The sequence below is a fragment of the Nitratireductor sp. L15S-10 genome (genome assembly GCF_045011005.1).
Classification (GTDB): domain Bacteria; phylum Pseudomonadota; class Alphaproteobacteria; order Rhizobiales; family Rhizobiaceae; genus Nitratireductor.
The window spans coordinates 2,187,382-2,243,950 of record NZ_CP120674.1 but is presented as its reverse complement, the minus strand read 5'-3'; the positions used below and the strand labels follow the sequence as shown (position 1 = coordinate 2,243,950).

The following is a 56,569-nucleotide window of genomic DNA, read 5'->3' as shown; positions in this document are numbered from 1 at the left end:
CTCGTCCGGATCAGGCTCAGCCATGACCGCATCATCGTGGTCCTTGGCGTCGGCCGGGTCGATGGTGATGAGCGGCAGGTCGCGCCAGTCTTCGCGGCCTGAAAGCGTGACGGGCTTTGCGGCTTCCGCCTCGGCGATCACCCCTTCGGGGAAGATATGTGGAATCTCGTGCGCGTGAATGGCGATCATGGAGACCGCCTTTTCACTGGAAAGCGAACCGATGACCGAAATCACCTTGCCGCGCGCGGGGCCGTAGCGCCCGCCGGAAATGGGCTCGATCTCCACCAGATCGCCATCCTGCGCGTCGTTCAGATCGTTGCCGTCAATCACGAGTTCGCGCTGGGTGCGCTCGACGGGCTCGATGCGAAACACGCCATCCTTCGACTTGCGGATGACGCCAAGAATGCTCTGCCGCCGCTTTTCGAAGACCTTCATCACGCGGCCCGTATAGGCGGGACCTTCACCATTATCCGTGGGGAAAACGCGGGCCAGCACGCGGTCGCCAATGCCAGCAGGCTTGCCGCCCTTTTGAGTGCGGATTTCCACGAGGGGCAGGGGGCCTTCCCCTTCATCCTGATCCTCGCGCTCGGCGGGCCTTGCCAGAAGCGCGCCGGCGGCGTCGCGCGAGAATATGTCGAGCACTACCACATGAGGCAGCGCGCCCGGACGAAGAAGGCGCTTGCGCGTTTTCTTCAAAAGTCCCTCGTCCTGAAGGTCACGCAGAATATCCTTCAGCCAGATACGGTCGCCACCCTTGAGACCGAACGCCTTGGCGATGTCGCGCTTCGACGTGCGATCAGGATTGTCCTTGATAAAGCGCAGCACTTCGTCGCGACTGGGCAATGCCGAACCGGACGACCCTTTGGCCGTTTGTGTGCTGGCCGACCGGGCCTTCGATTTCGACTTGCCGGAGATGCTGCGCGCCAAGGCGTTATTCCTCTTTCCTGGCTGCGGTCTTTTTCTTTGCCGCGGTTGTCTTCTTGGCCGTGGTCGCCTTCTTGGCCGGCGCTTTCTTCTTCGCCGCCGGCTTCTTCTTGCCGCCCTTGGATGCTTTGGCCGCGATCAGTTCGAGCGCTTCCTCGAGCGTCACGTCCATCGGGTCCTTGCCCTTGGGAAGGGTCGCGTTGACCTTGCCGTGATTGACATAGGGGCCGTAGCGCCCGTCGCGGACGGTGATCTTGCCGCCCCCGTCGGGGTGATCGCCAAGCTCCTTGAGAGCTGTCGGCGTCGAACGTCCGCGCCCGCCCTTGGCCTGTTTCTCCGCAATCACCGTGACGGCGCGGTTCAGCCCGATGGAGAACACATCCTCGACGCTTTCCAGATTGGCATAAGCGCCGTCATGCAGCAGGAAGGGGCCGTAGCGTCCAATGCCGGCGGAGATCATCTTGCCGGATTCAGGATGCTGGCCGACATCACGCGGCAGCGACAGAAGCGCAAGCGCCTTCTCGATGTCGATGGATTCGGGCGCCCAGCCCTTCGGCAGCCCGGCCCGCTTGGCTTCCTTGCCTTCACCACGCTGGATATAGGGACCGAACCGGCCGGAGCGCAGCGTGATCTCCTCTTCGGTGTGCGGGTCCTTGCCGAGCACCTTGTCGCCGTCGAGACCGTTTTCGCCATTCTCGCCATTGCCCGCCTCCCCGAACTGGCGGGTAAACCCGCACTCGGGATAGTTGGAACAGCCGACGAACGCACCGTGGCGACCGAGCTTGAGAGAGAGCTGGCCGCTCCCGCAGCGCGGACAGGCGCGCGGATCGCTGCCGTCTTCCTTGGCGGGGAAGGCGAGCGGGGCCAGTTCCTCGTTGAGCGCATCGAGAACATTGGTGACACGAAGTTCCTTGATCTCGTCCACATGGCCCGAGAAATCCTGCCAGAAATCACGCAGAACCTCCTTCCATGAAAGCTGGCCATCGGAAATCTTGTCGAGCTTTTCTTCAAGATCTGCGGTGAAGTCGTATTCCACATAGCGTTCGAAGAAATTTTCCAGAAATGCCGTGACCAGCCGGCCCTTGGCCTGCGGCATGAGCTTGCGCTTCTCGATCGTCACATAGTCACGATCCTCAAGCGTCTTGAGCGTCGCCGCATAGGTAGAGGGGCGGCCGATGCCGAGCTCTTCCATCTTCTTGATGAGCGAGGCTTCCGAATAGCGCGGCGGCGGCTCGGTCGTGTGCTTGGTGGCGTCGATCTTTTCGCGCGTCTGCATCTCGCCTTCGTGAATTTCAGGCAGGCGGCGGCTTTCCTCATCCTCGGCGTTTTCGTCCTTGTCGATTGCATAGGCGGCAAGGAAACCCTCAAACCGGATGACCGATCCGACGGCACGCAGCCCGGCATTGCGAGCCCCGTTCTCGGCAACGATCTCGACCGTCGTACGCTCAATCTCGGCAGGCTGCATCTGGCTGGCGATGGCACGTTTCCAGATTATTTCGTAGAGACGAGCCTGATCCGCATCGAGATAACGGCGCACCTGATCGGGCGTGCGGGAGAAATCCGTCGGACGGATGGCTTCGTGCGCTTCCTGCGCATTCTTGGCCTTCACCGAATAAAAGCGCGGCTTCTCGGGCAGATAGCGCTCGCCGAACTCGGCGCCGATCGCCTTGCGCGCCTGATCGAGCGCCTCAGGCGCCATCTGAACGCCGTCGGTACGCATATAGGTGATCAGACCTGCCGTCTCACCACCGATGTCAATGCCTTCGTAGAGGCGCTGCGCCACCTGCATGGTGCGCGAGGCACCGAAGCCGAGACGCGAGGACGCGGCCTGCTGCAGGGTCGATGTGGTGAAGGGCGGCGCGGGATTGCGCCGCGTCGGCTTTGCCTCGACGGAGACTGCTCTGAAGGAAGCACCCTCAAGCATCGCAGTGATGTCGTCGGCCTGCTCCTGGCTCTTGATATCGAGCTTCTGCAGTTTTTTACCGTCGATGGTCGTCAGGCGCGCTTCAAAACTCTCCTGGCGCGGCGTGGAGAGCTTTGCTGCAATCTGCCAGTAATCCTCGCGGATGAAGCGCTCGATTTCCGCCTCGCGGTCGCAGACGAGGCGCAGCGCTACCGATTGGACGCGGCCCGCCGAGCGCGCTCCAGGCAGCTTCCGCCACAGGACGGGCGAAAGTGTAAAACCAACCAGATAATCAAGTGCGCGGCGCGCAAGATAGGCATCGACGAGCGGCGCATCGAGTTCACGAGGATGGGCCAGTGCGTCGAGCACGGCCTTCTTGGTGATGGCGTTGAAGACAACGCGCTGCACCGGCTTGTCCTTGAGAACCTTTTTCTGCCTCAGAACTTCCAGCACATGCCAGGAAATCGCCTCTCCCTCGCGGTCGGGGTCGGTGGCGAGTATCAGCGTATCGGCATCCTTCACAGCCTTGGCGATGTCGCTTAGTCGCTTGGAGGAGGGGCTGTCCACGCTCCACGACATGGCGAAATCCTCGTCAGGACGCACCGAGCCATCCTTGGGTGGAAGGTCGCGGACATGGCCGAACGAAGCCAGAACCTTGTAGTTCGAACCCAGATATTTGTTGATGGTTTTCGCCTTGGCCGGCGACTCGACGATAACGAGATCCATAAGCTTTCAGATTTCCCCGCAGGCGTCCGGCATCTGGCGGCGCCTCGCAATTTGAACGAATCCAGCCTCGTCACATGGCCGTGCTTTGCCGTGCGGTCAAGGGTCAACGGGAATTTCGTCCGCTGGAAAGGGTCTGTGGACAGTTTTTGTTTATCGTAAATTTTCCGTTTATTTGTTTATAATGGTGTGTATACTTCATCTGGGTCCTAATGGAGAATGATCGGGGACGGCGGATATCGGGCAACACCAGGGGTGCCGCGCGCTGGAAGGGAGTGTCGGCGAATGGGCGAACATTGTGGTGGGGGCCGAACCGACGCACTTGATTATATGCAGGCAATGCTCGGTCAGTTGCGAACCATGGCGCTTGCGGAGCGATGTGACCTGCTCGCATACATGATTGAGATGGCGTATCTCGAGGCCGGCGACATTATTCGCGGCGACCAGCCCTGTCGTTTTCAGGGGAATGCGAGGGGGCTAGATGTTCCCGGGAAGAAGCGAGACCGCGCTTCCTGAATGCCGCTCAAGCCGACCGGCAAGATCAAGCTCGAGCAGAATGGTGAGAACCTGTGAGGGATGAAGGCCGGTATGGCGGATAATATCGTCTGTCAGCACGGGGGTGGGGCCCAGTGCCTGAGTGATTTTATCACGGTCGCTATCGCTGGGAGGCGGAGCCGCCGAGACAGGCGAGGGTTCTTCAAGGCTTTCTGTTCTCGGCAGCGGTTTCTCCAACAGGGGAATTATCTGCGAAACGATGTCATCGGTTTCGGTGACCAGGATCGCACCGTCTTTCAGGAGCGCATTCGTGCCGCCCGCGCGTGGATCGTAAGGTGATCCCGGTACGGCGAAGACAAGCCGTCCCATCTCTCCGGCCAGCCGAGCGCTTATGAGAGAACCGGAGCGCTTTGCCGCTTCGACCACCACAAGACCAAAGGCGAGACCCGCGACCAGGCGGTTACGGCGGGGAAAATCGCGCGCCCGCGGCACCCAGCCGAACGGCATTTCGCTCAGCACGGTTCCCCGTTCCGCAATTTCCTCAAAAAGCGTGAGATTTTCGGGCGGGTAGGGGCGATCAAGACCGCCGGCAAGCGCAGCGATGGTGCCACTGTCGAGGCTGCCCTGGTGGACCGCGGCATCGATCCCGCGGGCAAGTCCCGACGCGACGGAGAAGCCGGCCTTTCCGAGCTCGGCCGCCAGTTGCCTTGCCATCTTTATGCCGGTGAGCGATGCGTTGCGCGCTCCGACCAGTGCGATTGTCGGCCTGAGTGCAACGGAAAGATCCCCCTTCATCGCGAGCAGTGGGGGCGGCTGGTCCATACGGCGCATTAACGGGGGATACTCAGGTTCCCCGACAGCGACGAAACTGGCGCCCAGGCGTCTTGCTTCTTCCAGTTCCCGCTCCACATCCGTGAGGGAGGCGATAACGATACGCCGCGTCGCTCCGCCGCGAGCCGCAAGCTCCGGCAACATCTTTAGCGCGGTTTCGGCCGAACCGAAGTGATTGACGAGTTGGCGGAAAGTGACCGGGCCGACATTCTCGCTGCGTAGTAGCTGCAACCAGGCGAGGCGCTGACGGTCGCTAAGCCGAGCGCCTTCGTCAGCACTCATCACCCCTTGCCCCCGATGCGTGTTTCAGTCCCCGCCATCAAACGCGATATGTTTGTGCGGTGCTTGATAAACACGATCGCGCTCATCAACACAAAGAGTTCAGCCACCTGAACATAGTCCAGCAGATAAAGTCCGAGCGGAACGGCGAGCGCGGCGACTAGCGCCGAAAGCGACGAATACCGCGTGACGAAGGCCACGGTGAGCCAGACTGCGGCGAAGATGATGGCACCCGGCCAGGCGAGCGCAATCAGGACGCCGAGATAGGTTGCCACTCCCTTGCCGCCACGGAAGCCTAGCCAGACAGGAAAGAGATGGCCGAGAAACGCGCCAAGCCCTGCCGCGATTGCCTGATCGGGGCCATAAAGACCGGCAAGCAAAACGGCAGCCGTGCCTTTGAGTGCATCGCCAAGGAGCGTAAGGGCAGCGAGTTTCTTGTTGCCTGTGCGGAGTACATTGGTTGCACCGATATTGCCCGAACCGATCTTGCGGACATCGCCAAGACCGGCGAGGCGTGTAACGATCAAGCCGAACGGAATGGATCCGAGCAGATAACCGAACAAGAGCGCTGCGGCGAGATAGGGCAGCGCAATCTGCCAACTGATGGGATCCGGCATCTGGTTCTCTCCCTCGAACCTTCTTTCGCTCAGGCCGTGAATACTGTGCGGCCTGCAACCATTGTTTGCAAGACCCGACCCTGCATACGTGCGCCCTCAAAGCATGTGTTCTTCGACAGCGATCGAATGTCTGCCTCGCGTACGATCCACGGCGCGCCGAGATCTACCAGTGCAAGATCAGCGTCCGCACCCGGCTTGAGTGTGCCGCCGGGAAGCCCGAACAATCGCGCTGGTGCGGTGGACAGACACTCGATGAGGCGCATCAGTGACAGGTCGCCATTGTGATAAAGGCGCAATGATGCTGCCAGCAATGTCTCGAGACCGATGGCACCGGCTTCGGCTTCGGCAAACGGTAGGCGCTTTGTGTCCACGTCCTGCGGGTCGTGCGAGGAAACGATAATATCGACAACCCCGGTTTTCAGTGCCTCCACCATGGCGACCCGGTCATCTTCTGTGCGCAAGGGCGGCGAAAGCCGGAAGAATGTGCGGTAATCGCCGATGTCGTTTTCGTTCAGCGTCAAATGGTTGATCGAGATGCCTGCGCTGACATCCGCTCCTTCATTCTTGGCCCGTGCGATGGCCGCTGCCGACATTGCGGTGGAGATTTTCGCGGCGTGGTAGCGGCCTCCGGTCAGGGTGGCGAGCATCAGGTCCCGGCTGAGCGGTATGGTTTCAGCCTCGCGCGGAATGCCGGGAAGCCCGAGCCAGCTCGCGAAAAGTCCCTCATTCATCACGCCTGAGGAGGCCAGATGCGGATCCTGTGTCTCGTGGGCTATGGTAATGCCCAGATCGCGGGCGTAGGTGAGGGCACGCCGCATCACCAGTGCGTTGTCGATTGTCGAACGCCCCTCGGTAAGCATCACGGCCCCGGCTTCGTGCAAAAGCCCAAATTCCGAAAGCTCCTTTCCCGCAAACCCCTTGGTTACGGATGCAGCAGGAAACACGTTGATGGTCGCCGTATCGCGTGCGGTGCGTTTGACGAACTCCACCAGAGCCACATCGTCGATCACCGGGGAGGTATCGGGCATCATGATGACGGACGTCACGCCGCCTGCTGCTGCGGCCCGGCTTGCTGAGGCGATGGTTTCACGGTGTTCCGCGCCGGGCTCACCTATGAACACGCGCGAATCCACAAGACCGGGGATGACAGCGTGCCCCTGGCAATCGACGATTTCAGCGTTTTCAGGGGTGCCCTGATTATGGGCATCGGCACCTGCGGCAAGGATTTTGCCGTCGGCGACGATGACCGAACCGTTTTCGTCTATGTCACGCGAGGGATCGACAACACGAGCGTTCTGAAAGACGGTCGCGCTCATGTCACGTCTCCCTCGGTGTCACGTCTTGGGTCAAGCAACGCTTCCATCACGGCCATCCGCACGGCAACGCCCATTTCCACCTGTTCCTGAATCAGACTTTGCGGTCCGTCTGCGATCTCGGAGGCGATTTCGACTCCTCGATTCATGGGGCCCGGATGCATCACCAGTACATCATCCCTGGCTACCTTCAGCTTTTCCGAATCCAGGCCGAAATGGCGGAAATACTCCCGTACCGAGGGAATGAGCGATCCTGCCATTCGTTCGCGCTGCAATCGGAGCATCATCACAATATCCGCTCCCTTCAGGCCCTCGTCCATCCTCGTGAAGGGTTCCACTCCCATCTGGCCGATGCCGGCGGGAAGAAGCGTCGAGGGCGCAACGACCCGCACCCGCGCGCCCATGGCGTTCAGCAAAACGATGTTCGAGCGCGCCACGCGTGAATGCAGAACGTCACCGCAGATCGCCACGGTGAGCCCGCCAATGCGGCCTTTCGCGCGACGTATCGTAAGTGCATCGAGCAGAGCCTGTGTCGGGTGTTCATGAGCGCCGTCGCCCGCATTGACGACTGAGCATGAAACCTTCTGGGCGAGGAGCGCCGCAGCGCCGGCCGCAGCGTGCCGGATCACCAGAATATCCGGCCGCATGGCGTTCAGCGTGATCGCAGTGTCGAGCAGCGTCTCGCCCTTCTTGGTCGAAGAGCTTGCGACGGACATGTTCATGACATCCGCGCCGAGCCGCTTGCCAGCCAGTTCGAACGAAGACTGGGTCCGTGTGGAGGCTTCGTAGAAAAGGTTGATATGTGTACGGCCGCGCAGCGCGGCCGTCTTCTTCTCCTGCCGCCTTGAAATCGCAACGGCCGCATCGGCACGGTCGAGAAGTGTTTCGATGTCGAGGGGCGACAGCCCCTTGATGCCAAGCAGGTGGCGGTGTGGGTAAAGTGGGAAAGAGGCGTTTGTCATCTCAAGAGCCTGCTATAGGCTGCAGCCAGAACCGCTGCAAGCGCGCATCGCGTGCCGAACCCGTCTACCGGGCACAAATAACAGCTTTTCTGTTTTTGTGGGTCATCAAGCTTTCATCGATTGGCAAGGTGTGCTTGCCACTATGGGTCGTTGAGCGTGCGTTGATTCCCGACGCGCTGCTTTTGTTGTGATAGAGTGAAGCCGTGACGCATGAAGTAACCAACCAGTCGCCTCCGATCGCCGGCACCAATGCCTGGCGCAGCGATCCCTTGCTGATGCAGGTGGCAGAGCGGTTCTCAGAACCTGTGCGCAAGGAACTCGATACGCTTGGGCGTTTCGTGCGTAATCAGGAGGCACTTGATCTGGCCCGTCTGGCCAATGCCGAAACGCCTCAGCTCAGAACCCATGACCGGTATGGAAACCGGCTCGATCTCGTCGAATATCATCCCGCATATCACGCATTGATGCGTCGCTCCGCCGCCAACGGGCTCCATTCCTCCATCTGGGAGAAGACGGAATCCGAGGCAGGACATCGCCATCAGATACGTGCTGCGCGCTTTTATCTGACGGCACAACTCGAATGCGGTCATCTATGCCCGCTGACCATGACCAATGCCTCGCTTGCGGCATTGATGGCGGACAACACGCTGTTTCGCCGCTGGGCGCCACGCGTGGCCGTCCGCAAATACGATCATTCGAACAAGCCAGTGGCGCAGAAGAACGGCATCACCATAGGTATGGGGATGACCGAAAAGCAGGGCGGAACCGATGTGCGCGCAAACACCACGCGGGCCGAACGCCTTGAAGGAAAGATCTATCGTCTGACGGGCCACAAATGGTTCCTGTCTGCGCCAATGTCCGACGCTTTTCTGGTGCTGGCGCAGGCCGATCAGGGGTTGTCCTGTTTTCTGGTGCCGCGGGTGCTGGAGGACGGCGCCGGAAACGGCCTGCATTTCCAGCGTCTCAAGGAAAAGCTCGGCAATCGCTCGAATGCCTCATCAGAGGTGGAATTCCACGGCACAATGGGTGAACTGGTCGGCGAGCCGGGTGGTGGCATCCGCACCATCATGGACATGGTGACGCTGACGCGGCTCGACTGTGCACTGGGCTCGGCGGGCATGATGCGTGCGGCACTGGCGGAAGCCGTGCATCACACGCGCCACCGTAAGGCTTTCGGCTCGCGGCTCATCGAGCAGCCGCTGATGATGCGGGTGCTTGCCGACATGGCCCTTGACGTCGCGGCGGCAACGGCGCTTTCGATGCGGCTCGCCCGTTCCTTTGACGAGGCCGCCGACAGCCGCGGTGATGCGGCCTTCGCCCGCGTCATGACGCCGGTGGTCAAATACTGGGTCTGCAAGCTGGCGCCCGCCGTCACCTATGAGGCGATGGAGTGCCTGGGCGGCAATGGCTATGTCGAGGAGGCCCCGCTCGCCCGTCACTACCGTGAAGCCCCGGTCAACGCGATCTGGGAAGGCTCCGGCAACGTGATGGGACTTGACGTTTTGCGCGTCCTTGAGCGCAATGCCGGGCTTTTTGACGATGTGCTTGGGATGATTGGCAGAGACCTTGGCGAAAAAGGCGGCGCAACGCTGGAGGTTCTGGCCGCCGCTGCGCGCGTGTGTCAGACGGATGAGGGGTCGGCCCGCATCCTGACCGAACAGCTCGCCCTGGCGGCAGCCGCAGCCGAGTTGAAACGCATGGGTGCCGGAAGGGTTGCCGATGCCTTCATCGAGACGCGTCTTGCCGGCCAGTGGCGCAGCACTTACGGAATGCTGGATGCGCGGCACGATGCGGCCTCCATCCTCGATGTGCTTTATCCGGACGCGAGCTGAGCGACAACCGTTAGAACAAGCGGCATCGTGAAGAAGGCGAGCGCTGTCTGCAGCGTGGTTATACTCGCGTAAAGTGGTGCATCACCACCGAGTTGACGTGCGAGAAGATAGCCATTCATGGCGGTGGGAACCGCCGCACAGAGCGCCAGGTAGTCGAGCGCCGGTCCAGTGACGCCAAAACCGAGCGCCATCGAAATCATGAGCGCCGGAAAGAAGATCAGTTTCAGAAAGGCGGAGGTCCACAGGGCTACCGGTGCGCCCAGGAAATCGCCGGGACGCAGGCTGGCGCCAATGGTCAAAAGCCCCATCCCGAGCGCAGCGCGACCGACCAGATCAAGCGTCTGGTTCAAAGGCGGGTAGAGTCCAAAGGGCATGAACCGCAGAACCACCGCACCCGCCGCCGCCAGAACCATCGGGTTTCGGACCACGTCCAGAAGGACCTTTGACCACGATGCGCTGCGGTCCGCAAACCGTGTGACCACGAACACCGAGGCGATGTTGATGGGGATGATGATCGTCGCCATCACAAGTGCGACCACGGCTGCACCTTCGGGAGGAAAGAGCTTCTGCGCGACCGCCAGCGCCATGAAGCCGTTCCAGCGTACCGCAGTCTGGAAGAGCGAAGAATACTGACTGTGCCTGATCAATCCGCTTGCTTTCAGCAGGGGCCATATGGCCAGCACGAGAAGGATCATCACGAGGACCGAGACCATCAGAGCCCCAAGCAGGGCGTCCAGCCGGAGTTTTGAGAAGTCCGCATTGGCAATGGTGATGAAAAGCAGCGCGGGGTACAGGAACCAGTAGCAAAGCTGCTCCAGCCCCGGCCACGTTTCGTCCCTGATAAGCGGTGTCCGGCGCAGCGCGTTTCCCGCAATGATGACCAGGAAAATCGGCAGGGTGCTTTCGAAAATGGCGAACATGGGAAACCGGGAAGAGAGGGGATCTTATTGCTAATGACCGGCCGCAGGTCTGTAAAGCCGGAGCCCCACTCTCCGCGCCTGTGAAAGTTAACCTTAATGATTGGTAACCGTTGCAGGGAGATTTGCGGCGGTTCAGTGTGACTTTTATCCGGGAACGAGAGTCATGAACCGCACATTTTCTATCCTTCTGTCTGTCTACTGGGCCGTCATTTTCGGTCTGGCCGCCTGGTCAGCCGCGCAGGCCGAAGGCATTATCGTGCCCGCTGGCGCTCTGGGTGCTGAGACCGCCTGGCAAGCAACAACATTCTTCGGCCATTTGGGTATTGTGCTGGGCAACGCGCTGGTGGCCGCGCTTTTCACGTGGACGCTCTTTGTGTCTGTGCTTGAAAATGGAGACCGGCACGAGACGGCAAACGTTGCCGGACTGGCCTGCGCCGCTGCATTGGTCATGCTGCTTGTCGACGTGTTTCATGCAGGGCTTTCCTCAAATGCAACCGCGTTCTCGCCCTCGACCGCCACAACGATGAAATTCCTCGCTGTTCTGGCGTCTCATCTGGTGATGCGGCGGGAGGAGGGGATCGCGGAACAGGAAAAAACCGTACCGGCCGCAGCGCCCATGTCCCGGGTCTCGACACTGCAGATTATTGATGCCGCTCACGAAGCCATGGCGTGGCGTGTTGCCCGCAGGCAGCGGCTGCGTTTCTCGCCGCCCGCCAACGATCATCGGAGCCCGTAATGCGTTATCTTCTGATTTTCTGGGCGCTCCCGCTCGGCCTGTTCTGGGGATGGTATGGACTGTCCTATCATGACATCAACTTCGGCCTCGGCTTTTTCAGCCGGGAGATGAATGACCTGCTGTTTCGGATTTACGGCAACATTCTGGGCATCGACCCGACCATTATTCCAGGCATGGTAGCCCGGGCCTGCGTGCTCGACAGCTTCATCCTTCTGGCCATCATCGCGTTCCGGCGCCGGCGCGCCCTGTGGACCTGGTTCAAAGAGAAACGGGCGGCTTATCGTGTGGATGAGGCGGGCCCGGAAGCGCGCAACCTGTCGAGTGCGCCCTGAAGAATGAAGGCGGCAGCAGCCGAATCGATCCGCTCGGCCCGTTTTTTCCGTGACACATCCATCTCCAGAAGGGCTCGCTCCGCAGCGACCGTCGACATGCGTTCGTCCCAGAAGGCGACGGGAAGGTCGGTAAGCCGCTCGAAATTGCGGATAAAGGCGCGCGTCGACTGCGCACGCGGTCCTTCGCTTCCGTCCATGTTCACCGGCAGGCCGATGACAATCCCGCCCACATTGTCGCGCTCGAAAGCCGCAATCAGTGCTTCGGAATCCTGTGTGAACTTCCTGCGCATGATCACCTGCCGTGGTGTGGCAAGGGACAGGCCTCGATCGGAGACTGAAAGCCCTATGGTCCTGGTGCCGAGATCGAGGCCGGCCAGTGTCTGGCCTGCTTCGAGAAAAGCGGGGAGTTCCTGCAGGTCAACCACTGACAAAACCATCTTCTCCGATTAGGACTGAGGGATCGTTTTAGCGCTGCACCGGTTACACGGAAAGCTGCCGATGTGCGATAGCCGCCATCGAGTGCGCTGCGCGACAGAGATAATGGAGGACAATCGCATGGAGCTGACCTGGTACGGCCATTCGGCATTTCGCGTGGATGCGGGTGACGCACACATCCTGATCGATCCGTTTTTCAGCGGCAACCCCTCCTGGAGCGGTGGATGGGAAGGCCCGTCCGATGGCGTGACCCATGTGTTGCTCACCCACGGCCATGACGATCATATCGGCGATGCGGTCGATATTCTGAAAAGCACCGGAGCGATGCTGGTCGCCAATTTCGAGATCTGCATGTTTCTTGTGGGTAAAGGTGTCGACCAGAGCCGGATCAACCCCGGCAACCATGGCGGCACGGTCGATTGCGGCGGTTTCACCACCACCTTTGTCAACGCGCAGCATTCCTCATCTTCTTCGGGCGAGGGCGGTGCGAACACCTATCTGGGCAATCCTGCAGGCCTGGTGCTTCATTTCCCCGATGAAAAGACGCTCTATCATATGGGCGACACCGATATTTTTAGCGATATGGCGCTGATTCATGAGTTGCATCAGCCCGAAATCGGTCTTGTACCCGTCGGCGACCGCTTCACCATGGGGGGCGCTGTGGCTGCTCTTGCCTGCCGTCGCTACTTCAAGTTCGAGACGGTTCTGCCCTGTCATTTTGGCTCGTTCCCGATCATCGATCAAACGGCGCAGAAATTCATCGACGGAATGGAAGGATCGGGCGTGAACGTACCGACGCTCAAAGTCGGCGAGAGCATAACCCTTTAGCAAATCCGGTGCGTCGGAGCGCGTTGGCGGTTGCACGCCGCCCGCGTGCCGATTATAGCCGGGGCGCAGCCAATAAGCGCCTGGAGAAAACCATGTCCGTGGACATCGATACCGTGAAGCGTGTTGCGCGCCTTTCCCGCATTGCCGTTGACGAGGCCGATGCCGAGCGCATGACGGGTGAACTCAATGCCATTCTCGGTTTCGTCGAGCAGTTGAATGAAGTGAATGTGGAGGGCGTCGAGCCGATGACCTCCGTCATTCCGATGGCGATGAAGAAGCGTCAGGACGGCGTGACCGACGGCAACAAGGCTGACGATATCGTCGCCAATGCGCCGGCCTCGGAAGACAATTTCTTCGTCGTGCCCAAAGTGGTCGAATAAGAACGCCTCGCTTCCCAACCCATTTGCCCTGACGGGCCGCCGGATTTTCACGGATCTTCCATGACAGAGCTCACCAAACTCACAATCGCCGAAGCGCGCGAGAAGCTGGCCACAAAGGCCTTCACCGCCACCGAGCTGACCGAGGCCTATCTTTCGGCCATCGATACAGCCAACGAAAAGCTCAACGCCTATGTGGCTGTCACACATGACAAGGCACGCGCCATGGCAAAGGCGAGTGACGAAAAGTTTGCAAAAGGCGAAGCCGGTCCCCTGGAAGGCATTCCGCTCGGCATCAAGGACCTGTTTGCAACGCAGGACGTTCACACCCAGGCAGCAAGCCACATCCTTGACGGGTTCAAGCCCAAATACGAATCCACCGTCACGGCCAATTTGTGGGCGGATGGCGCGGTGATGCTCGGCAAGCTCAACATGGATGAGTTTGCGATGGGATCGTCCAACGAAACCTCCTATTACGGGCCGGTCATCAATCCCTGGCGCGCCGAAGGCTCCAATGCCGATCTCGTTCCAGGCGGTTCGTCGGGTGGGTCTGCCGCCGCTGTGGCCGCCTTCCTGTGTGCGGGTGCCACCGCAACGGACACGGGCGGGTCGATCCGCCAGCCCGCCGCCTTCACCGGAACGGTCGGCATCAAACCTACCTATGGCCGCTGCTCGCGCTGGGGCACGGTGGCCTTCGCCTCCTCACTTGATCAGGCAGGGCCGATTGCGCGCGACGTCCGCGACGCGGCAATTCTCTTGAAATCGATGGCCTCTGTGGACGACAAGGACACCACCTCCGTCGACCTGCCGGTGCCGGATTACGAAGCTGCCATTGGCCGGTCGGTCAAAGGCCTGAAGATCGGCATCCCGCGTGAATACCGTCTCGACGGCATGCCGGAGGAAATCGAAGCGCTCTGGAAGAAGGGCATTGACTGGATGCGCGATGCGGGCGCGGAGATCGTCGATATCTCCCTGCCGCACACCAAGTACGCGCTGCCGGCCTACTATATCGTTGCGCCTGCCGAAGCCTCGTCAAACCTGGCGCGCTATGATGGCGTACGCTACGGCCTGCGCGTGCCCGGCAGGGACATTGCCGACATGTATGAGCAGACCCGTGCGGCCGGTTTTGGCCGCGAGGTCAAGCGCCGCATCATGATCGGCACCTACGTGCTGTCTGCGGGCTATTACGATGCCTATTATCTCAGGGCACAGAAGGTGCGCACGCTTATCAAGCGCGACTTCGAGCAGGTGTTCGATCAGGGCGTCGATGCCATCCTGACGCCAGCTACACCTTCGGCGGCCTTCGGCATCGCGGATCAGGATATGGCGTCTGATCCGGTAAAGATGTATCTCAACGACATCTTCACCGTCACGGTGAACATGGCGGGCTTGCCCGGGATTGCCGTACCGGCCGGCCTCGACCCAAAAGGCCTTCCGCTCGGCCTCCAACTCATAGGCAAGCCGTTTGACGAAGAGACACTGTTCCGTACGGCGCATGTGATCGAACAGGCCGCGGGGCGTTTTGCACCTAACAGGTGGTGGTAGTCATCATGGTGCGGCTTTGATCTAAAACAGGGGCCGCGCCATGTTCCACCTCGTTTCCGCAATAGGCTGGCTGTTCCTTCAGCCCCTCAGCCTTGTTGCGATCCTTATCGCAGTGTCGCTTCTCACCGCATTTTTCGGTTGGCGCCGCCTGTCCATGGCGGCGGGCGGCCTGTCCTTTCTGGTGCTTGTTCTTTCAGCATGGACGACGCTCGGTGCACTGGTGCTCGGGCCCCTTGAAGATCGTTTTCAGAAGCCCGTACCTATACCTGTTTCCGTCGATGGCATCATTGTTCTCGGCGGCGGACTGGAAGGCTCCATCAACATGGCGCGGGGCGGCCATGAGCTAAACTCCAGTGGGGATCGCTTTGTCGAAGTCGCGATCCTCGCGCGCCGGTTTCCGCAGGCTAAGATCCTGATCTCTGGAGGGCAGGGCGCTGTCTTTCTGGCCGGAGAGGGCGATGCGGACACCGCACCGCGTCTCTTGACCGCGCTTGGCGTGGCTGCAGACCGCCTTGTTCTGGAAAACCGTTCGCGCGACACCTATGAAAACGCCGTTTTCTCCAGAAAACTGGTTGAGCCGGCCGCAGGCGAGACCTGGCTTCTCGTCACCTCCGCCTTTCACATGCCACGCGCTGTCGGTGTGTTCCGAAAAGCCGGACTTCCGGTAACGCCCTGGCCGGTGGATTACAAAACGGCCGGCAACGAAACGCCGGGCCTGGCTGAAGACAACGCACTTGATTCCCTGCGGAACACGACCCTTGGCATACGTGAGTGGATCGGCCTAATGGCCTATCGAGTAGCTGGCAGAACGGATGAGCTATTTCCGGGGCCAAAGCCTTCCGCGCCCTGAGTCGAGTGCCTTTCAGGGCGAGAGATGGTGCATTGCAGCAAAAATGTCCGCATTTTGCCACACCTGTTGAAAATTCCTTTACCGGCACAAGTCCCTGATTATGCTGATAAACCCTCTTTTTCCGGGGTTTTACAACAGTTCTCTGGTCGCGATTTCGCCGTTTTTGGACTTGCGGAAGCCTACGCGGAGGAGTATCTCCCGCGGTCACAGATCGGCGATCGGGATTATCCCGTTCGGAGATTGAATTAAGAAAAACGGGATATGCATGGACGATAGCGTTGAGAGATCCTGCTGGGGCGTAACCGCCAAAGCAGTGATCGGGCTTGCGGGAATCATCTTTCTGGCATGGCTCTTGATTGGCGCCGAAACGGCAGCGGTCGTAGCAACGGCAAGCTGAACTACCAGCAAAACCGCACAACATCGGTTCTTTAAAGTCACAGGGCGCAGCACAATCGCTGCGCCCTTTGCTTGTTTGGGGAAATCGCCTACATCATGCGGTGTCGCGGTCGTGTCAGCGCGCTCCTTCTCCATCGTTGGGGGGCTTGCACACCGCGGGAGTTCCTCGTCTGGCCACATCCGGAGCCTTCGCCCATGTTCCTTTCCGTTTTCGACCTGTTCAAGATCGGCATCGGACCCTCCAGTTCGCACACGATGGGGCCCATGACGGCGGCGGAGCGGTTTCTGGCCGAGGTCGCCGGCGATGACTGGCCGCGCCCGACCGGCAGTGTCGTGCACCGGCTGGGTGTCAGCCTGCATGGCTCCCTTGCCTTTACCGGTGTGGGCCACGGCACGGACCGGGCCGTAATACTGGGACTTGCAGGTTACAATCCTCTGACGGTCGATCCTGATCGCATGGATGAACAGCTCGCGAGGATTGCAGCCGAGAAGATGGTCCGGCCTAAAGGGCATCAGCCATACCAGTTCGATCCGCAAAGCGACCTCGTGCTCGACAAGAAAGCGGCTCTCCCCGGTCATGCGAATGGCATGGCATTCAACGCTTATGACGCGGATGGCAGGCTCCTTTTGAGACGCATCTATTACTCCGTCGGCGGCGGTTTCGTTGTTTCCGAGGAAGAGTTGCAGACACTAAAGAGCGATGCAGGCAAGCCTGAGGCCGGCAATGTGCCGTTCCCCTTCGCGAGCGCTCGCGAAATGCTGGCCATGGCTGCTGAAAGCGGATTATCGATCGCCGAGATGAAGCGGGCGAACGAAGAAGCACATATAACCCGGGCGGAGCTCGATTCCGGTCTGGACCGCATCTGGCAGGCCATGGACGCGTGCATTGAACGCGGCCTTTCGCAGGACGGCATCATGCCCGGCGGCCTGAATGTGCGCCGTCGTGCGCGGCAGTTGCATGACAGGCTGGATGAAGACTGGCGTCAAAATCGCCCCAATCCCCTTGCGGCGAACGACTGGCTTTCCGTTTTCGCCATGGCCGTGAATGAGGAAAACGCCAGCGGCGGCCGCGTGGTGACTGCACCCACCAATGGGGCGGCGGGCGTGGTGCCTGCGGTCATGCGTTACTGGCAGAAGTTTCATGTCGATGCCGATGCCAACGGTATCCGCGATTTCCTTCTGACGGCAGCCGCGATCGGTGGCATTGTCAAGCATAACGCTTCCATATCCGGAGCGGAGGTCGGTTGCCAGGGCGAAGTCGGCTCGGCTTCCGCCATGGCGGCAGCGGGCTTTGCCGCCGTGCTGGGTGGTACACCCGAACAGGTGGAGAACGCCGCTGAGATCGCGCTCGAACACCACCTGGGCATGACCTGCGACCCAGTCGCAGGGCTCGTCCAGGTCCCCTGCATCGAGCGCAATGCTCTCGGCTCGGTCAAGGCTGTTACGGCCGCTTCTCTCGCGGTCAAGGGCGATGGGAAGCATTTTGTTTCGCTTGATGCTGCAGTGGAAACGATGCGGCAGACCGGCGTGGACATGAACGAGCGCTACAAGGAAACGAGCCTGGGCGGACTGGCGGTCAACGTCGTGGAATGCTGAATATTTCTCAACGCTGTGGAGAGCCGGCCATCGAGCTTGACCTCGGCAGGGCAGCGCCCGACATTTGAACAATGGCACTCAACCTGATCAAATTGTGCGTCGGCTGCGAAAGCGTCGAGCAGTTGCAGGACTGGATCGCGCTTCGCTTGCGGGAAAAGCAGGCACGCGGCGAGCCGGCTGAACAGTTTCACACGACGCGCATGGTGCCAAAGCGTGTAGAAGAGCTGACCGAAGGCGGATCTCTCTATTGGGTGATCAAAGGCACGGTTCAGTGCCGTCAAAGACTTTTGGACATTCGGCCGTTCCGTGATGCAGAAGGTGTGTCGCGCTGTCATCTGGTGCTGGAGCCCAAATTGGTGCGCACGCAGTTTCAGCCACGCCGTGCCTTCCAGGGTTGGCGATATCTCGAGCCAAAGGACGCGCCACAGGATCTCGGCAGCGCCGGAGACGATGCGGAAATGCCTCTGGAACTGCGCCGCGAACTGACAGAACTCGGCTTGCTGTAGCGCCCGATCTGGCGCAGGCTTACGATGAGCCTTGCAACCAGTTCGAGGACGCCCATCTTTCTTCCTATGAGCGAAAAGAAAATGCCCGCGCCGCGTCGCGCAGAGACAAAGCCCGCCGACACCCGATCACCATCGGGAGCCATTGATGCATTCGTGCGGCAGGCGCGCGCACTTGCGCCGCTGCGCGGTCCCGGCAGCGGACGGCTCATTCTTGCGCTGGACGCGACAATGAGCCGGCAGCCCACCTGGGATCTTGCCTGCAAACTTCAGGCCGAGATGTTCGATGCCGTGGGCAAAGCGGGCTCACTCAATGTCCAGCTCGTTTACTTTCGGGGTTTTGGCGAAAGCCGCGCCTCGCGTTTCGTGCGTGATACCGAAGCTTTGAAAACGCTCATGACCAGGATTGACTGCCGTGGCGGCCACACGCAGATCGGCAAGGTTCTGGCGCACGCTCTCAAGGAAACCGCACGCGAGAAGGTAAACGCGCTCGTCTATATTGGCGACGCCATGGAAGAGAGCGTCGACGATCTATCGGACAAGGCCGGGCGTCTTGGCCTGAGCGGCGTGCCGGTTTTCGTCTTTCAGGAAGGGCAGGATCCGATTGCTGAACGGGCATTCCGCGAGATCGCCCGTCTGTCGAAGGGGGCATGGTTTCGCTTCGATTCGCGGTCCGCGGCCGAACTCGGCAGACTGCTGTCCGCCGTCGCGGTGTATGCGACGGGCGGTCTCAAGGCACTCCGCGACCGGAACAGACCCGAGGATCGCAGGATGCTGGAACATCTGCGCGATAACAAAGACCGATGAGCTTCCCGTTCTTCTTCTTCGCGCTCTTGTTGCTACTGACTTTGGGCAGCTTCGCGCTCTTGAATGCAAACCCGAAGCGGGTGGCCAACACTTTGCGGATGGCCGGTCCGGCTTTGCTGGCGCTTGCCGGTGTCGTCATGCTTTTCGCCGGCAGGGCAGGGATCGGGGGAATGTTGATTTCTGCTGCGGCTGCCTGGTTCGGTTCCGCGCGTTTGAAGATGGGACAGAAAAAGAAGCCTGGCCAGAGCTCTACGGTGCGTTCGGCAGCGCTCGAAATGGAGCTCGATCACGATAGTGGAACATTGTCCGGGGTGGTTCTGGCCGGCCGGCACGAAGGGCGCCGGCTCGCAGAGATGACGCTGGAGGAGCTGCTTTCGCTCTATACGGAGCTTGAAAGCGATGAAGAGAGCCTAAGGCTTCTGGAAACCTATCTTGACAGCGAATTCCCCACCTGGCGCGATGGCGCGCAACCGAATGGCGACCGGGGGGAGGGAGTTGCGTCGGGCACGGGCCCCATGACCGAGGAGGAGGCCTATGAGGTCCTTGGTCTTGAAAGAGGTGCGTCCGTTGCGCAGATCAGAGAGGCTCACCGCCGCCTGATGCAGCGCCTGCATCCCGACATGGGAGGTACCTCGTCTCTTGCTGCCCGCATCAACGAGGCCCGCGACGTTTTGCTGTCCGCTCATGAGTGAGTTCCCGGTACGCGCTACACTATCCTGACTCATCAAAAACTCCGGTCTTACTGCTGCACGGCGTAGCAGGAGATGCTCTTCTTCTTAAGCGACGCGCAGGCCCCCCAGGCGTCGGACTTGTTCGCGAACCCGACAAAACGGGCGCGGTGGTAGGTCACACCACCCTTCTCGAAGGTCTCGGTGATCGGCACGGCGCTTGCGAGCACTGCTCCTGCCTTTTTTTCTGTTTCGGCAAGGAACATCAGCGCTTCATCCTCGCTGGGCATCGAGGCAACCTGAATGACCCAGCCACCGATGGATCCCGCGCCCTGCGCTTCTGGCGCCGTGGAAGCCGTCGGCATGGGATCGACGGCAGCGACCGGAGCGCTCGGGCGTGGCGCGGAGGCGCTGACCACAGTTGCGGCCTTAATCGGCTGCTCGGGCGCATAAGCAGTAAGCGTTTCCACTTCGGGCCGTTCGGTCGGCAGTGGAACCTGTCTGCCAGGGATCATTGCAGCGAGCGCGGTGCGGGCACCACCGGGAGCCTTGGCGATCAGCATGCGATCACGTCCGGTCGACCCCTGGTTCAGGTAGCGTTCGATAAGATCTGCCATGTGCGCATCGCGGCTGCGTGACGTGCGGCCGCCCATGACCACGGCAACGATGCTGCGGCCATTCGCCTGCACGGAGCTGGCAAGATTGAAACCGGAAGCACGGGTATAACCAGTCTTGATTCCATCGACACCCTTGACCCGCCCAAGCAGGCGATTGTGGTTGCCGTAGCGACGCTTCTTGTAGGTGAAGGACCTGGTCTGGAAGTAGCTGTAATATTGCGGATAATGCTCGCGCAGGGCGATACTGAGCTTGGCCATGTCGCGCGCGGTTGTCTTCTGCTGGCTGTTGGGCAAACCATGCGCGTTCTTGAACGTGGTACGGGACATGCCGAGCTGTCGCGCCTTCGCTGTCATCATTGAAGCGAACTTGGCTTCCGACCCGCCGAGAAACTCGGCCACGGCGGTCGCAGCATCATTTGCGGAACGGGTCACCAGCGCCCGAATGGCCTGGTCCACAGTCAGGCTGTCTCCGGGACGCAGGGCGATGTTGGTCGGTGGCTCGGCCGCTGCGTTCCGCGACACGGGAATACGGGTATCCTTGCTGATACGGCCTGTCGAAAGCGCCTCGAAGATCATGTAGGCGGTCATCATCTTCGTCAGCGAGGCAGGATACCGTGGAGCATCGGCATTTGATTCATAGAGAACCTTGCCGGTCTTCGCATCCATGACGATGCCAGCATATTTGGCGTTCGCAGAAGCCTGTTCTGCCGCGCCCAGCATGACGATACCGGAAATGAAAAGTGCAGTGAGAATCTTGCCTGAGAGCCGCACAAGATTCGCTCTACCCAACAACGCCTGACGCACGATTACACCCATTTGCATCTGGTTTCAGGCCGCGAGGCATCCCCACTCGCAGGCCCATTTCCCATCACCCTATCGGCGGCGGCGTTACCAATCCGTTTATGGTGAGCTATTCGTTGACGGAATTTCTTAACATTGACTCGAAATCGAATGATTGACCGGCCCGGATACCGGTTGGAATGAATGTCTGAACCATCCAGGTTGATGATGGCGTAGTTTTGAACGCAAAACCCCTTCACCCATATTGTCAGGAACGGATAAGGGCTTAAAATTGTCGGAAGGGTACCTACATGTCCCACGTAAGGGCTCGGCATAGGGAATGGAATTTTTGAATATCGGTGAAGCCATGCAGCACGACGTCTGGCGAATGCAGGATGGCGAGAAAGATGGTGACAGTTCCGATCGCGGAACTGCGGTCATCACGCGTACGAAAACCAAGACGAAGAAACCGAGCCTCTATCGTGTATTGTTGCTGAATGACGATTACACCCCGATGGAGTTCGTCATTCATGTGCTTGAGCGCTTCTTCAAGAAGGATCGCGAAGCCGCGACCAGAATTATGCTGCACGTACACAATCACGGTGTTGGTGAATGTGGCGTGTTCACGTTTGAAGTGGCTGAGACCAAGGTAACGCAGGTGATGGACTTCTCCCGACAACACCAGCACCCGCTTCAATGCGTGATGGAAAAGAAATGAGGTACTGAATGCCGGCTTTTTCCCAAGGCTTGGAGCGGGCACTGCATCAGGCGCTTACGTTCGCCAATGAGCGCCACCATGAGTATGCAACGCTCGAGCATTTGCTTCTTGCGCTGATCGACGATTCGGACGCCGCAGCCGTGATGCGCGCCTGCAATGTCGACCTGGATGCGCTCAAGGAGACAGTGATCAAATACATTGACGGCGAGCTCGACAACCTTGTCACGGGCTACGATGAGGATTCCAAGCCGACTGCCGGGTTTCAGCGCGTTATCCAGCGCGCCGTCATCCATGTGCAATCGTCGGGACGCGAAGAAGTGTCGGGCGCCAATGTGCTCGTTGCGATCTTTGCCGAACGCGAGAGCCATGCAGCCTATTTTCTGCAGGAACAGCAGATGACGCGTTACGACGCGGTCAATTATATCAGTCACGGCATCGCCAAACGGCCTGGCGGGTCGGAGGCAAGAACGCCGCGTGGTGCAGAAGACGAGGAGTCCGGCGCACCTGGTGCAGAGGCTGAAGACGGCAACAAGAAGAAGCAGGCGCAGGATGCGCTTACGGCCTATTGTGTCAATCTCAACGAGAAGGCGCGGGCCGGGCGCATCGATCCGCTGATCGGGCGCGCGCCCGAAATCAATCGTACGATTCAGGTGCTTTGCCGCCGCTCCAAGAACAATCCGCTCTATGTTGGGGATCCCGGCGTCGGCAAGACGGCGATTGCCGAAGGGCTCGCCAAGCGCATCGTCGAGGGGGATGTGCCGGATGTGCTGGCAGACGCCACCATTTTCGCGCTCGATATGGGTTCGCTTTTGGCGGGCACCCGGTATCGCGGCGATTTTGAGGAACGTCTGAAGCAGGTTGTGAAGGAGCTGGAGGATTTTCCCGGTGCGGTTCTTTTCATTGATGAAATCCACACCGTGATTGGCGCCGGTGCGACTTCTGGCGGCGCAATGGATGCATCCAATCTCTTGAAACCCGCATTATCGTCCGGCGCGATCCGCTGTATCGGCTCGACCACCTATAAGGAGTTCCGCCAGTTCTTCGAGAAGGATCGCGCTCTGGTGCGTCGGTTCCAGAAGATCGACGTCAGCGAACCGACGGTTGAGGATGCGATCGAGATTATGAAGGGTCTGAAACCCTATTTCGAGGACTTCCACAAGGTTCGCTACACGAACGAAGCGGTGAAGGCCGCGGTCGAACTATCGGCGCGCTACATCAACGATCGCAAACTGCCAGACAAGGCGATCGACGTGTTGGACGAGACCGGTGCTTCGCAGAAGCTGCTTCCGGAAGCGAAACGCCGCAAGACGATCAACGTCAAGGAGATCGAGGCCACGATCGCTACCATGGCCCGCATTCCTCCGAAAACCGTTTCGGCCGATGACGAGAAGGTTCTGGCGACGCTTGAGGACGAACTGAAGCGTGTCGTTTACGGACAGGATGCCGCCATCACCGCGCTTTCTTCTGCGATCAAATTGGCGCGTGCCGGTCTGAGAGAGCCCGAAAAGCCGATCGGCTCCTATCTGTTCTCGGGCCCCACGGGTGTTGGCAAGACCGAGGTCGCCAAACAGCTTGCTGCATCGCTTGGCGTCGAATTGTTGCGATTCGATATGTCGGAATACATGGAGCGCCATACGGTTTCACGCCTGATCGGTGCCCCGCCGGGTTACGTCGGTTTCGATCAGGGTGGCCTGCTGACCGACGGTGTCGATCAGCATCCGCATTGCGTGCTTCTCCTCGATGAGATCGAGAAGGCGCACCCGGATCTTTTCAACATCCTCCTGCAGGTGATGGATCACGGCAAGCTCACCGATCACAATGGCAAGAGCATCGATTTCCGCAATGTGATCCTGATCATGACGACCAATGCGGGTGCAGCCGATCTCGCCAAGCCGGCCATCGGTTTCGGATCGTCGAAACGCGAAGGCGACGATATGGAGGCAATCAACCGCCTCTTCACGCCGGAATTCCGCAACCGCCTCGACGCCGTTATCCCGTTCGGCTCTCTGCCGGTTCCGGTCATCCATCAGGTTGTGCAGAAATTCGTCATGCAGCTTGAGGCGCAGCTCGCCGAGCGCCGCGTTACCTTTGACCTGTCGGAGGAGGCGGTCGCCTGGTTGGCGGACAAGGGTTACGACGAGCGGATGGGCGCACGCCCACTTGGCCGCGTCATACAGGAGCACATCAAGAAGCCCTTGGCTGAGGAGGTGCTTTTCGGACGCCTCAAGAAGGGCGGTACGGTACGGGTTACGGTCGCAGAGGATGATGTTGGTGAGAGCGGTCTGAAACTCGATGCGGTCCCTGACGATGCTCCAATCAAGCCCCGCGACGAGGTGCCGGCCAGAAAAAAGGCAAAACCCGCTGCCAGGAAAACCCGCAAGCCCAAAGCGGCGGCGAAACCCAAGGCACAGAAGCCGAAGGAACCACCCAAGCGCAGCCTGGTGCCGCAATTGCCGCGTAAGGGTTGATGATCGGGCGCAGGCCTGAAGTGGACCAATTTCGAAGGCGTGGGTGTCCCAAGCACCCACGCCTTCGTCGTATCGCACGCCGCGTCATGCTGTGCTAGGTCGTGCGCCGATGAATGAGAACACGACAGCCGAATCAGGCAGCGAAGAAAGCCACATCAGCTGGTATCTGCGGGGGGTGCGCCGCTGCTTCTCGGTTCCCGGCCTGGTGCTTGTGAGCGCCTTTGTGGGTTTTGCCGGCCTTGCACGCGAGGCCGGGCTTACCTTGCCGCAGACTGTTTTCATGACTGGTGTTGTTTGGGCATTGCCTGCACAGGTGGTGCTGATCGGCGCGATGATCGCCGGCAACAGCCTCATTGCTGCAGCCTTCGCCGTCGCGCTTTCCTCGGTACGTCTGGCTCCGATGGTTGTTGCCTTGACCCCGGAGATGCGCGGGCCGCGTACCCGGAAATGGGTGCTGTACGCTCTTTCACACTTCGTGGCGATTACTTCATGGGTTCTCGCCATGGAGAGTTTCAGGAATGTGCCGCGGGATCTCAGAACGGCCTATTACACCGGTATCGGAACCACGCTTGTGCTGGTGAATATGGGTGTGGTGGCGACCGTTTTCCTTCTTGCCGAAAGTCTGCCGGTGCAAGTGACGGCAGCGCTTTTCTTCCTGACGCCGATTTACTTCCTGACATCTCTCTGGGGCTCGGCGCGTGAACGGGCAGGGCACGTGGCGATGGTTCTGGGACTGCTCAGCGGACCGGTGTTTCACTTGCTGCTGCCCGGTTTCGACCTTCTTGCCGCAGGCTGCATTGCCGGTGGCGCCGCCTATGTCTGGCACCGCACGCGTCTGAAACGAGGGACAGGCAAGTGAGTTTCGACGCGCTCGATGCCTGGTGGTGGCCCTATCTGTTCATTCTTCTTGCCGGTTGGCTTGCAACCGATACCTGGCGCTACCTGGGTGTCTATCTCGGCGGCAAGATGTCTGATGAATCCGACATCCTCGTCTTCGTGCGCTGTATCGCGACCGCCCTCGTGGCTGCCGTGATCGCCAATCTCATCGTGTTTCCTTCCGGCGCGCTCGCCGATTCTTCCCTTGCGCTGCGGGTGGGGGCGGCCATCGCAGGATTTGCCGCCTACCTCCTGTCACGCAAACAAATTCTCGCCGGGATCGCCGTCGCCGAAGCTGTTCTTCTGATCGGGCTTTACCTGATCGGCTGATGACTGCCGCTCCTGGGGCGATCTCCCCTAGAGCTGGGCGCGGATTTTCTCCGCCTGCTCTGCAAGAACGGCATGATCCGCCATCTCGCCGGTGTGCGGGCGCAGGGCAACCCCGTCAAAGCGCGGAATGATGTGGACGTGAAGATGGAACACGACCTGGCCCCCCGCCTGCTCGTTGAACTGCTGAATGGTCACGCCATCTGCGTTGAAGGCAGCTTTTGTCGCGCGCGCAAGTTTCTGCACGGTGCGCATCACGGCCGCAAGACTGTCTTCCTCTACGTCGAGGATATTTCGCGCGGGTCTTTTAGGGATCACCAGACAATGGCCATCGCCACGCGGCATGATATCCATTAACGCGAATGTTTCGTCGTCTTCATAGAGCTTGTGAGAGGGAAGTTCGCCACGCAGAATTTTGGCGAAAACGTTGTCCTTGTCATAGGCGGCACTGGTCATGGGAACCTCTCGTCTCGGGCAATTGCGGCGGCATTTTTCTGCGCTAATGTCCGTGCCGTCAACTCCTGACACAGGCCGATTCGCCGGGGTTTTCCAAGCCGGGTTTTTAAAAGGTGCAGAGCGTGACCTATCTTTATCTGATCGTTGCCATTCTTTTCGAGGTGGTTGCGACAACCGCACTTAAGCAGACGGAAGGGTTCACGCGCCTCGCACCTTCACTGGTCACGCTCATCGGCTATGCGGTTGCCTTCTTTTTCCTCTCGTTGACACTGCGCACCATGTCGGTCGGCATCGTTTATGCGTTATGGTCAGGCGCCGGGATCGTGTTCATCACCGCCATCGGCTGGCTGTGGTTTCAGCAGGCGCTCGATGTGCCGGCACTCCTGGGCGTCGGTCTCATCATTGCTGGTGTACTGGTGATCAATCTCTTCTCGAAATCCGTCATGCACTGATCAGGCTCAGCCTTTGCGAAACGGAGTGTGCGCTTCCAGAACGCGTTGGATTTCTGCCACGTCGCGCCGCTCCATCTCCAGATATTGTGCCACCGCGCGACGCAGGCCGGGATGGGGAATGAAATGGGCCGACCGCGTGGTGACCGGCTCGTAGCCGCGCGCGAGCTTGTGCTCGCCCTGTGCCCCGGCTTCCACCCGCCACAGCCCGCGCGCAATGGCAAACTCGATCGCCTGATGATAGCAGACCTCGAAATGCAGAAAGGGGTGGTGTTCGATGCACCCCCAGTTTCGACCGAACAACGTGTCTGAGCCAATGAAGTTGATGGCGCCGGCAATGTAGCGCCCATTCCTTCGCGCCATGACCAGGAGGATGTCGTCGGCCATGCGTTCGCCGATCAGCGAAAAGAAGCGGCGGTTGAGATAGGGCCGGCCCCACTTGCGATTTCCCGTGTCCGTGTAGAATTTAAAAAAATCGTCCCATACGGCCTCGGTAAGGTCACGGCCTGTCAGCCAATCGATCCCGATCGCGTTTTCGACAGCGGTGCGACGCTCCTTTTTAAGGGCCTTGCGTTTGCGTGAAGTGAGTGTGTCGAGAAAATCATCATAGGTGCGGTAGTCGCGGTTGAAAAAATGGAACTGCTGGTCGGTTCGCAAGAGAAACCCTGCGCATTTGAGCGCCGCGATGTCGTCGCCGGTTGCAAAGGTCACATGGGCCGATGAAATGCCGAGCCTCTCCGTCAGCGTCCTGATCCCTTCGGCGAGCGCCTGCCGAACGGTTTCCAGAGGCGCGCCGTCGCGAACCAGAAGGCGGGGACCGCCCGCAGGGGTGAAAGGTATTGAAATCTGCAGTTTTGGATAATACCGGCCGCCGGCACGTTCGAAAGCATCTGCCCAGCCGTGGTCGAAAACATATTCTCCCTGGCTGTGCGATTTTAGGTAACACGGAACCGCGCCGAGCAGGGTGCCCTCGCTGGACCGCAGAAGCAGGTGCTGACCCAGCCATCCGCTTTCGCGCACAGCACACCCGCTGTCTTCCAGGCTAGAAAGAAAGGCGTGGGACACGAAGGGATTGTAGGAGGTTTCCGCCGCGTCCCGGCGAGCTCCGGTAAGTGGCGCCCAGTCGGCTTCCGGCACATCGGCGAGCGACGGCGAAACCGTTAGCGTCACTTCGCCCGACATGGACGCATCCGTTTTTGCTTTCGTCATAGGTTTAACTAAGCGCGCATGGGGAGCGCTTCAAGAGGTCCGCCACGCGGCGGCGGTCAGGGCGTGAACCCTTCGAAGGTCATCTGATCGGCGTATGCAAAGGTACGTTTGATGGCCTCCGGATCGCGCACCGTCCACGTGATGACAGGCATGGAAAGGCGCTCGCGCACGAAGGTGACAAACGGGTTCGGCAATTCATCCACTGCGTATGATACGAAGGAAATATCATGCGCCAGCATGGAAAAATGTCCCTCCATCGCTGCTGGGGAAGGCCCCTCCGCCGTCAGCCCGCGTGGCAGATGGGGAGCAAAATGTGCGAGCTGGCGGACGAGGCGGTGATCAAAAGACATCAGGGCGACCGAGCCGGAATACCCCCGCAGTGCTTCAGTCACGTTGGCGACAAGTGCATCGTCATGCCCTTCTGCGCCCTTCAGCTCGATCACCACCGGAACACGCCCCGCCACCAGTGTGAGCATCTCGCGCAGCGTTGGCACATGATCGGCGGTGTCGCCGACCTTTAATGCGCCCATCTCGATCGCCAGTTTTCCTGCGATCGTTCCATCCTGCCCTGTCAGTCGACGCAGCGCATGATCGTGGAAGACCATGGGAACACCGTCAGATGATAGATGCACGTCACATTCGATGGAATAACCGGCACTAGCGGCTGCCTCAAACGCCGAAAGCGTGTTTTCCCAGCGCGCATGGTTCATGTCATGCAGACCGCGATGCGCTATGGGGCGTGCGGTCAGCCAGTCCAGAACGGGCATTATTCGGCGACCTCGATAATGGCGTCTATTTCGACCGGCGCATTCATGGGCAAGGAAGCCATGCCGACAGCAGCGCGCGCGTGGCGTCCGCGATCTCCAAGAGCGGCCACAAGGAAATCCGAAGCACCGTTGGCGACGAGATGCTGGTCGGTAAAATCCGGGGTCGAGGCCACATAGACGGAAATGCGGACCACACGCTTGATCCGTTCCAGATCGCCAAGTGCTGCCCGTGCCTGTGCGAGCACATTAACCGTACACCATTTGGCTGCCAGCTTGCCGGCCTCGGTTCCCAGTTCACGTCCAAGAAGCCCCATCGCCATCAGCTTGCCGTCCTTGATGGGAAGCTGTCCGGAGGTCATCAGCAACGATCCGGTCTGCACAAAGGGCACGTAATTAGCCACAGGCGCTGCCGCTTCGGGCAGTTCGACACCCAGTTCCAGCAATCTTTTCTCGATTTCACGTGCCATATTGGTCTCCCGGCATTTCAATGTGTGTCACCACGGCAAATCCGTAGCAGGCAAAACTAAACGTCAGTTGCGACACTTTCGCAATCATATCCACACTGAGGGGGAATGTGCCGCAGGGGGAGAGGTTGCATATTTGCCACGCTTCCGCCACGACTCTCGTTCAAACGGAACCATCCAGACGGTCACGATGTGCTCCGACCGTAAAATGCCGAATACCGGAGGTCGTTCATGCGCTCATTGCGCCTTTTTGCCTTGGCCCTGTTTTCTGTTCCGGTCGCTGGGGCAAGCCTCGCTCAGGCGGCGCCGAAATTGCTGCCGCATCGGGCCATTTATGACCTCTCACTGGAGCAGGCGAGCGATCGATCGGGCATAAACGGCATTTCCGGGCGCATGGTCTACGAGTTCGCCGGGTCGGTCTGTGAGGGGTACACCACCACCTTTCGTTTCGTCATGCGTCTGGAAACGGATGATGCATCGCGGCTTTCGGACCAGCAGACCACCACCTATGAGGATGGTGAAGGAAAGGTCTTCCAGTTCGTCAACAAGATGTATCTCGACAACATGCTGGACCGGGAGGTGAAGGGTGTCGCCCGTCTGGAAGAGGGCGAGACGCTGGTGGAGCTGTCCAGGCCTGAACGTCGCAGCGAGAAGCTCGAGCGGACACAGTTTCCCGTACGGCACATGAAAGAAGTGTTGGCAAAGGCCGAATCCGGCGGCGGCTTCTATCAGACCACGCTCTACGACAGCTCCGAAGATGCTGATCGGGTGATGATGACCTCGGTAACGATCGGCAAGGCGAAACCAATTGAGAAAAACGACCCGGAGCGATCGGCCGCCGCTCGGCTCGAGAACCAGTCCTACTGGCCGGTAAGCATTGCCTATTTCGATCCAACCGAGGAGCGTGGCGAGGCTTTGCCCGATTACGAGATAAGTTTTTTACTGCATGAGAGCGGCGTCACGCGAAGCCTCGAGATGAACTATGATGAGTTTTCGATTCGCGGCCAGCTTGTCGATCTGACGATGTTCGATGAGACGAAAGACGGGGCCGATTGCACCAAATAGGCCCATTTGCCGGCCAAACGCTTGCATTATGCGCCATAAGCTTCTATATGCGCGCGCATTCCACACACGGATCTTGGTTCCGGTCGGGAGACATCCGACCAGCGCCTCCGGTGGCGGTTTCCGCCTGACGGTCCGTGGAGGTTCAACCGGAAAGGATAACGAATGGCACTGCCCGATATCAGCATGCGCCAGCTTCTGGAAGCTGGTGTTCACTTTGGTCACCAGACCCACCGCTGGAACCCGAAGATGTCCAACTACATCTTTGGTGCCCGCAACAATGTTCACATCATCGACCTCAGCCAGACCGTGCCACTGATGCACCAGGCGCTGAAGACCGTCTCAGACACCGTCGCCAAGGGCGGCCGTATTCTGTTCGTTGGCACCAAGCGTCAGGCGTCCGAGATCGTTGCCGATTCTGCCAGGCGTTCGGCACAGTATTATGTGAATGCCCGTTGGCTCGGCGGCATGCTGACCAACTGGAAGACGATCTCCAACTCGATCCAGCGTTTGCGCAAGCTCGACGAACTGCTCGCAGCCGATGCTCAGGGCTTCACCAAAAAGGAGCGCCTGAATCTGGAGCGCGAGCGTGAGAAGCTCGACCGTGCTCTCGGGGGTATTCGCGACATGGGTTCCACGCCGGACCTGATGTTCGTGATCGACACCAACAAGGAAGCGATTGCCGTGCAGGAGGCCAAGCGTCTTGGCATTCCGGTGGTCGCAATCGTCGATTCGAACTGCGATCCGGATGTCGTCGACTACCCGATTCCGGGCAACGACGATGCGGCGCGTGCTATCGCTCTTTATTGCGATCTCGTAGCCAAGGCAGCGATCGACGGCATTGAGCGCCAGCAGGGCGCCCTTGGCCTTGATATCGGCGAGGCCGTCGAGGCTCCTGCAGAGCCGACCCTCGACGATGAAGCCGCAACGCCGGCAACAGAAGAAAACAAGGACGCCTAACCAGCGCCGTTCCGAAAATGTGGGGCTGATTCCCTGCAACGGCCGCGCGGCAGACAACAGGCTTCGCGGCCGTTTTTGTTAGAGCAACTCCAGGAATGCTGCAGATCGGCTTTCCGTCCGGAGTTGCGTGAAAACAACGAGATAGAGCGTTTTCGCGTTTCAGCGAAAAGCGGAGATGCTCAACAAGATTGATGAAGAGGCGACGATGAGCATTACAGCAGCAATGGTCAAGGAACTGCGCGAGAAGAGCGGCGCAGGCATGATGGACTGCAAGACGGCCCTGACCGAGAACAATGGCGACATGGAAGCAGCCATGGACTGGCTGCGCAAGAAGGGCATTGCCAAGGCCGACAAGAAGGCTGGTCGCACGGCAGCCGAGGGCCTGATCGGCGTTGCATCCGACGCGAACAGTGCTGTCGTCGTCGAGGTCAATTCCGAGACCGACTTCGTTGCCCGCAATGATGCCTTCCAGGCACTGGTGAGCAACATCGCTACCGTCGCTCTCGGTACGGACGGCTCGATCGAGACAGTTTCCTCCGCAACTTACCCCGCCACGGGAAAGTCTGTAGCCGACACGGTAAAGGACGCCATCGGCACGATCGGCGAGAACATGACGCTGCGCCGTTCGGCCAGGCTGTCCGTCGAAAATGGTGCAGTTGCAAGCTATGTCCACAATGCCGTGACCGACGGTCTTGGCAAGCTCGGTGTGCTGGTGGCCATCGAGACCTCGGGCAATGCCGACGCGGCCCGTGCTTTCGGCCGTCAGGTCGCCATGCATGTGGCAGCGACCAATCCGCTGGCTCTGACCGAAGCCGATGTCGATCCGGCAGCCGTTGCCCGTGAGAAAGACATCTTCTCCGACCAGGCTCGTCAGTCAGGCAAGCCGGAGAACATCATTGAGAAAATGGTCGAAGGCCGTCTGCGCAAGTTCTTCGAGGAGGTTGTTCTCCTGAAGCAGGCTTTCGTGATGAACCCGGACCTTACCGTCGAGAAAGCGCTTGCCGAAGCCGAAAAGGAAATCGGCGCGCCGGCAAAGATCGTGAGCTTCGTCCGTTTCGCGCTTGGTGAAGGCATCGAGCGTGAGGAGACCGACTTCGCGGCTGAAGTGGCTGCTGCCGTCAAGTCCTGAGACCGGCGAATAGCTGTTTGAAGACGAAGGGCGCCGCGTGACAACGCGGCGCCCTTCGTGTAACGCAGGGTCAAATTTGGAGACTTTGAAGATGACCGAGAAACGCTACCGGCGCGTTGTCCTGAAAGCATCCGGCGAGGCCCTGATGGGCGAGCAGGGGTTCGGCATCGATGTGTCTGTGGTGGACCGCATCGCTCGCGATATTCTGGAAGCGCGCAGGTTGGGCGTCGAAGTCGGAGTCGTTATCGGCGGGGGTAACATCTTCCGGGGCGTTGCAGTGGCCTCCAAGGGCGGCGACCGGGTGACGGGCGATCACATGGGCATGCTCGCCACCGTCATCAATTCTCTGGCGCTGCGCACTTCTCTGGTGAAGATGGGTGTCGATGCCGTGGTCATGTCAGCCATTGCCATGCCCGAGCTCTGCGAGAGCTTCTCACAGCGCCAGGCCACGAGCTACATGAATGCAGGCAAGGTGGTGATTTTCGCAGGCGGCACCGGCAATCCGTTTTTCACAACGGATTCGGCGGCAGCACTCAGAGCGGCGGAGATCGGCGCGGATGCGCTCTTCAAGGGAACACAGGTCGACGGTGTCTATTCCGCCGATCCGCGCAAGGATCCGAATGCGACGCGCTACGAGCGACTCAGCCACGCTCAGGTGATCAGAGATGGCCTGGCCATCATGGATACTGCTGCGATTGCTCTTGCGCGCGAGAACCACATTCCGATAATCGTTTTCTCGATTCATGAAGAGGGCGGGTTCAACGCCATCTTGAAAGGCGGCGGACATTGCACCATCGTGTCCGATGACGCCGAACCAGAACAGCGTGCCGGTGCGTAAGGAGATTTAATGATGGCCGACGGCGTTGATTTTAAAGACCTAAAGCGGCGTATGGACGGGGCGACGAGTGCCTTCCAGCACGACTTGGCTTCGCTGAGGACGGGCCGGGCTTCCGCCAATCTTCTCGACCCGATTCAGGTGGAGGCCTATGGCTCGGCGATGCCGATCAACCAGGTTGCGACGGTTTCTGTACCGGAGCCGCGCATGATCTCGGTCGCGGTCTGGGATCAGAGCATGATCAACGCCGTGGACAGGGCCATCCGCGAATCGAATCTCGGTTTCAACCCGATCATGGACGGATCGACGCTGCGTATTCCCTTGCCTGAGCTCAATGAGGAGCGTCGCAAGGAACTCGTCAAGATCGCGCATCAATACGCGGAAAACGCGAAGGTTGCGGCACGTCACGTGCGCCGCGACGGCATGGAGCACCTCAAAAAGGCCGAAAAGGATGGCGACATAAGCCAGGACGAGCTGCACGCGCAGTCCGATCAGGTGCAAAAGATGACGGATGAGACGATTTCGGCCATCGATAAGCTGCTCGCCGCCAAGGAAGCCGAAATCATGCAGGTTTAGCCACTGCAGCGTGCTCACGAGGCGAGGGGAGAGTAGCATTTGAAGCCGGCGCACATAGCCATAATCATGGATGGAAACGGTCGCTGGGCCGAAGCGCGGGGCCTCCCGCGCCGGGCCGGGCACCGCGCCGGTGTGGAAGCGCTGCGCAGCGCCGTGCGTTCGGCTGGCGAACTGGGCATTAATTGGCTCACCGTCTACGCTTTTTCGTCGGAAAACTGGTCGCGGCCGCCTTCTGAGGTCAACGACCTCATGGGGCTTTTGCGCCTGTTCATTCGCCGCGATCTTGCCGAGCTGCATCAGAACGGTGTTCGCGTGCGCATCATCGGCGACAGGGAGAACCTTGAAAAGGACATCAGGTCGCTGTTGCTGGAGGCGGAAAATCTCACGGCGGAGAACACCAGAATGAACCTGGTGATCGCCTTCAACTACGGCGCTCGCGACGAGATTTTGAGGGCTGCGAAAGCACTGATGCATGACGTGCAATCGGGCCGACTGGAGGCCGATGCGGTCGATCTGGAAGCTTTCGGTGGTTACCTCGATACCGCCGGTATTCCCGATCCGGATCTGATCATCAGAACAAGCGGTGAGCAGCGTCTGTCGAACTTTCTCCTTTGGCAGGCCGCTTATGCCGAGTTCGTTTTTCTGCCCTGTCATTGGCCGGATTTCGGTCGCGCGGATCTTGAAACTGCCATCACCACCTTCAATGCCCGCGAACGCCGCTTTGGCGGCGTCGGAGCGCGCGAAGCTGTCCTATGAACGGGCGTGGCGAGGGAGAAATGCCGGCGCCCCGCCGCCCGCGAAGCAATCTGCAATTGCGTATCATTTCGGCGGTCGTTCTAGGCTTCGCCGTTCTGCTGATTACCTATTTTGGCGGGTTGCCTTTTCGCCTGATGGGCGCGGCTATGGCCGGCGCGATTTTCTATGAATGGTGCGCCATGCGCCCGGAGCGAGGCGCCAGCATGCACACCGTTCTCGGTGGTACATTGCTTGCTGCGGTCATGACGTTGATGGTTTTCGACCAGTCGGCTTCGATGCTGTTTCTTGGTCTGGCGGCCGCACTTTTCATCCTCGCAATGCACGGCTGGGCATCCAGAACCGGCTTTGGAATGGTTGCAGGGCTTGCCTATGCAGCCGCGCCCACATTGGCGCTTGTTCATCTAAGGGCCGATGACCGGTCGGGGCTGTTTGCGATCCTGTTTCTGTTCGCAGTCGTCTGGACAACGGACATTATGGCCTATTTTACCGGCCGAACCCTAGGTGGGGCGAAGCTTGCCCCCTCCATCTCCCCGGGGAAGACATGGAGCGGCGCGGTCGGCGGCACGGTTTTCGCCGTGCTTGCAGGCGGCGCATTCGCACTCCATGAGAGTGCGGCTCATGGCACTGTGTTGATTGCCCTTATCGCACTTGTCCTGGCGGTGATTTCGCAGATTGGCGATCTGTTCGAATCGGCCCTGAAGCGCCGCAGTGGCGTAAAGGATTCCAGCAATCTCATTCCCGGCCATGGCGGGGTGATGGACCGGGTGGACGGGCTCATGGCGGCGGCCCTTGCCCTTTATCTTCTGGCGGCGCTGTTGGGCGGAGGAGACTACCCGGCTCACGCTCTTTTCAGGTTTTAGGAACCCGGAACCATTTGCCTTGGATCTGCCGCGATGGCATGGAGTGTTGGTAAGCCGGGATTCGGGAGGCTCTTTGGGGCACGTGTCCGCGTTAACCGGAAACTTATTGGAACAATGCGGCAGACCTTCTGAAAGTCCCGATAGTTTTTCCAGATTGAAACACTGAAGCAAACCGCGATCGAGTGAGACTGACGTGATCGACTTTATGACTTCCATTTTCAGCACGAACGGCCTTTTGGTCGGAACGATCATCCCGTTCCTGTTCGTTCTGACTGTGGTCGTGTTCGTTCATGAAATGGGACACTATCTCGTCGGCCGCTGGTGCGGCATTGGGGTGAAGGCGTTCTCGATCGGTTTTGGCCCTGAGCTCTTTGGGTTCAACGACCGGCACGGCACACGCTGGAAACTGTCGGCGATCCCCCTCGGGGGGTATGTGAAGTTCACCGGCGACATGTCGGTGACCAGCACGCCCGACCCCGAATCAACCGAGCATCTGTCGCCCGACGAGTTGCGTGTGGCCTTCCACACCCAGCCTGTATGGAAGCGTGCGGCGACGGTGTTCGCCGGTCCATTCTTCAATTTTCTTCTCACCATAGCCGTGTTCGCGGTCATGTTTGCTGGCTTCGGTCGGTATGTCATGGAGCCGATGGTCGCCGAAGTGCGGCCGGATACGCCTGCCGCCATCGCCGGATTTCAGCCCGGCGACCGGTTTGTCTCCGTCGATGGCACCCAGGTGCGCACTTTCGGCGATGTCCAGCGTATCGTTTCAGGGCGCGCAGGCGATGAATTGGCGTTCATTGTTCGCCGGGGCGAAGAGGAAGTGGTCCTGAAAGCCACGCCTGAGCTTCTCGAACAGAAGGATGCCCTGGGCAACACAGTGCGGATTGGCGTGATCGGTGTCGTCAACGATCAGGAGATGGGCCAGCCCCGCCTGATCGAGTTCGGTCCCATCGAGGCGCTCGGTGAAGCGGTGCGTGAAACCGGCTATGTGATCTACCGCACCGGCCAGTTTCTCAAGCGCTTCGTGGCCGGCCGGGAAGATCGATGCCAGCTTGGCGGGCCGGTCAAGATCGCGGACATGGCCGGAAAAGCGGCTCAACTCGGGTTCGAATGGCTGGTGCAACTTGTTGCATTATTGTCAGTCGGGATAGGCGTTCTTAATCTTTTGCCCATTCCCCCCCTTGATGGCGGGCATCTGGTGTTCTACGCCATAGAAGCTGTGATGCGCCGTCCCGTGTCCGAGAAGGTCATGGACGCGGTTTACCGTGTTGGTCTGTTCGCCGTTCTCGCATTCATGGGGTTTGTTTTTTGGAACGACCTGTTTGGATGCTAGGGAGGCGCGGGAAGGCAAAATGTGTAAAAATTGAGACGATATTTACCATGGCTTTGATTTTGGCGTGACGCGAATGCCACTAAGCGGTGGTTCGTAAACGCAAATTAACCAGAAGGCTTGCGTGTAGGAAAAATCTGGCTATTAGGTTAGCTGCTTTGCAAGATTGTTCCTATTTCTCGCTGCGGGGACAAAGAGAATAGAGGTTTTCAAGCCCAATGAAGGCATCTTCGAGCTTTAAGAACGCCGTTTCGGCAGTGGCCCTCTCGGCGGGGTTGGCGATGACGGGGACGATCGCCGTCGAGCTGGCCACGATGGAGGCGGCGCATGCTGCCACGGTCAGCCGAATCGAGGTGCGTGGAAACCGTCGCGTCGACGCGGAAACCATTCGCAATTACATCAACATCCGCCCGGGGCGTTCCTTCTCGCAGGACGATGTCAACGACGCCGTCAAGCGGCTCTTCGCCACCGGCCTTTTTGCGGATGTGTCGATCAGTCAGTCGGGCGGGGCGCTGGTCGTCACTGTCGACGAGTACTCGATCGTCAATCAGGTGATCTTCCAGGGCAACAAGAAGATCAAGGATGCGAATCTGGCGCGCGCCGTACAGCTGCAGCCTCGCAAGTCCTTCTCCAATCAGGCGCTTCAGGCTGATGAGGAGACCATCCGCGAAGCCTATCGGCGCATTGGTCGCGACGACGCGACCGTCAGCGGACGCACCCAGGAACTCGAGGATGGCCGCGTCAATGTCATCTTCGAGGTGCAGGAAGGTGGACGCACGAAGATTGCCGCGATCAATTTCGTCGGCAACAATGCATTCCGCGATGGCCGTCTGAAAGACGTGATTTCGACGAAGCAGTCGAACTTCCTTTCCTTCCTGCTGCGCAATGACATCTATGATGACAACCGTCTGCGCGCGGACGAGGAAACGCTGCGTCGTTTCTATTACAATCGCGGCTATGCGGATTTCCGTGTTATTTCCTCGACTGCCGATCTCGACGAGACCGAGAACGCTTACACCCTGACCTTTACCGTGGAAGAGGGCGAGCGCTATCGCTTTGGCAATATCGATGTCGAGAGCACGATCTCCGGCATTGATCCGGAAACCCTGCGTTCGCAGATCGAGACCCGTCAGGGCAGTGTCTACAGCGCCAAGAATGTCGAAGATTCCATTATCGCCCTGACCGAGCATGTCGCTGGCATGGGCTATGCGTTTGCGCAGGTCACGCCCCGTGGCAACCGCAATTTCGAAACCCGTGAGATCGATGTCGTCTATTCGATCGATGAGGGACCGCGCGCCTACATTCAGCGCATCGAAATCCGCGGCAACCAGCGTACGCGCGACTATGTCATCCGCCGTGAGTTCGACCTGAGCGAAGGCGATGCCTTCAACCAGGTGCTGGTGCAGCGTGCCAAGCGCCGTCTTGAAGCGCTGAACTTCTTCCAGACGGTCAATATCTCGACCGTTCCGGGGTCGCAGCCCGATCAGGTCATTCTGGTCGTTGATGTGGTTGAGAAATCGACCGGTGAATTCTCCATCGGTGCTGGCTACTCAACCAGCGGTGGGGTCGACAGCAGCGGCGGTTTCTCCGTGGAAGGCTCTGTCACGGAGCGCAACTTCCTGGGCCGCGGCCAGTATGTTCGCGTAGCCGCAGGCGGCGGCAAGGATTCGCGCGACTATTCGTTCTCGTTCACCGAGCCATATTTCCTCGGTCGCCGCATCTCGGCCGGTTTCGATGTTTATCGCCGCACCCGCAAGTTCGACGACAAGTATGAGCGCGACACGACAGGTGCGACGGTTCGCTTCGGTCTTCCGATCACCGAAGCACTGTCCACGCAGCTTGCCTACAACCTCTCTCAGGAAGAGTACACCGGCATTGGAAGCTGTGAAGATCCGAGTGCTCCGGGGTGCGATCTTGCCACGGCGCTCGTTCAGGCAATCGATCAGGAAAAGTGGATCAAGTCGTCCGTCAGCGGTTCGCTGATCTACAACACGATCGACGACATGAAGAACCCGCATTCGGGTCTTTATGCGAACCTGACGCTCGAGGTCGCTGGCCTTGGCGGCGACGCCAAGTTCGTGAAGGCGACCGCGCGCGGCACCTATTATCACACCTTGTCGGAAGAGCTTGACCTGGTCGGCCTCTTCACGGTGGGAGCCGGTCACATTCAGGCGCTTGATGGCGAACTGCGCGTGTTCGACCATTTCTCGAGCAGCGACCGCATCATTCGCGGCTTTGACTACAACGGCATTGGTCCGTATGACACTGCCACCGGCGATCATCTGGGCGGCACGACCTATTTCAATGCCTCCGCGGAAGCGCAGTTCCCGTTCCCGATCCTGCCCGAAAGCTTCGGTCTTCGTGGCGCGGTCTTTGCCGATGCCGCCACGCTTTACGGCAGCGATGTTGCCGGGGCGATCGGAACCGATATGCAGTGGCGCGCTTCGGTCGGCGCCGGCCTGATCTGGGCGTCGCCCTTCGGTCCGCTGCGTGTTGATTATGCCTACCCCGTCCTGAAGGAAGAATCCGACGACGTGGAGCATTTCAACTTCGGTATTTCGACACGCTTCTAACGGCCGCGTGTTGCTGAAGCAGTTCCGTTTAGCCCGGGCCCTTTGGGTCCGGGCGAAAGGTTTCCATGAAGGACCCTGATTTTTTTCCTCCCGCACGCCGCATTACGGCAGGCGAGGTTGCCTCGCTGACGGGAGCCGAGCTCGCTCGCCCCGAGTTGGCGGAGGTTATGATCGAGGGCGTTGCTGCCGCATCTGACGGCGGTGCCGGCATGCTGGTTTTTATTGAGGGCAAGCGCAACGCCGAGCTCGTGCGCAACACGACGGCCGCTGCTGTCTTGTGCAAGCGCGAGGCGGCGGGGCATTGTCCGGAAACCGTGGCGGTGCTTATCGCCGATAAGCCGCAGGCGGCCTTTGCGCAGATAACGCGCCTTCTCTTCCCTCAGGCCATGAGCCCCGGAACGATGACCGGAGAGACCGGAATTTCCAACCGGGCGAGCGTCGCGGTCGATGCCGTTCTCGAGGATGGCGTGATCGTGGAACCCGGTGCCGTCATCGGAAGAGGCGTCATGATCGGCCGTGGGACGATCATTGCCCCCAACGCCGTGATCGGAACCTCGACCCGGATCGGTCGGGACAGCTATGTGGGGCCCGGCGCTTCGGTGCAATGCGCCATGGTCGGCGACCGTGTCATTCTTCACGCTGGCGTCCGGATCGGCCAGGATGGGTTCGGCTATTTGCCAGGTGCCAGGGGGCTTGAAAAGCTGCCGCAGATCGGCCGCGTCGTCATTCAGGATGATGTCGAGATCGGCGCCAACACCACAGTGGACCGCGGCGCTCTCGTTGATACGGTTATCGGGCAGGGGACGAAGATCGATAACCTGGTGCAGGTGGCGCACAATGTTCGCATCGGCCGAAGCTGCATCATCGCCGGAAACTGTGGCCTTTCGGGATCCGTGACGCTCGGCGATTTCGTCATGCTGGGTGGCAGGGTCGGCATTGCTGATCATATCAATATTGGTACCGGTGCGCAGCTTGCCGCATCCAGCGGCGTCATGAACGACGTGCCGCCGGGCGAGCGTTGGGCCGGTTCTCCCGCCCAGCCGATACGCGAGGCCTTTCGCGAGCTGGCTGCCCTGCGGGGGCTGGTAGACGGGAAGAGAAAGAAGATGAGGGACGGGGATGAGTGACACCGCTTCGACCACGCTTGAAAGCCTGGATATCATGGATCTGATGCGGTTACTTCCGCATCGTTATCCTTTTCTTCTGGTCGACAGGATCATCGAGATTGATGGCGACCGTTCCGCCATCGGCATCAAGAATGTCACCATGAACGAGCCTCATTTCACGGGGCATTTTCCGACGCAACCGGTGATGCCGGGCGTCCTGATCGTTGAGGCGATGGCGCAGACTGCTGGCGCGATCTGCATCAACAATGCCGGCGACGACAGTCCCTCACTGGTCTATTTCATGACCATCGATAACGCGAAGTTCCGCAAGCCGGTGGTTCCCGGCGACCGTCTTGAGATCCATGTGACCAAGGTTAAACAACGCGGGAACATCTGGAAGTTTGATTGCGTCGCCAAGGTGGACGAGGCCAAGGTTGCCGAGGCCGTCATTTCGGCGATGATGTCTGTGGAACAGGCGAGCTGACGGGAATTTCATGCCGCGCGACACTGTCATTCACCCTTCGGCTGTCATTGAACCTGGCGCAGAACTGGGCCAGGGGGTTCGTATCGGGCCTTTTTGCCACGTATCTTCAGGCGCCCGGCTGCACGATGACGTGGAACTGATCGGCCACGTGACCATCATGGGCGACACGACACTTGGCGAGTCATGCCAGGTCTATCCGCAGGCCGTTCTTGGTGCTCCCCCGCAAAACTTCAAGCACAAGGGTGGCAAGAGCACGCTCGAGGTCGGGGCGCACTGCGTTATCCGCGAAGGGGTGACTTTTCATGCCGGCACGGACACCAGTCGCGGAAAGACCACGGTCGGTTCGCACGGCCTCTTCATGGCCTACTCGCATGTGGCGCACGACAGCGATGTGGGCAATCATGTCACCATGGCGAATTATGCCGGCCTCGGCGGTCATGCCGAGATTGGCGATCATGTGATCATTTCGGGCTATGCCGCAGTCCATCAGTTCGTGCGGATTGGCCATCACGCATTTTTGGGCGGCTTTGCCGCCGTGGTGGGCGATGTCATCCCCTACGGAATGGCGGTGGGGGATCGCGCATGTCTGCGCGGTCTCAATCTCATCGGTCTCAAACGCTCCGGCATGCCGCGAGAGGATATTGCAGCCCTGAGGAAGGCCTACAGGATGCTCTTCGCGGAGGGTAATTCGCTGGATGAGAACGCCCGCGCTGTCCGCAGCGCCTATCCCTCTTCACAGCTGATCGGCGATATTGTTGCCTTTGTTGGTGGCCGGGACAAGCGTCACTTCACCCTCCCGGCGCGTGGCAGAGGCGCCTCCGAGGATGATGATACAGGCTGATAAACAATCGGTTCTGCCGGAAGCCTCCCGCATCGCGGTTGTGGCCGGCAGCGGAGCACTGCCACGGGATGTGGTCCGCACTCTCGTTAAGGGCGGGCACAGGCCGATTGTCATTGCCATTGAAGGTGAAGCAGACTGGCTCGGTGGCGAGAATGTCGCCGAGTTCGACCTTTGGCCAGCCCCCGCCGAACGCTTGGCATTGTTCCTGCCAAAGCTGCAACGCGCCGGCGTGACGCATCTCGTGCTCGCCGGAGGCGTGAGCCGCCGGCCGCCCATTCTGAAAGTCAGGTTGGGATGGGACATTTTTCGCGCTCTTCCCAAACTGGTGACCGCTTACGCAAAAGGGGACGACGGGCTCCTGCGCGCCGTGATAGCGTATATAGAATCCAGGGGAATTCGCGTGTTGGGCGCGCATGAGATTGCGCCGGAGCTTCTCGCGCCGGAAGGTGTAATGACCCGCATCAGCCCGAAAGCATCGGACAGAATGGATCTGCAGGCCGCCTATGAGGCAGCCCGGGTGATCGGTTCGCTCGACATCGGTCAGGCGGCGATCGCTGTGGGCGGCCGGGCTGTGGCTCTGGAAGGGATTGAAGGAACTGCAGGGCTGCTTGAGCGTATGCAAGGCATGCGCAACCATGGTCGCCTTGCGGGAAAGACGGGCGGAGCACTTGTGAAATGCGCCAAGCCGGATCAGGAAAAACGCGCCGACATGCCGACCATCGGCCCTGACACGATAAAGGCGGCACATGCTGCCGGGCTCTCCGGTGTCGGGGTCGAGGCCGGACGCTCGCTGATTCTTGATTATGCGACCACGGTCAGACTGGCAGACGAGCACGGCCTGTTCGTGATCGGACTTGATCCGGAGGCGAAGGATGAACGCTGATCGCCGCCCTTTGAGGATTGCCATTATCGCCGGTGAGGAATCCGGGGATCTTCTGGGGGCAGACCTCGTAGAGGCGCTGCGCAGGATGAGCGGAGCGAATGTCGAGCTTATGGGGGTTGGGGGGCGTGGACTCATCGCGCGCGGTCTGGACTCGTTTTTTGATGCTGAAGAAATCGCCCTGATGGGGATCAGCGCCATTGTGCGCGACCTGCCCAGGTTAATACGCCGCATCGGCCAGACGGCAAAGGCCATTGCTGACGCAGAGCCCGACTGCCTGATCACCATCGACAGTCCGGAGTTCAGCCTCCGCGTCGCAAAGAAGGTGCGCGCGCTCGCACCCTCCATCCCGATTATCCACTACGTGTGTCCAAGCGTTTGGGCGTGGCGGCCGGGAAGGGCGCCTGCCATGCGCCCGCATGTCGACGAGGTTCTCTGCCTTTTGCCGTTCGAACCGGCGGAACTGGAACGGCTCGGCGGCCCGACCGGAACCTTTGTAGGCCATCGCCTGGCAAGCGAGCCGAATATTCTGGCTGCGGCGCAGGCGCATCTGTCAGGGGCGGCCAAAGCGTCTGACGGGCAGCGGTCCCTGCTTCTCCTGCCTGGATCACGCCGTGGCGAGGTCTCGCGTCTTCTCCAGCCTTTTGGAGAAACCGTGCGCCACCTTCATGACGCCGGTCACGACTTCCGTGTGGTGATGCCCACCGTTCCGCACGTTTCGTCCATGATCGAGGCTGCGGTGAAGGACTGGCCTCAAAAACCCGAGATCATCCTCGATCACGAGCGCAAATGGCAGGCCTTCGCCGAGGCAGATGCAGCACTGGCGTGTTCAGGAACCGTCTCTCTGGAGCTGGCTCTCGCGCGCGTGCCGACGATCCTTTGCTACAAGACGGATTTCGCGGCGCGCGCGCTCATTCCGCTGATCACGGTGTGGTCTGCGGCCCTGCCGAATCTGATCGCCGGTTGGCCGGTCGTGCCTGAACATTTCAATCAATATATCCGGCCGTCATATCTCGCCCGTCAGGTCACGACATTGTGGGACGAAAAGCCCGCGCGCGCCGCACAGATGTCCGGTTTCCAGGAAATCGCCGACGCTCTGGCTACAGAAAGACCTTCCGGCGAGATTGCCGCGCAGGTGGTGCTCCGGCACATCGCACGCGCCGCCTGAACCAGACCCGCATAAAAAAAGCCCCGCCTATGACAGCGGGGCATTTTTGTCGTCGATCAGAGCTTAGCGCTTGGCGATCGGCACATAGTCGCGCTGGGTTGCGCCCGTGTAGAGCTGGCGCGGGCGACCGATCTTCTGCTTCGGATCCTCAATCATCTCTTTCCACTGGGCGATCCAGCCGACGGTGCGCGCGAGCGCAAAAAGCACCGTGAACATGGTGGTGGGGAAACCCAGTGCCTTCAGCGTGATGCCGGAATAGAAGTCGATGTTCGGGTATAGCTTCTTCTCGATGAAGTACTCATCTGTCAGCGCGATACGCTCCAGCTCCATGGCGATGTCGAGCTGCGGATCGTCCTTGATGCCCAGTTCGCTTAACACCTCGTGGCAGGTCTTCTGCATGATCTTCGCGCGCGGGTCGTAGTTCTTGTAGACCCGGTGGCCAAAGCCCATGAGGCGGAATGGATCGTTCTTGTCCTTGGCGCGATCAATGAACTCGGGAATGCGATCGACCGAACCGATTTCGTCCAGCATGTTGAGCGCCGCCTCGTTTGCGCCCCCATGGGCAGGGCCCCACAGGCAGGCGATGCCAGCGGCGATGCAGGCAAACGGATTGGCGCCGGAAGAGCCGGCCAGACGCACCGTCGAGGTGGAAGCGTTCTGCTCGTGGTCGGCATGCAGGATGAAAATCCGCTCCATGGCGCGCGCCAGAACCGGGTTCACCTTGTATTCCTCGCACGGGACCGAGAAGCACATGTGCAGGAAGTTCGCCGCATAGCCGAGGTCGTTCTTCGGATAAACGAAGGGCTGCCCGACGTGATACTTGTAGGCCATCGCCGCAATGGTCGGCATTTTCGCGATCATGCGCAGGCTAGCCACCATGCGCTGATGCGGGTCGGAAATATCCGTGGAATCGTGATAGAATGCCGACATGGCGCCCACCACACCGCACATAACCGCCATCGGGTGCGCGTCACGGCGAAAACCGGTGAAGAAGCGATTCATCTGCTCATGCACCATTGTGTGGTGCGTCACGCGGTAGTCGAAATCCTCCTTCTGCGCCTTGGTTGGCAGTTCGCCATAAAGCAGCAGATAGCAGGTCTCCAGAAAATCGCCGTGCTCGGCCAGTTGCTCAATCGGATAGCCGCGGTGGAGAAGGATGCCTTCATCGCCGTCAATATAGGTGATCTTCGATTCGCAGCTTGCCGTGGAGGTGAAGCCCGGATCGTAAGTGAACATCCCGGTGTCTTTGTAGAGCGAGGTGATGTTGACGACATCCGGGCCCACGCTACCCTTCAAAATCTCGAATTCGTGCCCGTTTTCCTGGCCGCCAATTTCCAGCTTCGCAGTTGGTTTGGTCATCGCAATCACCTCTCACTTCAAGGAACTTGGCGCCAGAAAACTGTCGCCCAAACAATATTGCCGGCGGTCGAGCGCGCGAAATAGCTAACGCATTTCCCCCGTGGTGCCAAGCGCGTGCAGCATCTGAATATTGCAGTGCAGCACACCCCTGGTGATCAAACCCAGTCCGCAAGCCTGATCCTCTGCGGGACGAAGCTAGGCAGCCTGATCGCGGATTCGCGCCAAACTCTCCTCTCGCCCAAGAACGGAAAGAACATCGAAGATGCCTGGCGATGTGGTGCGCCCGACGAGCGCTGCCCTCAACGGTTGGGCGACTTTGCCAAGCTTGCGTTCGGTCTGTTCCGCGAAAGCGCGGACAGCTGCTTCGATATTCGCAAGGGTCCAATCGTCGACATTTTGCAATACGGGAAGAATTTCCGCAAGCAGTTGACGCGCATTCTCATCCAGCAGCTGATCGGCTTTTTCATCGATTGAGAGCGGTCTTTCCGCGAACAGAAAGCTCGCGCTATCAACAAGTTCAACCAAGGTTTTGGCGCGCTCTTTCAAGCCCGGAAGAGCCTGTAAAAACTGGTCTTTCCGCGTCTCGTCCAGAGCGTCGAGGAGTGCTTTTCCTCCTTCGAGATACGGCAGTGTATCGATCAGAATGTCGAGCAACCTTGCATCGTCCATCTGCCGCATATGCACGCCGTTGAGCGCTTCCAGCTTCTGGAAGTCGAAGCGTGCGGCGCCCTTGTTCACGTCGGTGATGTCGAACCAGCGAATCATGTCTTCGTCGGACATGATCTCGTCGTCTCCATGGCTCCAGCCCAATCGTGCCAGATAGTTGCGCAAGGCCGAGGGAAGGTAACCCATCTCCCTATAAGCCTCGACGCCCAGCGCGCCATGCCGTTTGGAGAGTTTCGCGCCGTCTGGCCCATGAATAAGCGGGATATGGGCCATCACCGGCACCTCCCAGCCCATGGCCCTGTAGATCACTGTCTGGCGTGCGGCATTGGTCAGATGATCGTCGCCGCGGATGATGTGTGTGACGCCCATATCATGGTCGTCCACCACCACGGCATGCATGTATGTGGGGGATCCATCGGAACGCAGGATAATGAAATCGTCGAGATCCTTGTTGGGAAAGCGCACCGTGCCCTGCACCTGATCCTCGACGACCGTTTCCCCGTCTTGCGGTGTCTTGATACGGATGACCGGCTTGATCCCTTCAGGAGCCTCCGACGGATCACGGTCACGCCAGGTACCGTCATAGCGGGGTGGGCGCCCCTCGGCGCGCGCCTTCTCACGCATCGCTTCCAGCTCTTCGGGCGAGCTGTAGCAGTAGTAGGCTTCTCCCTTGGCAACGAGCTCCTCCGCGACCGCGCGGTGCCGGTCTGCCCGCGCAAACTGGGAGACAGGCTCGCCATCGCAATCGAGTCCGAGCCAGGCAAGCCCGTCGAGGATTGCGGCGGTGGCCTCTTCGGTCGAACGCTGCCGGTCGGTGTCTTCGATGCGCAACAGCATTTTCCCGCCGGTATGGCGCGCATAAAGCCAGTTGAATAGGGCCGTTCGCGCACCGCCGATGTGCAAATATCCGGTGGGTGAGGGCGCAAAGCGCGTGACGACGGGTCTGCTCATGAATCTATCCCGGGATTTGATGCGGTCTCACGGCCTTTTGAAAGGTATGCGATACCGCAGGTGGTCTTTGGCTGGCTGTCATGTAGCATAGAACGGTCGGGGCGCAAGCATGGCACGGGGAGGCCAGGCGATGGGGGGCGAACTGGCGGTTGCAGAGAGCGACGAGCGGGCCCAGTTCGCTGTCGGCACGCAAACGCCGGAAGCTGAAGACGCAACACAGAGCATTGGAGTGTGGCCGGCGCGCCCCGTGTATGCGCCGGTTGCAGCACGAAAGCTCGTTTTGCTCGCCCCGCTCTGGCAGACGTGGAGTGCGGGGATACACGCTGCACTCTCGCAGGAATCATCTAGAGGCACGCTGTTCCTTTGGCTCCCTGTCCTGCTTGGCGGCGGCGCACTTGCATATTTCGCATTACCGGTCGAACCGCCAGCCTATGCTGTCGTCAGCGGTCTGCTCGCGCTCACCCTTGTGGCTTTCCTGGCGTCGGGAAAACCTGTTCTTCGTGTCGCCGCCCTTGCCGCATTGATCGTTCTTCTCGGGCTTTCATGCGCGAAGGTCGAAACCTGGCGGGCCGCCACACCCATGCTCGGCGCCGACGTGACGACGCGGCTTACAGCCCGCGTGGTCAGCATTGAACCGCGAGCGAACGGGCGCTCTCGTTTGACCGTGGATGTGGTTGCCACCGAACGCCCGCACTTGCGCTATGCGCCGGAGCGCGCGCGTTTGTCGGCACGCTCCATCCCAGACGGATTGAGCCCGGGCGATGGAGTTCAGGGCCTGGTGCGCCTCATGACACCTTCGGGTCCGGTGCGCCCGCACGCCTACGATTTTTCGTTTGAGAGCTATTTTGACGGCCTCGGGGCTGTGGGCTTTTTCATGCGGGAGCCGGAGCGTGTCGAGATCGACCGGCCATTCGGAAGAGCGAAGTGGGCTTTATCCACGCTCCAGGGATTGCGGGAGTCTCTTGCCGAGAGACTTCGCAGCCGGGTGGGAGGAGCGGAAGGAGAGGTGGCTGCGGCGCTGATTACCGGGATGAGAGGGGGCATACCGGAACATTACAATGAAGATCTGCGTCGGGCCGGACTGGCGCATGTTCTTGCCATTTCGGGGCTGCACATGGCACTCGCGGCCTTCACGATAATTGGCGCTGCAAGGCTGGGCTTCGCGTTGTTCCCCGGTTTTTCTTCGCGTCATCCGGTGCGCAAATACGCAGCGGCTGTCGCCCTGCTTGTCTGTTTCTTCTATTTGCTCGTCTCCGGTGGCGGTGTGGCGGCTCAGCGCAGCTTTCTCATGCTCGCGGTCATGCTCCTGGCCCTGTTGTTCGATCGCGCTGCTTTAACCATGCGCAACCTGGCTGTTGCGGCCCTGATCGTGATTGTCACGACGCCCCACGAAGTCGTGGGACCGGGCTTCCAGATGTCTTTTTCGGCAACTGCGGCACTCATCGCCGGCTATGCGGCGTGGAATGCGCACCGCGCCAAACGGCTCTCCCGAAAACCGTATGTGGAGCGGAAAGGCACTGCGAGGCTCGTCCATCTCATCTTCATCTCTATCGGCGGTATCGCGCTCACATCGCTGATCGCCGGGACAGCGACAACCCTCTATGGTGTGTGGCATTTCCAGCGGGCATCGCCACTTGCTCTTGGAGCCAACCTGGCGGCAATGCCCGTGGTTTCTCTGGTGGTGATGCCTTCGGCCGTGGCGGCGATAGCCACAATGCCGCTCAACCTTGATGGATGGCCATTGGCCTTGATGGGGTGGGGTATCTCGACGGTCATGGGCATCGCCCGGTGGTTTTCTGAGCAAACCCCCTTCGATGCGACCGGCGCGATACCACTCTCCGCCACGCTGAGCCTGACCGCTGCGCTTGCAATCCTCACCATGACAACGACCAGACTGCGGTTGGCTGCGCTGCCCTTTCTTGTGTTGGGGCTCATCCTCGTTTCAGCGCGTGGTCTGCCTGATGTTTTAGTATCCGAAGATGCGCGACTGGTGGCTGTGCGCGCGCACGATGGCGCCCTTACAGTCAACCGCAAGAGACCCAACGCGTTTTCTCTGGAAAACTGGCTGCGAGCTGCCGGAACAGAAGTAGTCCGCAAACCGGAAGTGTTGAGAGGAGCGGGGACGGCCGCGCTCCTTGCCCGGGCGACGACAAATCACTTTCTGTGCAACGATGCCTTCTGCGTGCTACGCCATGAACGTGGAGCGATCATTGCGCATGTGATGAAAACCGAGCTGCCCACGTCCCGCCTACTTCTTCATGAACTGTGTGGGGCCACGGATCTCATCGTCATCAATGATGCGCGTATCGATCGACCGTGTAAGGCTGGTCGTGCACAAACAATCACGGCGCGTACCCTGGCTCGACGGGGGAGCGCCGAGATACGGTTAGGACACAATGGTTCTGATCCGTCCCTGATCAGGATTGCTTTTGCGATCAGTGAACCCTATCGACCATGGCATGAGCAGCGCCAGTTTTCACGCGCCGCTCGCGGCCTGGGACCATACAAACGCACCCGGAAAACTTCCGGGAAGCCCGATAAAAACTCGTAAAAAAACCGAGCCTTAAGTCAAAGATCAAAGGCTTTTATTTAGCCCGCGCCCCGACCTGTGACCGGTCGCGCCAAGACTTTAAGAACGGCACTGCCCACGGTGAGCTAGCCCGCACGCTCCATGAATGCTCTGGCGGCATGCGGCGCGCGGATCTTTCCTTCATGGATGAAATAGACGAACACATCTCGCGGCTCTCTCTCCGGCGTGAAGGCCTGGTCCATGAGAGGCAGGTCGTCTGGCTGGCCGCCCTCGGCCCAAAGCTTCGCGCGCTTGACCCATGCATCAAGCTCTGTGGGAGCATAAGCTGTCGGAATATCGTCCTCGCCGCGCTGAAGACGGGCATAGACGAAATCACCGGTCACATCGGCGACTTCCGGATATGTGTTGTGATGCGCATAGCAGATCGCGGCACCATACTTGCGCACGAGTTGAGGAAACTCCGGCGTACAGAAGGTCTCGTTGCGCACTTCCAGAACGTGTCGGAGCCGAACCCCGTCGCGCTCGGATGGTAGAAGCTGCAGAAATCCCTCAAAATCCTCCGGGTCGAACTTTTTGGTAGGAGCGAACTGCCAGACGAGCGGGCCGAGCTTCTCCCCGATCTCGGAAATGCCTGAGTCAAGAAATTTCTCAAGAGATTCAGATGCTTCCGAAAGCACCTTACGGTTCGTCACAAAGCGGTTGCCTTTGAGTGAAAACACAAACCCTTCCGGCGCCTCACTCGCCCATTTGGCATAGGTCGCCGGTTTCTGGCTGCCGTAATAGGTGCCGTTCACCTCGATCGTCGGCACCTGTCGTGAGGCATATTCGAGCTGCCGCTTCTTTGGCAGGTCATCCGGGTAGAATGTTCCTTCCCAAGGCTGAAACGTCCAGCCGCCCATGCCCGCGCGAATGGTGCCAGTAGTCATGGGTCTCTTACTCCGCTGCCTGTGCCTTGCCCGCAGGCCGGCGCTCGAGAAGTTCTTTGAGGAATTTGCCGGTGTAGCTGCGCGGTTCCGCCATGATGTCGTCTATGGAGCCCGAGGCAACCAGTTCGCCGCCGCCATCGCCGCCCTCCGGTCCAAGATCGAGAATCCAGTCGGCGGTCTTGATGACTTCCAGATTGTGTTCGATCACGACGACCGTGTTGCCCTGATCGACCAGCTCATGCAGCACTTCAAGCAGCTTTGCCACATCATGAAAATGGAGGCCGGTGGTGGGCTCGTCCAGAATGTAGAGCGTGCGTCCAGTGGCCCGTTTCGAGAGCTCCTTGGCGAGCTTGATGCGCTGCGCCTCACCGCCCGAAAGGGTCGTGGCCTGCTGCCCGATATGGATATAGCCGAGGCCGACACGGGCCAGGGTGACCAGCTTGTCGCGAACGGCGGGCACGGCTGCGAAAAATTCCACCCCTTCGTCCACCGTCATTTCCAGCACGTCGGCAATAGACTTGCCCTTGAAGGTCACTTCCAGTGTTTCGCGATTGTAGCGCTTGCCGTGGCAGACATCGCAGGTCACGTAAACATCCGGCAGAAAGTGCATCTCGATCTTGATCACGCCGTCACCCTGGCAGGCCTCGCAGCGACCGCCCTTGACGTTGAACGAAAAGCGTCCGGGCTGGTAGCCACGCGCCTTTGCTTCGGGCAGGCCCGCAAACCAGTCACGGATTGGCGTGAACGCACCGGTATAGGTCGCCGGGTTGGAGCGCGGGGTCCGTCCGATCGGCGACTGATCGATGTCGATCACCTTGTCGAGATGTTCCAGGCCTTCGATCCTGTCGTGTTCGGCGGGCTGTTCCCGTGACCCCATGATCCGCCGAGACGCGGCTTTGAAAACCGTCTCGATGAGAAGTGTCGACTTGCCGCCGCCCGAAACGCCGGTGACGCAGGCAAACGTGCCGAGCGGCACTTCCGCCGTCACGTCCTTCAAATTGTTTCCACGCGCCCCCACCACGCGGATACGCCGCTTCTTGGGGATTTCCCGGCGCTGCTCGGGCATCTTGATCCCCATCGCACCCGTCAGATACTTGCCGGTGACGGAGGCCGGGTTGGCCATGATGTCGCGCGGGGTTCCTTCGGCGATGATCTGTCCGCCATGAACGCCGGCCGCCGGTCCGATGTCGACCACGTGGTCCGCCGTCAGAATTGCGTCCTCGTCATGCTCGACCACGATCACCGTGTTGCCGAGGTCACGCAAATGCCTGAGTGTTGCCAGAAGCCGGTCATTGTCGCGCTGATGCAGGCCGATGGACGGTTCGTCAAGGACGTAGAGAACCCCCGTCAGACCCGAGCCGATCTGCGAGGCAAGCCGGATGCGCTGGCTCTCGCCGCCTGACAGCGTGCCCGAATTGCGCGACAGCGTCAGATAGTCGAGCCCCACATCGTTGAGAAAGCGCAGCCGCTCGCGGATTTCCTTCAGGATACGAACCGCGATTTCGTTCTGCTTGTCGTTGAGACGTTTTGGCAGGTCTTCAAACCAGGCACCCGCTTTGCGGATCGACATTTCTGTGACCTGACCGATATGCAGGCCGTCGATTTTCACGGCCAGCGCCTCGGGTTTCAGGCGGTGGCCGCCACAGGCCGGGCAGGGGTGGGCCGACATGTAGCGCTCGATCTCCTCGCGCATCCAGGCCGATTCCGTCTCCTTCCAGCGACGCTGGAGATTGACCACCACACCCTCAAACGGCTTCGTGGTGCGGTAGCTGCGCAGGCCGTCATCATAATCGAAAACGATCTTCTTCGACCCCGTGCCGTTCAGGATCGCATCCTGTCCCTCAGCCGGCAGGTCGCGCCAGCGGTCGCCGACCTTGAAGCCATATTCACGGCCAAGCGCCTCCAGCGTCTGCAAATAATAGGGCGAGGTCGATTTTGCCCAGGGCGCGATCGCGCCTTCGCGCAGGATCGCATTGTCGTCCGGAACCACCAGGTTCGGATCGATGGCGCGCTGGCTGCCGAGCCCGTCGCAGGTGGGGCAGGCGCCCGCCGGATTGTTGAACGAAAACAGACGCGGCTCGATCTCCGGGATCGTGAAACCTGATACGGGACAGGCGAACTTTTCCGAAAAGACGACCCGCTCATGCGTCTCGTTCTTTGACTTGTTCGCCCCACCGCCCCTGGCCGTTGCCTCGTCGGAAAGCGGCTTGTCGGCAAACTCGGCAATTGCCAGTCCTTCGGCAAGCTTCAGACAGGTCTCAAGCGAGTCGGCAAGGCGTGTCGCCAGGTCATCGCGTACCACGACGCGGTCAACCACCACGTCGATGTCATGCTTGTATTTCTTGTCGAGCGCCGGCACCTCGGCAATTTCGTAGAACGTGCCGTCCACCTTGACGCGTTGAAACCCCTTCTTCTGGAGCTCGGCCATTTCCTTGCGATATTCGCCTTTGCGCCCGCGCACGATGGGGGCGAGAATATAAAGCCGCGTGCCTTCCTCAAGCGCCATCACCCGGTCGACCATCTGGCTGACCGTCTGGCTTTCGATGGGCAGGCCGGTTGCCGGTGAATAGGGCACGCCCACCCGCGCGAAAAGCAGGCGCATATAGTCATAGATCTCCGTCACCGTACCAACGGTGGAGCGGGGGTTCTTCGACGTTGTCTTCTGTTCGATGGAAATCGCTGGTGAAAGCCCGTCGATCTGATCGACATCCGGCTTCTGCATCATTTCCAGGAACTGACGCGCATAGGCCGAAAGGCTCTCCACATAGCGCCGCTGGCCCTCGGCATAGATCGTATCGAAGGCGAGCGACGACTTTCCCGAACCCGAAAGGCCCGTCATGACGATCAGCTTCTCGCGCGGCAGGTCGAGATCGACATTCTTCAGATTGTGCTCACGCGCGCCGCGGATGGTAATGAATTTGTGTTCTGGCATGCCCCGTCGCTGCCTGTTTTGAGAAACTGGATCGGCCGGCCGCATGCCGGTCTGTGCATCATGTAGGAAGCGGCATGCAAATGTCGACATCCGGGCCAGAATGACATCGTGCCGACAGCGCTCCGCCGCGCGCGTCCGAGCCGCTCTCCGAAATGCTCCCCAATATGCTCAGAAGCATGCTCAAGACGCAGACAAACACGCATCTTCCCTTTAACACGCGTCGCCCGGCCCACCGCAAGCAAAAAGAACAAAAAACGAACGCTCTCCTGACAATTCTGACAGATCTGCGTCTGGCGTTACACAGATCACATTTCAGGGCGCTGCAGGGCATCTGCTTGACCACAGGAGCCTGAAGGCGCAGTATATTTTAGTCAGCGCTCGCGGTTTGAGTGCTCCGCGGAGATGCCGGTGGGCATATCTGCAAGCATGGGCCGCTTGAGCGGGCTGATGCCGAGCAATTGGCGAAACGCGAAGAAGGAGGAAGGCATGACTCCACCTGACCGATCCACCGGGCTTCGCCTCGGTCGCGAAGCCACAGCCGGCTGATCGGTTCGCGACACATTCGCCGCCTGGCGCGGAAAAATGTGTTTCGATACCGGTCCATGGCGAATGGCGTTTCTGGAGAACGCAATCGTCGGCAGGCACGACAACGCTGGCGGCTGGCTGCCCCCCGAAAACTGAATCTATCTGAAGACAGGGGGTGTGATACTTCCCTGCCTTATGACACCGGTAAACCATTCCCGGTATGGAGGGTCTGAAGACCCGGAGCCCCGTGCGACCAACAGGCGGCGGGGCTTTCTCCATGAGATCGTTCCCTTTATCTAGGATCCAGTTCCACTGAACAGGCGGCATTGACGCTGTCGCATGAATGTGAACATAATAGGAACAAATGAGCTGTGGACGAGAGGCGGGGCACTGCAGGCGGGGAGCGCGCGGCAGACCGGCTTGCGATAAAGTGCGCGGCAGATTTCGGACAAGCGTGGAGAAGCGTTATGGCGGGCAGCGTCAACAAGGTCATTCTGGTGGGAAATCTGGGTGCTGATCCCGAGATCCGCCGGCTCAATTCCGGCGATCCGGTGGTCAATATGCGCATTGCGACCTCCGAAACGTGGCGCGATCGCCAGTCGGGTGAGCGCCGCGAGCGCACCGAATGGCACAATGTCGTGATCTTCAACGACAACCTCGCCAAGGTGGCCGAGCAATATCTGAAAAAGGGCGCGAAGGTTTATATCGAGGGCCAGCTTCAGACGCGTAAATGGACTGACCAGAATGGTCAGGAACGCTACACGACTGAAGTTGTGTTGCAGAAATTCCGCGGCGAGTTGCAGATGCTCGACACGCGTGGACAGGGTGGCGACAATCAGGTCGGCTATAGCGGCGGCGGCAGCCGCGGTTCTGATTTCGGCCAGTCAGGCCCGGCCGATAGCAGCGGTGGCGGCGGTGGCGGTGGCGGCGGTGGCGGCTACTCACAGAACCTGGACGACGAAATCCCGTTCTGATCGGATACTTTGATATGTGGAGACCCGGCATGGCCAGCCCGCACCATGGAGCCAGACATGGTTTTCGGGCGGGCGGTGCCGGCTCCTTTATGTTCGCGCTTATGTTCGCATCGACAGCGTTCGCTGGTGAAGCGGACGTCGTAAATGTCAACGTCCTCGCCGAATCAGCCGGAACCTATAGTTTTGAGGTTACCGTCGTGCATTCCGATGAAGGTTGGGAGCACTATGCAGACCGATGGGATGTGCTCGACGATGCCGGCAATATCCTTGGCTCGCGCAAACTTCTGCACCCGCATGTCGACGAGCAGCCATTCACCCGGAGCTTGTCCGGCATTGCGCTGCCGGGTGGTCTCACGCATGTCACCGTCCGAGCCCATGACGCGGTTCACGGATATGGCGGCAAGGAGATGAAGGTCTCCATTCCTGGTCGAACAGGGCAATAAAACCTCATATATTCCGCGCCCGTCGGGTGTTGTGCGCCTTCATTCCCCCCCAAAAAAAACCAGTCACCGGAAGAGAGGCTCCCCGCGCCTTGCGTCCTTCCAAGAGGAACACATTCGCTCCGGGCCGGAAATCAGCCAAGCATCAGCACTCGGCAACGCGAGCCCGCTTCGGCAGCCGGCGCCCCGGGTTCCCGGACGATAAGGGCATTGGCCGCCGCCAGTGTCGTGAGCATGGAAGAATCTTGCACGGGAAACGGCGTTGCGATCAGCCCTTCCGGACCGGCAGCGACAGAAGCGCGAATATAATCGCGGCGCTCGTCATTCTCACGCAGCGCCGTCGCCAGAACTGCCGCGCGCAAATCGGGTGTGTGGTTGCGCTGCCCCAACCGGGCAACAAGCGGACGCAGAAAGAGATGCGCACAGACCAGGCTTGAGACAGGGTTGCCAGGCAGGCCGAGAACGCGCATCTCTCCAAGCTTGCCAAACATCAATGGCTTGCCCGGGCGCATGGCAATCTTCCAGAAGTCGAGCGACATACCAGCGTCGAGCAGGGACTGCCGTACCAGGTCGCGGGCACCGACCGAAGCTCCGCCAAGGGTGACCAGGACGTGCGCCCCGGCATCTGCAGCTTTTCGCACAGCGGCTGAAATTGCAGCTGTGTCGTCGCTCACAATACCCAGATCGAGGATTCTGGCACCTTCGTTCTTCGCCAGTGCTCCAATCGCAAAACCGTTCGAAGCGACAATCTGATCCGGACCGCAAGTCTCTCCCGGTCTCACCAGTTCGTCACCCGTGGCGATGATCGCAACCAGTGGGCGCTCGGTTACAGAAAGAAACGCATGGCCAGCGGCAGCGGCCAGGCCAATACTGGCGGGCCCAAGCCGGCGCCCCTGCTCAAGGACAGTGTCACCTTCCTGGAAGTCAAGCCCGGCTTTGCGGATGTGGCGGCCGATCGCCACCGCGCTCGTTGCTTCGATAAAGTCATCGCCCAGAGAGGTGGCGTTCTCTTGTATCAGAATGGTGTCGGCGCCTTCAGGCACCGGAGCACCTGTAAAAATCCGCACGGCCTCGCAGGCGCCAACAACTCCAGGAAACCGGTTTCCTGCAGCCGATTCCCCAACCACACGCAACCGCACGGCACGCGGGGTTTGGACATCCTTCGCCCGCACCGCATAGCCGTCCATGGCGGAGGCATGAAAGGGTGGTTGCGTGCGCATCGCCGAAAGCGGGGTGGCCAGAACACGACCGTCGGCCTCTTCGATGGGTACGCGCTCACCAGGCAGCGCCTTTACGCCGTCGAGAATGCGCTCCAGCGCCTCGTCTACCGGCAAAAGGGTCATTCAGAAAGCTCCGGAGCCCGCCAGTCGCCCGACTTCCCGCCGGTCTTTTCAAGAAGGCGAATGTTGCTGATCGTCATGCCCTTATCGAGCGCCTTCGCCATGTCGTAGATCGTCAGGCAGGAAACGGAGACTGCTGTCAGCGCTTCCATCTCCACGCCCGTCTGACCGGTGACCCTGACGCGGGCACGCACTTTCAGGCCGGGGAGGGCAGTATCGGGTTCAATCTCAACCACCACTTTTGAAAGGGCCAGAGGATGGCATAGGGGGATCAGGTCAGATGTTTTCTTTGCGCCCATAATGCCGGCGATGCGCGCAGTGGCCAGCACATCGCCTTTCTTCGCATTGCCTGAAAGAATGGCT

Annotated in this window: 53 protein-coding genes (2 of these 53 running past the window's edge); 33 read left to right on the top strand and 20 right to left on the bottom strand. The window is 59.9% G+C overall.

The genetic code is table 11. From position 1 onward, the window contains the following. The 6 genes from rnr to P2W41_RS10720 form a co-directional block, all read right to left on the bottom strand. A protein-coding gene (gene rnr / locus P2W41_RS10745; protein WP_404933123.1) for a ribonuclease R crosses the window boundary here: on the bottom strand, positions 1-927 show its beginning. The gene continues 1,398 nt to the left of window position 1, outside the view; the window shows 927 of its 2,325 coding nt (coding positions 1-927); its start codon is at positions 925-927; the stop codon falls past the left edge of the window. Positions 928-931: 4 nt separating this feature from the next. Further along, the gene (gene topA, locus P2W41_RS10740) at positions 932-3,553 is read right to left on the bottom strand and encodes a type I DNA topoisomerase (RefSeq protein WP_404933122.1); all 2,622 of its coding nucleotides are present in this window, start codon (positions 3,551-3,553) and stop codon (positions 932-934) included. Between the two features lie 474 nt (positions 3,554-4,027). Next, the gene (dprA, locus tag P2W41_RS10735) at positions 4,028-5,158 is read right to left on the bottom strand and encodes a DNA-processing protein DprA (RefSeq protein ID WP_404933121.1); all 1,131 of its coding nucleotides are present in this window, start codon (positions 5,156-5,158) and stop codon (positions 4,028-4,030) included. Then, positions 5,158-5,772: a glycerol-3-phosphate 1-O-acyltransferase PlsY gene (gene plsY, locus P2W41_RS10730; RefSeq protein ID WP_404933120.1), complete on the bottom strand. Its 615-nt coding sequence runs from the start codon at positions 5,770-5,772 to the stop codon at positions 5,158-5,160. Before plsY ends, dprA begins: the two co-directional genes overlap by 1 nt. A 29-nt stretch (positions 5,773-5,801) precedes the next feature. Then, entirely contained in the window at positions 5,802-7,088 is a 1,287-nt protein-coding gene (locus P2W41_RS10725) for a dihydroorotase (protein ID WP_292895457.1), read from the bottom strand. Beyond that, positions 7,085-8,047, bottom strand: a complete 963-nt coding sequence (locus P2W41_RS10720) for an aspartate carbamoyltransferase catalytic subunit (RefSeq protein ID WP_404933119.1) — start codon at positions 8,045-8,047, stop codon at positions 7,085-7,087. Before P2W41_RS10720 ends, P2W41_RS10725 begins: the two co-directional genes overlap by 4 nt. Before the next feature lie 203 nt (positions 8,048-8,250). Here P2W41_RS10720 and P2W41_RS10715 point away from each other — a divergent pair, with 203 nt between their 5' ends. After that, on the top strand, positions 8,251-9,879 hold the full coding sequence (locus tag P2W41_RS10715; RefSeq protein ID WP_292895461.1) for an acyl-CoA dehydrogenase family protein: 1,629 nt from the start codon (positions 8,251-8,253) through the stop codon (positions 9,877-9,879). Here P2W41_RS10715 and P2W41_RS10710 read toward each other — a convergent pair. After that, positions 9,861-10,799, bottom strand: coding sequence for an AEC family transporter (locus P2W41_RS10710; RefSeq protein ID WP_404933118.1), 939 nt, complete (start codon positions 10,797-10,799; stop codon positions 9,861-9,863). The genes P2W41_RS10715 and P2W41_RS10710 overlap by 19 nt on opposite strands. A gap of 163 nt (positions 10,800-10,962) precedes the next feature. Between P2W41_RS10710 and P2W41_RS10705 the strand changes: the two genes are divergently transcribed. Beyond that, positions 10,963-11,535, top strand: a complete 573-nt coding sequence (locus P2W41_RS10705) for a hypothetical protein (RefSeq protein WP_292895465.1) — start codon at positions 10,963-10,965, stop codon at positions 11,533-11,535. After that, positions 11,535-11,867 carry a DUF6105 family protein gene (locus P2W41_RS10700; RefSeq protein ID WP_292895467.1) on the top strand — a complete coding sequence of 111 codons (333 nt, stop codon included), beginning with the start codon at positions 11,535-11,537 and terminating at the stop codon, positions 11,865-11,867. Before P2W41_RS10705 ends, P2W41_RS10700 begins: the two co-directional genes overlap by 1 nt. Here P2W41_RS10700 and ruvX read toward each other — a convergent pair. Next, positions 11,813-12,298, bottom strand: a complete 486-nt coding sequence (ruvX, locus tag P2W41_RS10695; protein ID WP_292895469.1) for a Holliday junction resolvase RuvX — start codon at positions 12,296-12,298, stop codon at positions 11,813-11,815. The two genes, P2W41_RS10700 and ruvX, sit on opposite strands and share 55 nt — an antisense overlap. Positions 12,299-12,422: 124 nt before the next feature. Between ruvX and P2W41_RS10690 the strand changes: the two genes are divergently transcribed. The 4 genes from P2W41_RS10690 (at position 12,423) to P2W41_RS10675 (ending at position 15,902) form a co-directional block, all read left to right on the top strand. Then, entirely contained in the window at positions 12,423-13,130 is a 708-nt protein-coding gene (locus P2W41_RS10690) for a metal-dependent hydrolase (RefSeq protein ID WP_292895471.1), read from the top strand. A 92-nt stretch (positions 13,131-13,222) separates the two neighbouring features. Next, the gene (gene gatC / locus P2W41_RS10685) at positions 13,223-13,510 is read left to right on the top strand and encodes an Asp-tRNA(Asn)/Glu-tRNA(Gln) amidotransferase subunit GatC (RefSeq protein ID WP_292895473.1); all 288 of its coding nucleotides are present in this window, start codon (positions 13,223-13,225) and stop codon (positions 13,508-13,510) included. Positions 13,511-13,570: 60 nt separating this feature from the next. Continuing rightward, positions 13,571-15,052 (top strand): Asp-tRNA(Asn)/Glu-tRNA(Gln) amidotransferase subunit GatA, encoded by a 1,482-nt coding sequence (gene gatA, locus P2W41_RS10680; RefSeq protein ID WP_404933117.1) that lies wholly within the window; start codon positions 13,571-13,573, stop codon positions 15,050-15,052. Between the two features lie 40 nt (positions 15,053-15,092). Continuing rightward, positions 15,093-15,902 carry a YdcF family protein gene (locus P2W41_RS10675; RefSeq protein WP_292895477.1) on the top strand — a complete coding sequence of 270 codons (810 nt, stop codon included), beginning with the start codon at positions 15,093-15,095 and terminating at the stop codon, positions 15,900-15,902. 204 nt (positions 15,903-16,106) lie between these two features. On the opposite strand, the gene P2W41_RS10670 is transcribed toward P2W41_RS10675, so the two are convergent. Further along, a complete protein-coding gene (locus tag P2W41_RS10670) occupies positions 16,107-16,433 on the bottom strand; it encodes a hypothetical protein (protein ID WP_404933116.1) in 327 nt (108 codons plus the stop codon). Positions 16,434-16,493: 60 nt separating this feature from the next. On the opposite strand from P2W41_RS10670, the gene P2W41_RS10665 reads away from it, so the two are divergent. The 4 genes from P2W41_RS10665 (at position 16,494) to P2W41_RS10650 (ending at position 19,896) form a co-directional block, all read left to right on the top strand. After that, positions 16,494-17,894: an L-serine ammonia-lyase gene (locus P2W41_RS10665; protein WP_404933115.1), complete on the top strand. Its 1,401-nt coding sequence runs from the start codon at positions 16,494-16,496 to the stop codon at positions 17,892-17,894. A gap of 71 nt (positions 17,895-17,965) precedes the next feature. Further along, on the top strand, positions 17,966-18,400 hold the full coding sequence (locus P2W41_RS10660; protein WP_404933114.1) for a DUF1489 family protein: 435 nt from the start codon (positions 17,966-17,968) through the stop codon (positions 18,398-18,400). 66 nt (positions 18,401-18,466) lie between these two features. After that, positions 18,467-19,204: a VWA domain-containing protein gene (locus P2W41_RS10655; protein ID WP_292895482.1), complete on the top strand. Its 738-nt coding sequence runs from the start codon at positions 18,467-18,469 to the stop codon at positions 19,202-19,204. Continuing rightward, positions 19,201-19,896, top strand: coding sequence for a DnaJ domain-containing protein (locus P2W41_RS10650; protein WP_404933113.1), 696 nt, complete (start codon positions 19,201-19,203; stop codon positions 19,894-19,896). The genes P2W41_RS10655 and P2W41_RS10650 overlap by 4 nt, the downstream gene beginning before the upstream one ends. A gap of 47 nt (positions 19,897-19,943) precedes the next feature. Here P2W41_RS10650 and P2W41_RS10645 read toward each other — a convergent pair whose 3' ends face one another. Then, on the bottom strand, positions 19,944-21,305 hold the full coding sequence (locus P2W41_RS10645) for a serine hydrolase (protein WP_404933112.1): 1,362 nt from the start codon (positions 21,303-21,305) through the stop codon (positions 19,944-19,946). A gap of 352 nt (positions 21,306-21,657) precedes the next feature. Here P2W41_RS10645 and clpS point away from each other — a divergent pair, with 352 nt between their 5' ends. The 4 genes from clpS (at position 21,658) to P2W41_RS10625 (ending at position 25,661) form a co-directional block, all read left to right on the top strand. Beyond that, positions 21,658-21,987 carry an ATP-dependent Clp protease adapter ClpS gene (gene clpS, locus P2W41_RS10640; RefSeq protein ID WP_229448042.1) on the top strand — a complete coding sequence of 110 codons (330 nt, stop codon included), beginning with the start codon at positions 21,658-21,660 and terminating at the stop codon, positions 21,985-21,987. 8 nt (positions 21,988-21,995) lie between these two features. After that, positions 21,996-24,455 (top strand): ATP-dependent Clp protease ATP-binding subunit ClpA, encoded by a 2,460-nt coding sequence (gene clpA / locus P2W41_RS10635; RefSeq protein ID WP_292895488.1) that lies wholly within the window; start codon positions 21,996-21,998, stop codon positions 24,453-24,455. A 109-nt stretch (positions 24,456-24,564) separates the two neighbouring features. Beyond that, positions 24,565-25,314 carry an AzlC family ABC transporter permease gene (locus P2W41_RS10630; RefSeq protein WP_292895490.1) on the top strand — a complete coding sequence of 250 codons (750 nt, stop codon included), beginning with the start codon at positions 24,565-24,567 and terminating at the stop codon, positions 25,312-25,314. After that, entirely contained in the window at positions 25,311-25,661 is a 351-nt protein-coding gene (locus P2W41_RS10625) for an AzlD domain-containing protein (protein WP_404933111.1), read from the top strand. The genes P2W41_RS10630 and P2W41_RS10625 overlap by 4 nt, the downstream gene beginning before the upstream one ends. A gap of 27 nt (positions 25,662-25,688) precedes the next feature. Here P2W41_RS10625 and P2W41_RS10620 read toward each other — a convergent pair whose 3' ends face one another. Then, positions 25,689-26,114, bottom strand: a complete 426-nt coding sequence (locus tag P2W41_RS10620; protein ID WP_292895493.1) for an HIT family protein — start codon at positions 26,112-26,114, stop codon at positions 25,689-25,691. A gap of 122 nt (positions 26,115-26,236) precedes the next feature. Between P2W41_RS10620 and P2W41_RS10615 the strand changes: the two genes are divergently transcribed. After that, entirely contained in the window at positions 26,237-26,566 is a 330-nt protein-coding gene (locus P2W41_RS10615; RefSeq protein ID WP_292895495.1) for a multidrug efflux SMR transporter, read from the top strand. A 6-nt stretch (positions 26,567-26,572) separates the two neighbouring features. Here P2W41_RS10615 and P2W41_RS10610 read toward each other — a convergent pair whose 3' ends face one another. From P2W41_RS10610 to P2W41_RS10600, 3 genes are all read right to left on the bottom strand, one after another. Then, the gene (locus tag P2W41_RS10610; RefSeq protein WP_404934964.1) at positions 26,573-27,745 is read right to left on the bottom strand and encodes a GNAT family N-acetyltransferase; all 1,173 of its coding nucleotides are present in this window, start codon (positions 27,743-27,745) and stop codon (positions 26,573-26,575) included. Positions 27,746-27,828: 83 nt separating this feature from the next. Beyond that, a complete protein-coding gene (locus P2W41_RS10605; protein ID WP_292895497.1) occupies positions 27,829-28,539 on the bottom strand; it encodes a glycerophosphodiester phosphodiesterase in 711 nt (236 codons plus the stop codon). Next, positions 28,539-29,006, bottom strand: coding sequence for a RidA family protein (locus P2W41_RS10600; RefSeq protein ID WP_292895499.1), 468 nt, complete (start codon positions 29,004-29,006; stop codon positions 28,539-28,541). Before P2W41_RS10600 ends, P2W41_RS10605 begins: the two co-directional genes overlap by 1 nt. A gap of 228 nt (positions 29,007-29,234) precedes the next feature. Here P2W41_RS10600 and P2W41_RS10595 point away from each other — a divergent pair, with 228 nt between their 5' ends. The 14 genes from P2W41_RS10595 to lpxB all read left to right on the top strand — a co-directional run bounded on the left by P2W41_RS10595 (position 29,235) and on the right by lpxB (position 43,563). Further along, on the top strand, positions 29,235-30,068 hold the full coding sequence (locus tag P2W41_RS10595; RefSeq protein WP_292895501.1) for a cell envelope integrity EipB family protein: 834 nt from the start codon (positions 29,235-29,237) through the stop codon (positions 30,066-30,068). A 162-nt stretch (positions 30,069-30,230) separates the two neighbouring features. Continuing rightward, positions 30,231-31,025 (top strand): 30S ribosomal protein S2, encoded by a 795-nt coding sequence (gene rpsB, locus P2W41_RS10590; RefSeq protein ID WP_292895503.1) that lies wholly within the window; start codon positions 30,231-30,233, stop codon positions 31,023-31,025. Between the two features lie 205 nt (positions 31,026-31,230). Beyond that, complete coding sequence (tsf, locus tag P2W41_RS10585) at positions 31,231-32,154, top strand: translation elongation factor Ts (RefSeq protein WP_404934963.1); 924 nt, start codon at positions 31,231-31,233, stop codon at positions 32,152-32,154. Positions 32,155-32,245: 91 nt separating this feature from the next. Continuing rightward, positions 32,246-32,992 carry a UMP kinase gene (gene pyrH, locus P2W41_RS10580; RefSeq protein WP_292895505.1) on the top strand — a complete coding sequence of 249 codons (747 nt, stop codon included), beginning with the start codon at positions 32,246-32,248 and terminating at the stop codon, positions 32,990-32,992. A 12-nt stretch (positions 32,993-33,004) separates the two neighbouring features. Beyond that, entirely contained in the window at positions 33,005-33,565 is a 561-nt protein-coding gene (gene frr / locus P2W41_RS10575) for a ribosome recycling factor (protein ID WP_292900148.1), read from the top strand. 66 nt (positions 33,566-33,631) lie between these two features. Next, positions 33,632-34,321 carry an isoprenyl transferase gene (locus P2W41_RS10570; protein WP_404933108.1) on the top strand — a complete coding sequence of 230 codons (690 nt, stop codon included), beginning with the start codon at positions 33,632-33,634 and terminating at the stop codon, positions 34,319-34,321. Between the two features lie 20 nt (positions 34,322-34,341). Beyond that, the gene (locus P2W41_RS10565; protein WP_404933107.1) at positions 34,342-35,181 is read left to right on the top strand and encodes a phosphatidate cytidylyltransferase; all 840 of its coding nucleotides are present in this window, start codon (positions 34,342-34,344) and stop codon (positions 35,179-35,181) included. A gap of 193 nt (positions 35,182-35,374) precedes the next feature. After that, positions 35,375-36,514, top strand: a complete 1,140-nt coding sequence (rseP, locus tag P2W41_RS10560; protein WP_404933106.1) for an RIP metalloprotease RseP — start codon at positions 35,375-35,377, stop codon at positions 36,512-36,514. A 215-nt stretch (positions 36,515-36,729) separates the two neighbouring features. Next, a complete protein-coding gene (gene bamA, locus P2W41_RS10555; protein WP_404933105.1) occupies positions 36,730-39,084 on the top strand; it encodes an outer membrane protein assembly factor BamA in 2,355 nt (784 codons plus the stop codon). Positions 39,085-39,149: 65 nt separating this feature from the next. Continuing rightward, positions 39,150-40,211 carry a UDP-3-O-(3-hydroxymyristoyl)glucosamine N-acyltransferase gene (lpxD, locus tag P2W41_RS10550; RefSeq protein WP_404933103.1) on the top strand — a complete coding sequence of 354 codons (1,062 nt, stop codon included), beginning with the start codon at positions 39,150-39,152 and terminating at the stop codon, positions 40,209-40,211. Continuing rightward, positions 40,204-40,674 (top strand): 3-hydroxyacyl-ACP dehydratase FabZ, encoded by a 471-nt coding sequence (fabZ, locus tag P2W41_RS10545; protein ID WP_292895517.1) that lies wholly within the window; start codon positions 40,204-40,206, stop codon positions 40,672-40,674. The genes lpxD and fabZ overlap by 8 nt, the downstream gene beginning before the upstream one ends. 10 nt (positions 40,675-40,684) lie before the next feature. Then, positions 40,685-41,515 (top strand): acyl-ACP--UDP-N-acetylglucosamine O-acyltransferase, encoded by an 831-nt coding sequence (gene lpxA / locus P2W41_RS10540; RefSeq protein WP_404933102.1) that lies wholly within the window; start codon positions 40,685-40,687, stop codon positions 41,513-41,515. Further along, positions 41,502-42,398 (top strand): LpxI family protein, encoded by an 897-nt coding sequence (locus tag P2W41_RS10535; protein ID WP_404933101.1) that lies wholly within the window; start codon positions 41,502-41,504, stop codon positions 42,396-42,398. The genes lpxA and P2W41_RS10535 overlap by 14 nt, the downstream gene beginning before the upstream one ends. Further along, complete coding sequence (lpxB, locus tag P2W41_RS10530) at positions 42,388-43,563, top strand: lipid-A-disaccharide synthase (RefSeq protein ID WP_404933100.1); 1,176 nt, start codon at positions 42,388-42,390, stop codon at positions 43,561-43,563. The genes P2W41_RS10535 and lpxB overlap by 11 nt, the downstream gene beginning before the upstream one ends. Before the next feature lie 63 nt (positions 43,564-43,626). Here the strand turns inward: lpxB and gltA are convergent, their stop codons facing one another. Together gltA and gltX are read right to left on the bottom strand one after the other, a co-directional pair. After that, a complete protein-coding gene (gltA, locus tag P2W41_RS10525) occupies positions 43,627-44,922 on the bottom strand; it encodes a citrate synthase (protein ID WP_292895525.1) in 1,296 nt (431 codons plus the stop codon). 195 nt (positions 44,923-45,117) lie between these two features. Continuing rightward, complete coding sequence (gene gltX / locus P2W41_RS10520; protein ID WP_404933099.1) at positions 45,118-46,539, bottom strand: glutamate--tRNA ligase; 1,422 nt, start codon at positions 46,537-46,539, stop codon at positions 45,118-45,120. 130 nt (positions 46,540-46,669) lie between these two features. On the opposite strand from gltX, the gene P2W41_RS10515 reads away from it, so the two are divergent. Then, entirely contained in the window at positions 46,670-49,090 is a 2,421-nt protein-coding gene (locus tag P2W41_RS10515; RefSeq protein WP_404933098.1) for a ComEC/Rec2 family competence protein, read from the top strand. A 104-nt stretch (positions 49,091-49,194) separates the two neighbouring features. Here P2W41_RS10515 and P2W41_RS10510 read toward each other — a convergent pair whose 3' ends face one another. Then, positions 49,195-49,995, bottom strand: a complete 801-nt coding sequence (locus tag P2W41_RS10510) for a DUF72 domain-containing protein (RefSeq protein WP_404933097.1) — start codon at positions 49,993-49,995, stop codon at positions 49,195-49,197. Between the two features lie 7 nt (positions 49,996-50,002). Further along, complete coding sequence (gene uvrA / locus P2W41_RS10505; RefSeq protein ID WP_292895533.1) at positions 50,003-52,927, bottom strand: excinuclease ABC subunit UvrA; 2,925 nt, start codon at positions 52,925-52,927, stop codon at positions 50,003-50,005. Positions 52,928-53,919: 992 nt separating this feature from the next. On the opposite strand from uvrA, the gene P2W41_RS10500 reads away from it, so the two are divergent. Together P2W41_RS10500 and P2W41_RS10495 are read left to right on the top strand one after the other, a co-directional pair. Beyond that, positions 53,920-54,426, top strand: a complete 507-nt coding sequence (locus P2W41_RS10500; protein WP_404933096.1) for a single-stranded DNA-binding protein — start codon at positions 53,920-53,922, stop codon at positions 54,424-54,426. Positions 54,427-54,455: 29 nt separating this feature from the next. After that, positions 54,456-54,869 (top strand): hypothetical protein, encoded by a 414-nt coding sequence (locus P2W41_RS10495; protein ID WP_404933095.1) that lies wholly within the window; start codon positions 54,456-54,458, stop codon positions 54,867-54,869. Positions 54,870-55,000: 131 nt separating this feature from the next. On the opposite strand, the gene glp is transcribed toward P2W41_RS10495, so the two are convergent. Both glp and moaC read right to left on the bottom strand, forming a co-directional pair. Further along, positions 55,001-56,209, bottom strand: a complete 1,209-nt coding sequence (glp, locus tag P2W41_RS10490; protein ID WP_404933094.1) for a gephyrin-like molybdotransferase Glp — start codon at positions 56,207-56,209, stop codon at positions 55,001-55,003. Beyond that, positions 56,206-56,569 carry the 3' portion of a cyclic pyranopterin monophosphate synthase MoaC gene (gene moaC / locus P2W41_RS10485; protein ID WP_292895541.1) on the bottom strand. 137 nt of this gene lie beyond the right edge of the window, so only the last 364 of its 501 coding nucleotides appear in the window; the start codon falls outside the window, past its right edge — the gene reads right to left on this strand; it ends in the stop codon at positions 56,206-56,208. Before moaC ends, glp begins: the two co-directional genes overlap by 4 nt.

What these genes read in the sequence shown, in the direction of transcription:
- topA (WP_404933122.1), bottom strand. Translation starts at nt 3,553, where the DNA reads ATGGATCTCGTTATCGTCGAGTCGCCGGCCAAGGCGAAAACCATCAAC.
- dprA (WP_404933121.1), bottom strand. Translation starts at nt 5,158, where the DNA reads ATGAGTGCTGACGAAGGCGCTCGGCTTAGCGACCGTCAGCGCCTCGCC.
- plsY (WP_404933120.1), bottom strand. Translation starts at nt 5,772, where the DNA reads ATGCCGGATCCCATCAGTTGGCAGATTGCGCTGCCCTATCTCGCCGCA.
- P2W41_RS10725 (WP_292895457.1), bottom strand. Translation starts at nt 7,088, where the DNA reads ATGAGCGCGACCGTCTTTCAGAACGCTCGTGTTGTCGATCCCTCGCGT.
- P2W41_RS10720 (WP_404933119.1), bottom strand. Translation starts at nt 8,047, where the DNA reads ATGACAAACGCCTCTTTCCCACTTTACCCACACCGCCACCTGCTTGGC.
- P2W41_RS10710 (WP_404933118.1), bottom strand. Translation starts at nt 10,799, where the DNA reads ATGTTCGCCATTTTCGAAAGCACCCTGCCGATTTTCCTGGTCATCATT.
- P2W41_RS10705 (WP_292895465.1), top strand. Translation starts at nt 10,963, where the DNA reads ATGAACCGCACATTTTCTATCCTTCTGTCTGTCTACTGGGCCGTCATT.
- P2W41_RS10700 (WP_292895467.1), top strand. Translation starts at nt 11,535, where the DNA reads ATGCGTTATCTTCTGATTTTCTGGGCGCTCCCGCTCGGCCTGTTCTGG.
- P2W41_RS10690 (WP_292895471.1), top strand. Translation starts at nt 12,423, where the DNA reads ATGGAGCTGACCTGGTACGGCCATTCGGCATTTCGCGTGGATGCGGGT.
- gatC (WP_292895473.1), top strand. Translation starts at nt 13,223, where the DNA reads ATGTCCGTGGACATCGATACCGTGAAGCGTGTTGCGCGCCTTTCCCGC.
- gatA (WP_404933117.1), top strand. Translation starts at nt 13,571, where the DNA reads ATGACAGAGCTCACCAAACTCACAATCGCCGAAGCGCGCGAGAAGCTG.
- P2W41_RS10675 (WP_292895477.1), top strand. Translation starts at nt 15,093, where the DNA reads ATGTTCCACCTCGTTTCCGCAATAGGCTGGCTGTTCCTTCAGCCCCTC.
- P2W41_RS10670 (WP_404933116.1), bottom strand. Translation starts at nt 16,433, where the DNA reads ATGGAGAAGGAGCGCGCTGACACGACCGCGACACCGCATGATGTAGGC.
- P2W41_RS10665 (WP_404933115.1), top strand. Translation starts at nt 16,494, where the DNA reads ATGTTCCTTTCCGTTTTCGACCTGTTCAAGATCGGCATCGGACCCTCC.
- P2W41_RS10660 (WP_404933114.1), top strand. Translation starts at nt 17,966, where the DNA reads ATGGCACTCAACCTGATCAAATTGTGCGTCGGCTGCGAAAGCGTCGAG.
- P2W41_RS10655 (WP_292895482.1), top strand. Translation starts at nt 18,467, where the DNA reads ATGAGCGAAAAGAAAATGCCCGCGCCGCGTCGCGCAGAGACAAAGCCC.
- P2W41_RS10650 (WP_404933113.1), top strand. Translation starts at nt 19,201, where the DNA reads ATGAGCTTCCCGTTCTTCTTCTTCGCGCTCTTGTTGCTACTGACTTTG.
- P2W41_RS10645 (WP_404933112.1), bottom strand. Translation starts at nt 21,305, where the DNA reads ATGGGTGTAATCGTGCGTCAGGCGTTGTTGGGTAGAGCGAATCTTGTG.
- clpS (WP_229448042.1), top strand. Translation starts at nt 21,658, where the DNA reads ATGCAGGATGGCGAGAAAGATGGTGACAGTTCCGATCGCGGAACTGCG.
- clpA (WP_292895488.1), top strand. Translation starts at nt 21,996, where the DNA reads ATGCCGGCTTTTTCCCAAGGCTTGGAGCGGGCACTGCATCAGGCGCTT.
- P2W41_RS10630 (WP_292895490.1), top strand. Translation starts at nt 24,565, where the DNA reads ATGAATGAGAACACGACAGCCGAATCAGGCAGCGAAGAAAGCCACATC.
- P2W41_RS10620 (WP_292895493.1), bottom strand. Translation starts at nt 26,114, where the DNA reads ATGACCAGTGCCGCCTATGACAAGGACAACGTTTTCGCCAAAATTCTG.
- P2W41_RS10610 (WP_404934964.1), bottom strand. Translation starts at nt 27,745, where the DNA reads ATGTCGGGCGAAGTGACGCTAACGGTTTCGCCGTCGCTCGCCGATGTG.
- P2W41_RS10605 (WP_292895497.1), bottom strand. Translation starts at nt 28,539, where the DNA reads ATGCCCGTTCTGGACTGGCTGACCGCACGCCCCATAGCGCATCGCGGT.
- P2W41_RS10600 (WP_292895499.1), bottom strand. Translation starts at nt 29,006, where the DNA reads ATGGCACGTGAAATCGAGAAAAGATTGCTGGAACTGGGTGTCGAACTG.
- P2W41_RS10595 (WP_292895501.1), top strand. Translation starts at nt 29,235, where the DNA reads ATGCGCTCATTGCGCCTTTTTGCCTTGGCCCTGTTTTCTGTTCCGGTC.
- rpsB (WP_292895503.1), top strand. Translation starts at nt 30,231, where the DNA reads ATGGCACTGCCCGATATCAGCATGCGCCAGCTTCTGGAAGCTGGTGTT.
- tsf (WP_404934963.1), top strand. Translation starts at nt 31,231, where the DNA reads ATGAGCATTACAGCAGCAATGGTCAAGGAACTGCGCGAGAAGAGCGGC.
- pyrH (WP_292895505.1), top strand. Translation starts at nt 32,246, where the DNA reads ATGACCGAGAAACGCTACCGGCGCGTTGTCCTGAAAGCATCCGGCGAG.
- frr (WP_292900148.1), top strand. Translation starts at nt 33,005, where the DNA reads ATGGCCGACGGCGTTGATTTTAAAGACCTAAAGCGGCGTATGGACGGG.
- P2W41_RS10570 (WP_404933108.1), top strand. Translation starts at nt 33,632, where the DNA reads ATGGATGGAAACGGTCGCTGGGCCGAAGCGCGGGGCCTCCCGCGCCGG.
- P2W41_RS10565 (WP_404933107.1), top strand. Translation starts at nt 34,342, where the DNA reads ATGCCGGCGCCCCGCCGCCCGCGAAGCAATCTGCAATTGCGTATCATT.
- bamA (WP_404933105.1), top strand. Translation starts at nt 36,730, where the DNA reads ATGAAGGCATCTTCGAGCTTTAAGAACGCCGTTTCGGCAGTGGCCCTC.
- lpxD (WP_404933103.1), top strand. Translation starts at nt 39,150, where the DNA reads ATGAAGGACCCTGATTTTTTTCCTCCCGCACGCCGCATTACGGCAGGC.
- fabZ (WP_292895517.1), top strand. Translation starts at nt 40,204, where the DNA reads ATGAGTGACACCGCTTCGACCACGCTTGAAAGCCTGGATATCATGGAT.
- lpxA (WP_404933102.1), top strand. Translation starts at nt 40,685, where the DNA reads ATGCCGCGCGACACTGTCATTCACCCTTCGGCTGTCATTGAACCTGGC.
- P2W41_RS10535 (WP_404933101.1), top strand. Translation starts at nt 41,502, where the DNA reads ATGATACAGGCTGATAAACAATCGGTTCTGCCGGAAGCCTCCCGCATC.
- lpxB (WP_404933100.1), top strand. Translation starts at nt 42,388, where the DNA reads ATGAACGCTGATCGCCGCCCTTTGAGGATTGCCATTATCGCCGGTGAG.
- gltA (WP_292895525.1), bottom strand. Translation starts at nt 44,922, where the DNA reads ATGACCAAACCAACTGCGAAGCTGGAAATTGGCGGCCAGGAAAACGGG.
- gltX (WP_404933099.1), bottom strand. Translation starts at nt 46,539, where the DNA reads ATGAGCAGACCCGTCGTCACGCGCTTTGCGCCCTCACCCACCGGATAT.
- P2W41_RS10515 (WP_404933098.1), top strand. Translation starts at nt 46,670, where the DNA reads ATGGGGGGCGAACTGGCGGTTGCAGAGAGCGACGAGCGGGCCCAGTTC.
- P2W41_RS10510 (WP_404933097.1), bottom strand. Translation starts at nt 49,995, where the DNA reads ATGACTACTGGCACCATTCGCGCGGGCATGGGCGGCTGGACGTTTCAG.
- uvrA (WP_292895533.1), bottom strand. Translation starts at nt 52,927, where the DNA reads ATGCCAGAACACAAATTCATTACCATCCGCGGCGCGCGTGAGCACAAT.
- P2W41_RS10500 (WP_404933096.1), top strand. Translation starts at nt 53,920, where the DNA reads ATGGCGGGCAGCGTCAACAAGGTCATTCTGGTGGGAAATCTGGGTGCT.
- P2W41_RS10495 (WP_404933095.1), top strand. Translation starts at nt 54,456, where the DNA reads ATGGCCAGCCCGCACCATGGAGCCAGACATGGTTTTCGGGCGGGCGGT.
- glp (WP_404933094.1), bottom strand. Translation starts at nt 56,209, where the DNA reads ATGACCCTTTTGCCGGTAGACGAGGCGCTGGAGCGCATTCTCGACGGC.